We start from the raw sequence: 53,975 nt of genomic DNA on the forward strand, positions 1-53,975 counted from the left end.
CGATCCGCAGCCTGAACTGCACATCCGCGGCGACAAGGACGTGCGCTACGAACGCGTCGCCACGGCCATGGCCGCCGCCCAGAAGGCCGGCGTGCGCAAGATCGGTTTCATCACCGATCCGACGCCGCAGTAAACACCGCTGCGCTTCAAGCGTGCCTGCGTCGCAGGTCGAAGCGACGGCACTCAGAACGTCCAGCGCGCGCTGACCCGGGCGCTGCGCGGCTCCATCGGATGGATGTGCCGGTCTTCGATGCCGCTGCCGCAGTCGCCCCTCGCCACCTCGCCGGCGGTGCACGAGGCGTAGAAGTACTCGATATCGTTGCCTTTTCGGCCAGTGAGGTTGAACACGTCCAGGCCGAGCGTCAGGTGGCGGTTGACTGCGTAGCGCGCGCCGAAGTTGAGCAGCGTCGTGGACTTCGAGCGAACGCTGTCCAGCGTGTCCAGCGCGCGGGGCCCGAGGTAGCGCAGGCGCAGCGATGCGGTCAAGAGGCCCTCGGTGTACGTCACGCCTGCCGCCACCACCCGCTCCACCGCGTTGTCGATGTAGTTGCCTTCGCCTTCAGGCGCAATGCCGCGGAAGCGCGCGCGGGAGAGCGCGGCGTCGGCCTCCAGCCGCCAGCGCCGGTCGAGCTTCCAGCGCAGCGTGGCCTCGATGCCGCGCCGGCTGCTGGCCCGGCCCGGTTCCGTGGTGCCGGCGTCGCCCACATAGACCAGTTCCGAGTCCAGCCGGAGCTGCCAGAGCGCGACCGTGGCCGTGAAGTCTTCATCCGGTTGAAAGCGCCAGCCGATCTCGGCGCCGCGGCCCTTGACCAGCGCAGGCACACGATCCGCCGGCAGTCCGCTCTGCGGATCGAGCTGGATGGTGGCGCCGCGCACGTCGTTGCTGTGGAAGCCGACACCTGCATTGAGGTAGAGCTCGTTGGCCGGCGTGACGGTGAACGCCAGCCCGGCCTTCGGGCTCGCCAGCGAGTCACGGCCTCGGCCGCTGTTCACCGGGCCGTAGACGGGCTCGCGGCCATCGACGGAATAGCGCAGCAGGTCGCCGCGCAAGCCGACGTAGCCCCGCAGCCTGTCAGTGAAGTTGACGAGCTGCTGCCCGTAGAGCGACACGAGGTCCTGCGACACCTTGTCGTTGCGCACGGTCGCCGTGCGCTGCCGCGCGATGGTGTCGTACAGGCCGACTTCGCCGATGCGGTCGCCGCGCCACTGCGCGCCGAAGCTCAGGATGCCGTCCAGACTTCCAAGTCGACTGGGCATGCTGTGCGAGGCCTGCGCGCCGAAGACGCGCCGCCGGTCGGTCTGCTCGAACTGGTCGCCCGTGTCCGTCCGGTTCAAGAAGTAGGTGAAGTCCGAGAACAGGTCGAAGCGGTAGTCGATGGCATAGGCGCTGATCTGCGTGTTGCCCTGCGGTCCGTTGTCGAACCACTTGCCCGACAGGCTGAGGCGCCGCGTGTTGCCGCCGTCGGTGGTGTTGAGCGAGCCGAAGCGGGACAGCTCGCCGCTGTCCACCAGCCGCTCCGGAATCTGGTCGGTCGAGTTCCAACGGCTCTGGTAAGCCATCCCGGTGATGCTCAGCCCACGCGTGGGCGTGCCCTGCGAATAGCGCACCACGGCATTGGCCTTGCGCAGCCGCTCCGGGGTGTCCCAGGGGCCATCGTTGCCTTCCAGTTCCACCGCACCCAGCCAGGTCTGGTCCTGCACGGTACGGGAGTCGGCAGCGAGCAGCCGACGGAAGTTGTTCTTGCCCAGCGTGACTTCCGCAAAAGGGGCTTCGAGCGCGCTGACGTAGTCGAGCGAGGCACTGCCGGCCAGCGAGAAATCGCCGCTGTCCACAAAGTAGGGCCCCTTGCGGTAGCGAACGCCGGACACGAGATCGGGGATCAGGAAGTTGAGGTCCGCGAAGCCCTGGCCGTGGCCGTGCGTGGGCATGTTCACCGGCATGCCGTCGACCGTGACCGCGAAGTCGGTGCCGTGGTCGAGATTGAAGCCGCGCAAAAAATACTGGTTGGCCTTGCCGTCGCCGGAGTGCTGCGTGGCCACGACACCCGGCACGGCTTCGACGATGTCGCCCGGCCGCAGCTTGGGGCGCGCCTGGAAGGATGCCTTTTCGGCCGCACCTTCGCTGGCAGAGTCGGCTGTGCCGATGGACGCGTCGCGCGGACCGCGCACCGACACCTCGGGCAAGTGGCCGTCCTGGCTCCAGGCGGGGGCGTTGGCGATGAGGGCGGCGGCCAACAAGGCGGGGGGACGGCGTCGAATGAGCGGCACAAGCTTCCTCGTTATGTATGAACAATTCCAAATTATTCATACGAATGCCACGCAAAGCTGTACGCCGAACGGCGCAGATGCCGCAGCTGCAGCTTCGCCACGAAGTCGGCCGACGGATGCCACAGCGCGGAACGCCGTGGTTCAGGCGCTCAATTCACCGGTCGGAAATGACGGTGGGGCTTGCTCGCGCCATGGCTGTGTTCGTCGGTCGGGCCCAGCGGCACCAGATGCACATTGCCATGCCGAACGCCGCGCAGAGCCACCAATTGCTCGGCACAGGCCTGCACGGCTGCCACCGGCCCGCGCAGAACCACTGTTTCCAGGCAGTGATCATGGTCCAGGTGCGTGTGCATGCTGCTGATGACAAGATCGTGGTGGTCGTGCTGCAGGTTCATCACCCGGCCCGAGACGGCATGTTCATGGTGGTCGTAGACATAGCTGACGGTGGCGATGCACCAGGAAGGCTGGGCCTTCGAGACCGGCTGGGCGAGCGTCGCGCTGCCGAGCCGTGAGCGAATCAGGTCGCGGATGGCCTCCGAGCGGCTGGCGTAGCCGCTGGCCTCGATCAGTGCGTCGAACTGCCGGGCCAGATCGTCATCGAGCGAGATGGTGAAGCGTTCCATCAGAGGATTGTCCGCGCCCGGCAGAGTGTGGCTGCGAGCCGGTCGCCGAGCTTTTTTTTCGGTTTCACCACGCGCTGGAGTCGAACACCACCAGCTGCTCCGTCTGACCGGCCATGAAGGCCTTCATCTCCTGGTGCACGGCGCTGACCTGGTAGCGCTCGTGGGCCGCCTCGTCGTCGAAGCAGGCGACCACCGCATGGCTGAAGCCTTGCGCGCGGCTGGCCTCGTTGGGCGCGTAGAGGTAGCTCACCAGGCCGGGTGAGCGCGCGCGGATCTGCGCCGCGTAGTCCTGCACGCGCTGGTGGAAGGCGTCATCGGTGCCCGGCTTGAAGGCCATCAGGACGGCATGGATGAACATGGCTCAGCCCCCCTTGCCCGCGCCGGCCGGATTGCGCCGGCCCAGGCGGTTCCACGCCTGCACGGCCAGGCCCACCAGCCCTTCGCGGAACAGCAGCACGCAGGCGATGAAGATGACGCCCTGCACGATCAGCACCCAGGAACCCAGCGGCGCCAGGTAGTTCTGCAGCGTGACGAAGGTCAGCGCGCCGACGATGGGGCCCAGCAGGGTGCCGATGCCGCCCAGCAGGCTCATCAGCACCACCTCGCCCGAGGCGTGCCAGTGCACGTCGGTGAGCGAGGCCACACCGAACACCAGCACCTTCATCGAGCCCGCCAGCCCCGCAAGCCCCGCCGACAGGGCGAAGGCCTGGAGCTTGTAGCGCGACGTGCCATAGCCCAGCGAGCGGGCGCGCTGCTCGTTGTCGCGCACCGCGCGGATCACCTCGCCGAAGGGCGACTGCAGGATGCGCACCACGAACAGGTAGGCCGCCAGGAAGACGGCGAGCACCACGTAGTACATGACCATCGAGTTGCCCAGGTCGAACAGGCCGAACAGCCTGCCGCGGGGCACGTTCTGCAGGCCGTCCTCGCCCCCTGTGAAGCCGGCCTGCACCGCCACGAAGTACACGACCTGCGACAGCGCCAGGGTGATCATGGAGAAGTAGATGCCCTGCCGGCGGATGGCCAGCGCGCCGAACACCAGCCCCAACAGCACGCCGGTGGCCGTGCCGGCCAGCAGGCCGAGTTCGGGCGTGAGCGCCCAGGCCTTCATGGCCATGCCCGTCGAATAGGCCGCCGCGCCGAAGAAGGCCGCATGGCCGAAGGACAGCAGGCCGACGTAGCCCAGCAGCAGGTTGAAGGCCGCCGCGAAGAGCGCGAAGCACAGCACCTTCATCAGGAAGGTGGGGTAGAGCACCAGCGGCGCCACCAGCGCCAGGGCCAGCAGCAGCCACCAGCCCAGCACCTGGTACCGGCGCGCCAGGCGCAAGCTGACGCGGGTGGCCTCGGCCGCCACGGTGTTCTGCACCTGCAGCGGCCGGCCGAACAGGCCCGAAGGCTTGACCAGCAGCACGATGGCCATGATCACGAAGATCACGAAGTTCGACGCCTCGGGATAGACGACCTTGGTGAGCCCCTCGATCACGCCCAGGCCGAGGCCGCTCACGATGGCGCCGCCGATCGAACCCATGCCGCCGATGACCACCACCGCGAACACCACGACCACCAGGTTGGAGCCCATGAGCGGGCTGACCTGGTAGATGGGCGCGGCCACCACGCCGGCGATGGCCGCCAGCGCGACGCCCAGGGCATAGGTCAGCGTGATGTAGCGAGGAACATTGATGCCGAAGGACTTGACCGTCGCGGGGTTCTCGGTGGCGGCGCGCAGCACCGCGCCCAGCCGCGTGCGCTCCATCAGCAGCCAGACGCCCACGCACACCACCAGCGAGACGACGATGGCCCAGGTGCGGTACAGTGGCAGGAACATGAAGCCCAGGTCGATGCCGCCCAGCAGCTGCTCCGGGATGGCATAGGGCAGCCCCGACACGCCATAGGCCTGCCGGAACGCGCCCTCGATGCACAGCGCCAGCCCGAAGGTCAGCAGCAGGCCGTAGAGGTGATCCATCTTGTAGGTGCGCGCGATGATGGTCTTCTCCAGCACCACGGCGAGCACGGCCATGATGAGCGGCGCCAGCACCAGCGCCCCCCAGTAGCCGATGCCCAGGTAATTCAGCAGCATCCAGGCGATGAAGGCGCCGGCCGTGTACTGCGCACCGTGTGCGAAGTTGATGATGTTGAGCAGCCCGAAGATGACGGCCAGGCCGATGGACAGCGTGGCGTAGAAGGCGCCGTTGATCAGCCCCAGCAGCAGCTGGCTCAGCAGCGCGGAGGACGGAATCCCGAAGATGTCGAACATGGTGTGATTTCCTGCTGCTGCGTCAGACGCCGAGCTGGCGCCGGATGCGCTCCGGCTGCGCCGCGGCTTCGGCGGCGTTCAGGTGATCGACCACGATGCCGTGGTCCATGATGTAGAGGCGGTCCGCCACCGAAGAGGCGAAGTGGAAGTTCTGCTCCACCAGCACGATGGTGAAACCGCGCTGCTTGAGGGCACGGATGGCGGTGGCGATCTGCTTGACGATCACGGGCGCCAGGCCCTCGGTGGGCTCGTCCAGCAGCAGCATGCGCGCGCCGGTGCGCAGGATGCGGCCGATGGCCAGCATCTGCTGCTCGCCGCCCGACAGATTGCCGCCGGTGCTGCCGGCGCGCTCCTTCAGGTTGGGAAAGAGCGCATGGATCTCGTCGACGCCCAGGCCGCCAGGCGCGAGCACCGGCGGCAGCATCAGGTTCTCGGTCACCGTCAGGCTGCGGAACACGGCCCGTTCTTCCGGGCAGTAGGCCAGACCCAGGCGCGGGATGCGGTGGTCGGCCATCGCGATGGTCTCGGTGCCGTCGAACACGATGGAGCCGGTGCGCCGCTCGATCATGCCCATCAGGGCGCGCAGCGTGGTCGTCTTGCCGGCGCCGTTGCGCCCGAGGATGGTCACCAGTTCGCCCTGGCGCACTTCGAGGTTCACGCCCTGCAGGATGTGCGACTCGCCATACCAGGCGTGCAGGTTGCTGACCTGGAGCATCATGCGGCCTCCTGCGCGGGTTCGACGCCCATGTAGGCGGTGATGACGCGCTCGTCGGTCGAGACGCGCTGGTAGTCGCCTTCGGCCAGGATGCTGCCGCGCGCCAGCACGGTGATCGTGTGGCACAGCTCCGAGACCACCGACAGGTTGTGCTCCACCATGAGCACAGTGCGATGGGCCGACACGCGCCGGATCAGGGCGGTGATGCGCGCGACGTCCTCCTGGCCCAGGCCGGCCATGGGTTCGTCGAGCAGCAGCATGCGCGGGTCCAGCGCCAGCGTCATCGCGATCTCGAGCGCGCGCTTGCGGCCATAGGGCAGTTGCGCGGCGCGGGTGTTGGCATCGGCCTCCAGCCCGACCTCGCCCAGCAGCCGCGCGGCCTCGCCGTCCAGATGGCCCATGGCGCGGGCCGGCCGCCAGAACTGCGGGCCCAGCCCGGTGCGCTGCAGCAGCGCGACGCGCACGTTCTGCAAGGCCGTGAGGCCCAGGAACACGGCCGAGATCTGGAAGGAGCGGACCATTCCCAGCCGCGCGACCGCCTCCTGCTGCAGCCGGGTGACGTCGCGACCGAAATAGGCGATGCGGCCGGCATCGGGCTGCAGCACCTTGGTCAGCAGGTTGAAGCAGGTGGTCTTGCCGGCCCCGTTGGGACCGATCAGCGCGTGGATGGTGCCCTCGCGCACGGTCAGCGACACGTTGTCGACGGCCTTGAAGCCGCCGAAGCGCTTGGTGAGCCCCTCGCAGGCCAGGGCGATGCGTTCAGCCATGCGGGCTCCTCACATGCGGGCGAGCATGCCGCCGTCGATGGCCACCACCTGGCCGTTGATGAAGGCGCCGCTGCGGCCGGCAAAGGCCACGACCAGCGGCGCGATGTCCTCGGGCTCGGCCCAGCGGCCAGCCGGCACGGACTGCTCGATGAAGGCCTGGAAGCCCTCGCGCGCCTGCAGCGCCGAGGTGAAGCGCGTCTTGACGAAGCCGGGGGCCAGCGCGTTGCAGGTGATGCCGCGGGGGCCGTATTCGACGGCGATGGCCCGCGTGAGGGCGGCCAGCGCGCCCTTGGCCGTGGCATAGGCCGCGATGCCCGGCATGGTGGCCTGGCCCGCCACCGACGACATGTTGACCACCGTGCCGCGGCCGGCCGCCACCATGCCCGGCAGCACGGCGTGGCAGCAGTTGAAGGCGCCTTCCACATGCACCGCCTGGATCTGCTTCCACTCGTCGAGGGACATCTCGACCAGCGGCTTGCGGTTCTGGTTGCCGGCGTTGTTGACCAGGATGTCGGGGGCCCAGCCCGTCGTCTGCAGCTGCGCGACTTCGGCATGCACGGCATCGCTGTCGGTCACGCTGAAGACGGCGCCGCGGGCCTCGATGCCCGTCGCCTGCAGCTGCGCGACGGCGGCAGCGCAGGCGTCGGCGGCCAGGTCGTTGACGACGACGCGGGCGCCCGCGCCCCCGAGGCTGCGCGCAATGGCGAAGCCCAGGCCCGAGGCCGCGCCGGTCACCAGCGCGGTGCGGCCGGCAAGGCCGAAGGTCTCGGCCAGAAAGGCTGAATTCAAGCTTGTCTCCTTGTTCGATCACGGCAGCCAGGTGCCGCACGCATGGCGTTGCGCCATGTGCTGAATCAATAAAAGTCTCGTTTCATGAGACTTGACACGATTTCTACTATACGAAAGAATTTTTCGGCCATCCAAGCTTTCGACCTCCGGGGAAACCCGGCCCATCCATCCAAGGAGACATCCGTCATGGCGCTAGAAACACCCGGCGAGGCCGGGGCCCATCTGCTCGGCCCGCTGGCCTCCCATTACCTCGATGTGGAGGCACTGCCGTGGAAGCCGACGCAGGTGCCCGGCATCGACATCAAGGTGCTCGTGCAGGACAAGGAGACGGGGCTGCTCACGGCCCTCTTCCGCTGGCAGCCGGGCACGGAGCTGCCCATGCACGAGCATGTGGAGATCGAGCAGAGCTACATCCTCGAAGGCTCCATCGTGGATGCCGAGGGCGAGGCGCGGGCCGGCGGCTATGTCTGGCGACCGCGCGGCAATCGCCACGTGGCCCGGTCGCCCCACGGCGCGCTGGTGCTCTCGTTCTTCCTCAAGCCCAACGTGTTCATCGACCAGTTCGCCGGCCAGAAGCTGGAATAGCGCGGACGACTGCCGCCTTGCATCCCATACCGACAACAGGAGACAACCCATGAAGAAGCATCCCACCCTCGCCTGCGCCGCCGCAGGCCTGCTGAGCCTGGCCGTGGCCGGCGCCGCCCATGCGCAGACGGTGTCCAACGACGTCGTCAAGATCGGCCTGCTGAATGACCAGTCGGGCCTGTTTGCCGACATGTCCGGCAAGATGTCCATCGAGGCCGTGAAGATGGCCATCGACGACTTCGGCGGCAAGGTGCTAGGCAAGCCGATCCAGATCGTGTCGGCCGACCACCAGAACAAGGTGGACATCGGCCTGGCCATCGCCCGCAAGTGGTACGAGCAGGAAGGCGTGGACATGATCCTGGACGTGCCCAACTCGGCCATCGCGCTGGGCGTGCAGGAGCTGACCAGGCAGATGAACCGCGTGGCCATCTTCACCAGCCCCGGCACCTCCGACCTCACCGGCAAGGCCTGCTCGCCCAACGGCGTGCACTGGACCTACGACACCTATGCCTATGCCTCCGGCGCGGCGTCGGGCGTGATGGCCGAGGGCGGCAAGAGCTGGTTCTTCATCACCTCCGACTACGCCTTCGGCCATGCCCTGGAGCGCGATGCCTCGGCCGTCGTCAAGGCGCAGGGCGGGCAGGTGCTCGGGGCCATCCGGCACCCCATCGGCAGCTCGGACTTCTCGTCCTATCTGGTGCAGGCCCAGGCCAGCAAGGCGCAGGTGATCGGCCTGGCCAACGGCAGCGCCGACACCATCAACACCATGAAGCAGGCACGCGAGTTCGGCATCGGCACCGGCAAGCAGCGCATCGCGGCGCTCTACATGGGCATCAACGACGTGCACAGCATGGGCCTGGCCATCGGCCAGGACATCAACCTGGTGGAAGCCTTCTACTGGGACCAGAGCCCCGAGAGCCGCCAATGGTCCGAGCGCTTCTACAAGGTCGCGGGCCGCATGCCTTCGGGCGTGCAGGCCAGCAACTATGCGGCCACGCTGCACTACCTCAAGGCCGTGCAGGCGGCCGGCACCGACGAGGCCGGCGCGGTCATGAAGAAGATGCACGAGATGAAGATCAACGACCTGATGACCAAGGACGGCACCATCCGCGAGGACGGCCGCGTGATGCGCGACCTGTATCTCTACAAGATCAAGAAGCCGTCCGAGTCCAAGCGCCCCTGGGACTACTACACGGTGGTGCGCACCATCCCCGCGCAGCAGGCCTTCAAGGCGCCGGACCCGGCCTGCCCGCTGGTCAGGAAGTAAGCCGGAACACACAGCGGCCGGCATGCGCGCGGGCCTGCCCGCAAGGGCCCGCGCGATAAACTGCCGCCGCACCTGGAGAGCCCCGTCCCCGATGTCCCACAGCGATCCTGACGAGTCCACCGACGCTGGCGGCGCCCGCGGCAATGGCACGCCCGATGGCAGCCTGGACAAGATGCTCAGCATCCTGAACCTCTTCACCGAGGACAACAGCGCCATCACCCAGGAGGGCATCGTGGCGCACATCGGCTGCTCGCGCGCCACGGCCTATCGCTACCTGAAGTCGCTGTCCACCGCGGGCCTGATCAGCCCGGTGCACGGCGGCGCGTATGTGGTCGGCTCGCGCATCATCGAGCTAGATCGCCTGCTGCGCCTGCGTGATCCGATCCTGCTGGCCGCCCGGGAGGTGATGGCCACGCTGGCCAGAGAGCAGAAGGTCAACGTCATGCTGTGCGCCTATTACGGCGACAAGGTGATGTGCGCCGACACCGAGTGGCCCGACACCAGCTACACCTCCAGCTACGAGCGCGGCAAGCCGATGCCGATGTTCCTGGGCGCGACGGCCAAGGCCATCCTGGCCCACCTCACGCCTTACCAGCAGCGCAACCTGATGCTGTGGCATCCGGCCGAGATCCGTGCGGCCGGGCTGGGCGACAACTGGGACGAGTTCCGCGCCAACATGCGCCGCGTGCGCAAGGAGGGCGTGGTCGTCTCGCACGGCGAGATCGACAAGGGCCTGATCGGCGTGGGTGCTCCGATCTTCAGCGCCGAGCAGAAGGTGCTGGGCAGTCTGGTGGCCATCGTGCCGGCCAAGGGCCGGGCGGCCAGCGCGACGGCACTCGAACGCCTGCGCGGTGCGGTGCAGCAGGCTGCGCAGGCCCTCACGGACAAGTTGCGCGCTGGGCAGCGCGATGCTCCGCCCGCGCGCGCCTCGCGGCCTCGGCGCATCGAGGGCTGACCGCGCGGCCCGCGGCGCGGGCCGGGCCGATCAACCCTTCTTGCCGGGTGCAGCGGCACTGTCGCGCTCATGCTCGAAGATGCTGGCCGTGCGCCGGTAGTGCTCCGCCAGCAGCGCCCGTGCCTGTTCCAGCTCGCCCTGCATGACGGCGTCGAAGATGGCGCGGTGCTCGTCCTGCTCGTTGCGCCGCTTGTAGGCCGCGCGGGCGGCGAGCTGGCGGAAGCGGTAGGCCTGGTCGTAGAGCTGCTCGCAGAAGCCCAGCAGCAGTGCAGAGCCGCAGCCCGCCAGCAGGGCGCGATGGAAGGCGCGGTGTTGCCGTTCCCACTCCGGGTTCTCGGCATAGGCATCGGCCGAGATCGAGCGCGGCGTGCGCGACAGGCGATGGAAGGCGAGCACCAGCGGCTCTTCCCACTCCGGGCCGCGGCGGGCGAAGGCCTGGCCGATGGCCAGCGACTCCACCGCCACGCGGGTGTTCACCAGGTCGTCCAGCTGGGCCTGCGTGGCCTGCGCCACCGCAAAGCCGCGCTGGTCGTTGTGCACCACCCATTCCTCGCTGGCCAGTCGGTTGAGGGCCTCGCGCAGGGGGCTCGCGCCGACCTGATAGCGCTCGCGCAACTCGTGCATCAGCAGCTTGCGGCCGGGTTGCCAGTGGCCGGCCAACACGTCGGCCCTCAGGCGCTCGTAGGTCTGGCGCGCCAGCGTGGGCGACGAGGCATCGGCGACGGCGGCCAGCCCTGGGACAATCCCTGGTTCCGTTTTTATCGACAAAACATCCTCTTGATAATTAATATCGTCAAACACCAGTCAACAAGGGTTTGTCGAAATTATGTCCAGATATGCGCGCGTGACGCCACCAGGGCGCCCCACCCAATGGGCCGTGGAGCGCGGAGGCGAGTTGTGGGGCCTGGGTGACCAGGTGCCGGCCGAGGTGGACGACAGCGCCTGGCTCGACCTGACGGCCCACGGCCCGAGCGCCCGGCAGCTGGAGCAGGCCACGCCGCTCGTGCCCGATGCTGTGCGCTGGGAGCTGCCCGTCGCCCGTCCCGGCAAGGTGATCTGCCTGGGCCTGAACTACGCCGCCCATGCCGCCGAGGGTGGCAATGCGGCGCCCGAGTACCCCAGCTTCTTCATGCGCGGTGCCAGTTCGCTGATCGCCCATGGCGCGCCGCTGGTGCGGCCGCGCGTGTCCGACAAGCTGGACTTCGAGGCCGAACTTGCGGTGGTGATCGGCCGCCGCGCACGGCACCTCACCGAAGCGGATGCCCTGTCGGCCGTGGCGGGCTATGCCTGCTTCAACGACGGCACGCTGCGCGACTACCAGCGCCGCACGGCCCAATGGACCATCGGCAAGAACTTCGACGGCACCGGCGGCTTCGGCCCCTGGCTGGTGCCGGCAGCCGACCTGCCGCCCGGCGCGGCGGGCCTGAAGGTCGAGTCGCGCCTGAACGGCCGCGTGATGCAGAGCGACGACACCGGCCACATGATCGTGACGGTGGCCCGGGCGCTGGTGCTGCTGAGCGAGGTGCTCACGCTGGAGCCAGGCGACGTCATCGCCATGGGCACGCCCTCGGGCGTGGGCTATGCGCGCACGCCGCCGGTGTGGATGCAGCCGGGCGATCGCATCGAGATCGAGATCGAGGGCGTGGGCCTGCTGGCCAACCCCGTGGTGCAGGAGGAAGTCTGAGATGGAACCCGTCATCACCCGCCTGCCCGACGACTTCCGCTGGCCGGGCGGCCACCGGCTCGCCGTCATCTTCAACATCGCCTACGAGGCCTGGTCGGACGGCCAGGCGCCGGGCATCGGACCGATGGGCAATGTGCTCAAGCCGGGCTTCTTCGACACCAATGCGCATTCCTGGGCGAGCTTCGGCCTGGTGCGCGGCATCCACCGGCTGCTGGGCATCGCGCAGAAGCACGGCGTGCGCACCAGCGTGATGGTCAACGGCGTCATCTGCGAGCGCGACCCGGCCACGGTGCGCAAGCTGGCCGAGCTGGGCCACGAGGTCATCAACCACTCGTGGGGCATGGACGTGATTCCCGTCTATTTCGACGAGGCTGGCGAGCGCGCCAACCTCGCCCGCAATCACGAGCTGCTCACGGCCACGGCCGGCGTGGCGCCCCTCGGCTGGATCAGCCCGCGCGGCACCGGCAGCCCCATCAGCTCGCGCCTGCTGGCCGAGGCGGGCTACCTGCACCACGGCGACGTCAACGACGACGACCGGCCCTATGTGATGGACTTCGGCGGCAGGCGCATCGTGGGCATTCCGCTCACCATGGACGTGAACGACCTGCCCACCTGCATCCGCTACGGCCAGGGGCCGCGGCACATGCTGGAGACCTTCGAGGACACCTTCGCCGCCATGCGCGCCGAGCCGGTGCCGCTGATGCTGGACGTGACGGCCCACACGCACGTGATGGGCCGGCCCTCCGGCGCCTGGGTCTACGACGAGATCATGGCCCGCGTGAAGCAGGCCGGCGACGTGTGGATCTGCACCCGCGAGGAGATGGCGCGGCACGTGCTCGCTTCCGTCTGAGCCACCGGGCTGCCGGGCAGCCCACCGGTCCGAGCCGTCGCAGAAGCGGCTGGGCCATTTCCCAGGAGACAAAGACATGGCATCCAAGCTCTGGCGGCGCCTGCTGCCGGCCCTCGCCCTTGCGGCGCTGCCGCTGGCGGGCATGGCGCAAGACAAGTGGCCCGCGCGACCCGTGCGCTTCGTGGTCGCATTCGCGCCGGCCGGCCCGGCAGACATCATTGCCCGGCTGCTGGCGCAGCCTCTCGGCCAGAGCGTGGTGGTCGAGAACAAGCCGGGTGCAGGCGGCAGCGTGGCTTCGGCCCTGGTCGCACGCGCCGAGCCGGACGGCTACACCCTGCTGATCAACACCAGCTCCTACGCCGTCAACCCGTCGATGCAGCGGCAGCTGGGCTTCGACCCCAAGGGCGACCTCACGCTCGCGGCATTGGTCGCGGCCAGCCCCAACCTGATCGTCACGGCACCCAACCTCAAGGCCCGCACGCTGCAGGAGGTGGTGGCCGACGCCAAGGGCGGCAGCTACAACTACGGCACGGCCGGTGCCGGCACCACACCGCACCTCACCGCCGAGTACCTGTTCAAGGTGTTGGCCAAGGTGCCGGTCACGCATGTGCCCTACCAGGGCGCGGCGCCAGCGCTCAATGCCGCGATGAGCGGCCAGACGCAGCTGGCCAGCGTGGCGCTGCCGGCGGCGGTGGAGCTGGTCAAGTCCGGTCGCGTACATGGGCTGGTGGTGACGGGCGCGCAACGCTCGCCGGCCCTGCCGGAGGTGCCGACCGTGGCGGAGTCGGGCTTTCCGGGCTTCGAGGACGTGACCTGGGTCGGCGTCTTCGGCCCCGCCAGGACGCCGCCGGCCGTGCTGCAACGGATCAACGACGAGGTGACGCGCCTGCAGAAGGATCCGGAGTTCCTGGCCCGCCTCGCCGCCACCGGCTTCGAGCCCATGGGCGGCAACCTGGAGGCCGTGCGCGGCTACCTGGACCGCGAGCTGGACAAGTGGGCGCGCGTGGTGCGCGAAACCGGCGCACTGCCGAACTGACGCTTCGACGCACGCGTCCGAGCTTCACAAGAGAGGAGACATCGCCATGATCCATCGCCGGCACTGCCTGGCCACGCTGGGTGCGCTCGCTGCGGCCCCGTTCACGTCCGCCTTCGCGCAGGGCGCCTACCCCAACCGTGCGATCAAGCTGCTGGTGCCTTTCTCGGCTGGCGGCAGCCCGGACCTGCTGGCCCGCGTCATCGGCACCCAGCTCGGCCAGCAGCTGGGCCAGGGTGTCATCGTCGACAACCGCCTGGGCGCCAACGGCATCGTGGCGGCCGAAGCGGTGGCGCGTTCCGCGCCCGACGGCTACACGCTGCTGGTGACCACCGGTTCGCAGGCCATCAACCCGAGCATCTACAAGAGCCTGCCCTACGACACCTTGGCCGACTTCGCGCCGGTCACGCTGTTCACCATCGCACCGGCGCTGACGCTGGTGGTGGCGCCCGACTCGCCGTACAGGAACTTCGGCCAGTTCCTGGAGGCGGCGCGCAAGCCCGATGCCCAGATCACCTACGGCTCGCCCGGGAACGGCAACACCCTGCACCTGGCCGGCGAGCTGCTCAACGAGACGGCCGGCACCCGCATGCTGCATGTGCCCTACAAGGGCGCGGCACCGGCGCTCAATGCGGTGATGAGCAAGGAGGTGACGGCCTGCTTCCTCAGCACCGCCGCGGCCACGATGGCGGTGAAGGCCGGGCAGGTCCGGCCGCTGGCCGTCACCAGTGCCAAGCGCATCGCGGCCTTTCCGGACGTGCCCGCCATGGCCGAGAGCGGCGTCGCAGGCATGGACTACAACGGCGGCTGGGTCGGCCTGTTCGCGCCCGGCAAGACGCCCGAGGCCGTGGTACAGAAGCTGGCCGCCGAAGTGCAGCGCGCCATGCAGGTGCCGCAGGTCAGGGACAAGATGGTCGGCTGGGACAGTCCGCCCGCCACACTGAGCACGCAGGAGTTCGCCGTCTTCTTCCGCCAGGAGATGGACAAGTTCGCCCGCATCGTCAAACAGGCCAACGTGCCGCTGCAGTAAGAAAAGGAGCCCGAGGAGGATGAGCGCCATGCCCAATCTGGAAACCCGCACCACCGTCGAGAACGGCCTGGTGTTCATGCGTGACGTGGCCGTGACCATGTCCGACGGCGTGACGCTGCGCGCCAACGTGTTCCGCCCCGAGGCGCCCGGCCGCTATCCCGTGGTGATGGCCATGGGCGCCTACGGCAAGGATGTGCATTTCGAGGACGCCTTCAACCCGCAGTGGCAGGTGCTCAAGCGCATCTACCCGGGCCTGGACACCGAGGGCAGCACCGGCCGCTACCTGCGCTGGGAAGTGGTGGACCCGGAACGCTGGGTGCCCGAAGGCTTCGTGGTCATCCAGGTCGACTCGCGCGGCACCGGCCGGTCTGAGGGCTACCTGGACCCTTTCGGCCCGGTGGAGACGCGCGACTTCTACGAATGGATCGAATGGGCCGGCACGCAGCCGTGGAGCAACGGCAAGGTGGGGCTCATCGGCGTGTCGTATCTGGCCATCAAGCAGTGGCAGGTCGCGGCTTTGCGGCCACCGCACCTGGCGGCCATCGTGCCGTGGGAGGGCTCCAGCGAGTTCTACCGCGACGGCGGCCACCACGGAGGCATTTTGAGCAACAGCTTCACCTTCGAATGGTGGCCGCGCCAGGTGCTGGCCAACCAGTACGGCAGTGGCAAGAGCACGCACCGCGACCGGCTCACGGGCGAACGCACCACCGGCCCCGCGCTGTCGGACGAACTGCTGGAAGGCAGCCGCGCCGACCATCCCAACGACCGCCTCTCGCACCCGCTGGACGACGCCTGGAACCGTGCCCGCGCGGCCAACCTGCCGGCCATCGAGGTGCCGCTGCTGTCCGCCGCCAACTGGGGCGGCCCGGGCATGCACCTGCGTGGCAATTTCGAAGGCTGGCAGCGCGCGGGCTCGAAACAGAAGTGGCTGTTCGCGCACATCGGCACGCACTACGAGAGCTTCTACCTGCCGCACTACGTGGCCATCCAGCAGCGCTTCTTCAAGCACTTCCTGGCGGGCGAGGACAACGGCTGGGACCGCGAACCGCCGGTGCAACTCGCCATCCGCCAGGCCGATGGCACGGCCGAGATGCGCACGGAGCAGGAATGGCCGCTCGCGTGCACCGCCTGGACGCCCTTCCACCTGGACGCCGCCGACGGCTCGCTGGGCGACGCGCCGCCGCGCGGCGCCGGCCGGGCCAGTTTCGAAGCCATGGGCGAAGGCCTGAGCTTTTCGACCGCGCCCTTCGCGCAGGACACCGAGTTCACCGGCCCGGCCGTGCTGCGGCTGTGGGTCTCGTCCAGTACCACCGATGCCGACCTGTTCGTCGTGCTGCGCGTCTTCGATCCGGACGGGCAGGAGATGAGCTACGTGGGCGCGCATGAACGCGTGCCCATGGCCATGGGCTGGCTGCGTGCCTCTCACCGCAAGCTGGACCCGGCGCGCAGCCTGCCCTGGCGGCCCTGGCATGCCCATGACGAGGTGCAGAAGCTCGTGCCCGGCGAGGCCTATCCGGTGGAGGTGGAGATCTGGCCCACCTGCCTGGTCTTTCCCAAGGGGTGGCGCCTGGTGCTCACGGTGCAGGGCCACGATTTCATCGTGACCCCGCCCGGTCGCATGCGCCACGACCATCCCGAGGACCGGCCTGTGGCGGAGTTCGGCGGCGTGACCACGGTCCTCACGGGTGGCGACCACGACAGCCGACTGCTGATGCCGCTGATTCCGGCGCGACGCTAGGGCCGCGAGGCTTTCAATCCCGGTGGCTGGCGCATTGGCCGTTCGGCTTGCGATAGCCGGGCCCGCCGCGCGAGCCGCAGCCCCCGCTGCCACCCCCGCCCCCAACCCCGCCTGCACCGCCCCTGTAGGTCGCGTGGCGGCTGCCGGACGAGTGACCCCCACGTCGGCCCCGCGCGTCGGCGTTGGCGCCCACACCCCCGAAGAGGGTGGCAATCAAAACCGCTCCCAGCAATCGGCGCTTCATGGCTTGCGTGTCCCTTCCTTGCCGGTGTAGGGATTGACGTTGCCTTTGGTGCTCCAGTTGTCCAGCTTGGTCTGGTTCGGATTGGTGGCATGGCTGGGCGCGACGTGGGTTCCGTCGTGCCGGGTGTAGCTGCTCACCGAGTGGCTGCCCGAATGAAGGCCGCCGCCGCTGCTGTGCCCTCCGCCTCCGCCCTTGGCGGCCGCGGCGGCACACAGCGACAAGGCTGCGGCCAGGATCATTGCTTTCTTCATGTGCCTGTCTCCTCTCGCGCCGGGTTCGGCGCAACGGGATGCTGCACTTAAGCATTTGGCAATACAAGTCAACATTCGGCCGTTTGGTCTAAGGGGTTTGCCGAGGCCGGGGTGAGGGACGGCGCGGCATGGGGCTGTGAACCCGCCGCGACCCGGGTGGAATCTCCAAGTGGAAAACATTTCCTCTTTGGATAGAGTGCACGCATGCATGCGTTCACGCCCTCCCCTTTTCTCTGTGCCTGCCGTCTGGCGCTCTCGCTGGCGGCCGTCGCGACGCTGTCCCTCGGCACGGCCATGGCTCAGCCGGCAGCGGCCGCCGACCCCGACCGCACCGTTCTGCCCGAGCAGCGCGCGCCCCTCGCCTTCGTCTCGCCCACACAGCTCACGCCGCTGGGTGAGCGCCGTGCGGTCTTCACCGCGGTGCATGCGCTCAGCGGCCAGGAGCTGTGGATCACCGACGGCACGCCTGGCGGCACACGCTTGGTCAAGGACATCCTTCCGGGCTTCCGCGGCGCCTATCCCTCCAGCCTGACGCCGTACCGGGGCCGCATCTATTTCGCCGCGACCGACGGTGAGCACGGCGTGCAGCTGTGGCGCACCGATGGCACCGGGCGCGGCACCGTGCCCGTCGCGCGCCTCCGCGGCGCGCCCGGCAGCGATGGCGCCCTGCCCGCCGAACTGACGGTCTTCAAGGACGCGCTTTATTTCGTGGCCAAGGAGCCGGACGGCGGCTTCCAGCTCTGGAAGACGCAGGGCACGGCCCAGAGCACCGTACGCGTGGCGGCCATCGCGCTGGGGCCACGGGCCCTGGTGCGGCAGCTCACCGTGGTGGGCGACCGGTTGTTCTTCACCGCCACCACGGCCGAGCATGGCCATGAACTCTGGGTGACCGATGGCAGTGCCAAGGGCACCCGGCTTGTGAAGGATGTCAGAGCCGGGCCCGAGGACGGCGGCATCGCGCGCCTGACGGCCGGGGGGCGGCAGCTGTACTTCACCGCCAACGACGGCCAGCACGGCACCGAGTTGTGGGCGAGCGATGGCACGGCGGAGGGCACACGCCTGGTGAAGGACGTGCGGGCCGGCGACGCCGCGTCGCAACCGCGTCATCTGACAGCGATGAAGGGCGTGCTGTACTTCGCGGCCGACGACGGCCGCCATGGCATCGAGCTGTGGCGCAGCGACGGCACCGTCGACGGCACGCGCCTGGTCAAGGACATCCAGCCCGGGCCGCGCGGCAGCCTGTCGAGCCCCATGGCCGTGATGAACGGGCGGCTCTACTTCGCGGCCACCGATGGGGAGTCCGGGGCCGAGCTGTGGAGCTCGGACGGCACGGAGGCTGGCACGCGGCGCGTGGCCGACATTGCCGCGGGCGCATCGAGCGCGACGCCCTCGCGCTTCGAGGTGGCGGCGGGCCGGCTGTGGTTTTCGGCCGGCGATGCCACGCATGGCGTGGAGCCCTGGTCCACCGACGGCACGGCCGCCGGCACGCGCCGCATGGCCGACGTGGTGCCCGGCGCGGCGCATTCGATGCCGGTGGGCTTCACTGCAGTCGGCGATGCCGTTCTGTTCACCGCCGATGACGGCCACGGCAACGAGCGGCTCTGGCGCATCGACCGCGCCGGGCGGCTCAGCCTGCTGGGCGATCCGCTTCAGCAGCGGCTGCGCTGAGCACGCGGCTAGCTGCCGCTGGACGCATAGCGGCGCAGGCCCAGGCGCCACACGCCGAACGCGAGCCCCAGAAAGACAAAGCCCGCCAGGGGCGAGACGGCGCCCACCCAGGCGGGCGCGCCCAGCGGATCGGCGCGGCCCAGCACCCACAGTGCGGGGTAGTAGGCCACGCAGGCCAGCGGCACGCCGAAGGTGAGCAGGCGCCTGAACCACCGCGCGTACAGCGACATGGGGTACTGCCCCGCCTCCACGCCGCCATAGGTGAACACGTTGGCGATCTCCAGGCTCTCCACCGTCCAGAAGGCGAGCGCACCCTGCAGCACCAGGATGCCCAGGAACAGCGCCACGCCGCCCGCGACGGCGAACACGGCCACCGCGATGGCGGCCGGCGTCCAGTCGATGCCCGCCTGCACGCTGCCGAAGGCCAGCACCAGCACGGCCTGCAGCAGCCGGCCCAGTCGGCTCAGCCGCAGGTCGTGCCCCATGAGCTGCAATGCCACCGGCCTCGGGCGCAGCAACAGCCGGTCGAACGCGCCGGTGCGCAGCAGCTCGGTGCCCAGCACGTCGAAGCCGCGGCCCAGCATGTCGGCCAGCGCGAACATGGCGTGCACCAGTCCGTAGAACAGCGCCACCTCGCCGAGACGCCAGCCCTGAAGGCTGCCGAAGCGGTCGAACAGCGCCCAGATGCCGACGACCTCGATGCCCGTGGCCAGGAACTGGCCGGTGGTCAGCATCAGCGCCGATGCGGGATAGCGGGCCTGGCCCGCGATCGAGGCCGCGGCGAAGCGCAGGAACAGGCGGGCGTTGCCCATGGAACGGCTGCGTGCCATGGCCTCAGCCGCCCTGCACTTCCAGGCGTGCGAAGGCAGCCTGCAGCGCCCACCGACCGGCGGCCGCCAATGCCGCGATCCAGAAGACCTGCAGCAGCAGACCGCCAACTGCGTCCGCGCCCGCCCACTGCCCGAAGTAGATCCGCGCCGGGATGTCCAGCAGCCCCGCCAGCGGCTGCAGCAACAGCCAGCGCTGCCAGCCGTCCGGCAGCAGCGCCAGCGGCACCAGGTTGCCCGACAGGAGGATCACCACGGGCAGCGCCAGCATGTTGATGCCGCGGGCATCGAGCGCTGCCACGGCGGCCACGTTGAGCAGCATCACCAGCGCTGCCGACAGCAGCAACGCCAGCAGCATCGATACCCCGAAGGCCGCCCCTGCCGCGATGCTCACGGGCGGGCGCCACGACCAGTCGCCCCAGCCTGCCAGGGGCAGCAGCAGCGCCGCGAAGGCGGCCATCAGCGCCAGGCGCGGCAGCACTCGCGCCGCGATCCAGCCCGCGCTGCGGACGAACCACAGCCCGTAGGCGTCCACCGGCCGCAGGCGGTCGTAGGCGACGGCACCGGTGCGCACCGCCTGCGCCACCTCGGGGTCGCCCGCCCACGGCAGCAAGGCCAGCAGCCCCTGCGCGAGCCAGGTGTAGGTGACGGCCTGGGCGAGCGGCATGGGCGCCGCGCCGGCCGCGTAGAAGGCCGCGAGCACCATCACCTTGATGCCACCCCACCAGCACTGGGTGGCAAAGCCGGCAAAGGCCGCGGTGCGGTACTGCAGCATCTGCAGGAAGCGCGAGACGAAGGCCGCGCGGTAGGGCCGCAGCGCGCGGCCATCCGGCACCGATCGGCGGTCGCTCATGCCTCGGCCGCGCCGTGCAGGGCGTAGAAGCGGGCGATGACCTCCTCGATCGACGGCGACTCGATTCGGATGTCCTCCACCGCATGGGCAGCTGCGATGCGGGCGATCAGGTCGGCCGCGGGCGTCTGCTGCGGGTCGAAGCGCAGCACCAGCGTGCGTCCCTCCCGCGCCGCGACGGGCGTACCTGCGAGTTCAGTTCCGTCCGGCGGCGTGCCGGCAAAGTCCACCACCAGGCGGCGCTCGGCCAGCACCTGCCGCCGCACCGCCTCCACCGGGCTGTCGGCCAGCACGCGGCCATGGCCGACGATGATGACCCGCTGGGCCAGCGCCTCGATGTCGTGCATGTCGTGCGTGGTGAGCAGCACCGTGGTGCCACGCTCGCGATTGGCCCTGCGCACGAAGTCGCGCACAGCGAGCTTGGAAGGCGCATCGAGGCCGATGGTGGGCTCGTCCAGGAACAGGATGTCGGGCCGGTGCAGCAGCGCCGCGGCGATCTCGGCACGCATGCGCTGGCCGAGCGAGAGCTGGCGCACCGGCTGGCCGAGCACGCCCTCCAGGTTGAGCAGCGCCACGAGTTCGTCGCGCGTGCGGCGGTAGTCGGACGCGTCCACCCGGTAGATGTCGCGCAGCAGGTCGAAGCCGTCTTCCACCGGCAGGTCCCACCACAGCTGGGTGCGCTGCCCGAACACCACGCCGATGCGGCCCACATGCGCTGCGCGCTCGGCAAAGGGATCGCGGCCGTCGATGGTGATGCGTCCGCCATCGGGCCGCAGGATGCCGGCGAGCAGCTTGACCGTGGTGGACTTGCCGGCGCCATTGGGCCCAATGAGCCCCAGCAACTCGCCGCGCTGCAGCGAGAAGGAAACGCCGGCGAGCGCCTCCACCGTCCGGTAGCGCCGCCGCCAGAGGCCGCGCAGTGCCCCGCGCAGGCCCGGATCGCGCTCGGCGATGCGGTAGACCTTGGTGAGGCGGTCGACGTGGATATGGGCAGTCATGGGGGCGTGTCCGCACGGCGCAGGCGCCTGCGATGCAGAGGCCACGGCCGTGGGGGGCGCGATGCTATCCGATGGCCTGGGTGACGGCATGCGACGGCGGCGGCCCTTTCGCGCCCGCTTCGAGCCAGGCGATCTTGCGGTCGAGGAAGGCGAGCATCGCCTGCAGCGCGAGGGCCCTGCCGCGCAAGGTGTCGCGTTGCGCGGTCAGGGCCTTGAGCATCCGCGCGTGGCCGCTGCCTGAATGCCGCTCGCCGATGAGCAGCTTGATCTCCGGGAGCGAGAGACCCAGGGCCTGGCCCGCCTGGATGGCCGAGAGCCGGCGCATGTCGGCTTCCGTGAACTCCAGATAAGGCCGCGACCCGCCGGCGAGCCCGGTGCGCGGCGACAGCAGGCCTTCCCGCAGGTAGTGCCGGACGGTCGTCGGCTTCACCCCTGCGCGGCGCGCGAATTCAGCGATCCACATCGGTCGTGCTCCCCATGTTGACTATGCATCCAACTGCATAGTTATAACCCTGGCCATGAACCATGCGACGCCCCTTCTCCTCCTTCCCGGGCTGATGAACGATGCCCGGATCTGGAGTCCGCTGACGACCGCCATCGCCGGAGAGCGCACCGTGCACGTCGCACCCACGCACCTGCACGACCGCATCGCCGAGTCGGCCCGCGACGCGATCGCGGCCATGCCCGCCGGCGCATTCGCGGTCGCTGGGTTCTCGCTGGGCGGGTACGTTGCGCAGGAGGTCTGCCGCCAGGCGGGCAGCCGCATCGCCGGGCTGTGCCTCCTGGACACAGGCGCCCGCGCGGACACCGAGGAGGGGAAGCAGGTCCGGCAAAGGATGATCCAGGCCGTGGAAGGTGCCGAAGGCGCAGCCACCGCCACCTTCGGCCAGCTCGCACAGGGCTTTGCCGCAAGGATCGTTCACGCGTCGAGGTTGCAGGACCGCGAACTGCTGAACCTGCTGTTCGACATGGCTTCGACCGTGGGAAGCCAGGGCTTCGTCCGGCAGCAGCGGGCGGCCATGGACCGGGCGGACACCCGTGACCTGTTGCCTCGCGTGCACGTTCCCACTCTCGTGGTGTGCGGGCGTGAAGATCAGATCACGCCCTTCAGCCTGAGCCAGGAGATGGCGTCACTTCTGCCGGACGGCGAGCTGGTGGCGGTGGCCGAGGCGGGGCACATGTCGATCCTGGAGCAGCCGGCGGCGGTGGTTGCGGCTTTGGTGCGGTGGCTGGGGCGGATGGACGGTGCGGCGACGTGCCGCGCCGACAGCATGAGCTCGGCTGCGGTTGGTCCGGACCAGCCATTCGTTTGAGCGTTTTGATTTTCCGCTTTGCAGGGGAGGCCGACCGTCGGGCTATTCTCTTGACCCGCCGGTTCCGGCCAACACCCGCCATTCACGCAAGCAAAGCACATGCACCAGCTCGACCCGCTAATGAAGCTCGAAGCCCTGCTGATGAAGTCCGACGTAGACAGCTCGGACTGGAACGAGTACGAGTATGAGGACGGTGAACGCCTTTTAAGCCAGCTTAGCGATGGGGACCGTGCATTGCTACTTCGCTCCGCTGCAACAAAGCCGACCAACTGGCGCGGGTGCTTGGTCAGTATCCTCCGGCCGTCGATGGTCGACGAAGGCGACCAACTCATCAGCGCATTGTGGGATACGGATGAAAACGTGATGAGCGAGGCGGTGTTCAGGATCTACTTCTACTGCGGCTTTATCGACTCCGCCAGAAAGGGCGTGTTCGAGGATGCGCGACGCCGAGTTGGCCCATTTTGGGATCGAGTCCGAGCGGACAAGCGCGTGTTGGAGCGACTTGAAAGTCTTGCGCGAAGCAATGTGGGGGCGGCCCATTGGAGAGTGCTTTGCGGCACTGCAATGACAGAAGTCGGGTGCGAGTAGGCTAGCCCGTCCGCAAGGATCCAGCCGACTGCCTCCGAGCGGAGCGAACTTCGGCTCTGGGCCCTTAGCGGACGTTCGGCTTGCCGAAATACTCGGAGTAGAAGTCAACGGCATCCTCCCAATCATCCTCGAACGCCATGAGGTAGTGTCGGAATGCAGGCTCCCTCCGCCAATCATTTGCAGCAATCGCAGCGCGCCGTTCTCTTTCAAATGCCGCTCGGACGCCAGGAAGCCGCAGCGCGTGCATGCACACCTCGATGAATTCCGGTGGCGCGTGACCGGGCAAGCATACGAACTCTTGCTCGAATTCCGCAAGGCGCTCCGGGTGACTGCGCACTAATGCGATCGCCTCCGCAGCATACGGAAGCACCTCGTCGGCTCCGAAGTTCCCGTGCCGATCACTCAGCGCAAGCGCAAGTTCTCTAAGTCGAGCAATTGGGTCCATACGGATGTCTGCTTTTGGCCGGGCGCGGCCGCTTAGTCTTCAAGCCAGTCCACTTGAACCTTGCCCAACTCAACGGTGAAACCTGCCATGACCTCTTGAACTTCCTTGGGGTTGACTACGGGGCGAGGGAACGGACCGGCAGCCTGCGCAAGCGCCGGGTGGTCCTTTGTCGCGAGTTCGCAAGCTCGCGAGAACGCGGCGGTGGCGTCTTCCGCTTGCACGAACCCGCTCAACTCGAAGGCCCGCTCCTTGCCGTTGATGACAAAGCCTTCGCCCTCGCCGTAGACCTGCCAAACCTTCATAGATTTACCCATTTGCTGGGTGTCCGCTCCTGGCCGTACGCTGTCATACAGCATCCGGGCCCAAATCGCCTGATATCTGACTTCCGCGAAGTTCGCGCCGCTGTCCCATCGGTTCTGCGCTTCGTTGGCCAAGCATGCTTAGAGGCTGACTAGCGCCCGGGCTTTCCTCACGTAGGCGCCGAATGGGAGCACCTCTGCTATGGCCCCTCACTGCGGCCCGCGACGCGCTAGCAGCATAAATTCCACACCTTGCGCGCGCACTGATTGCATGTCGAAGTGCGCCAGGCTGGCTTGGCCCAGCAGCGATGCGCAATCTGCGCAGGCGATGGCCGGCACGTTCTTGAGCTCGAATGGGCCGACCCTCATTGATTCGATGACGATGCCTCTCGCCAGCGCCACCCTGCCGTCGGCCGTCCTCATGTTCACCTGCGGCTCAGTCACGCGATAGACCGCCTTCGTCTCACGCAGCACCGTGTCGCTGAGGCTCGTCCGGCTGGCACCGGTGTCGACCATGAAGGCTCGCGGCTTGCTGGAGCCGAGAGTTACCGGCGCGAAGAAGTGGCCACTGAAAGCCGGTAGACGCAGCGCCGTGCGCTCCACGTTCTTCTCAGGCTCGGCCTGCTCGATGGCTGTCTCTATGGAAATCCGCTGCGCCACGAAGTACGGCCGCCCGCCCTTGGCTTCCAGCTGGTTGTCGTAGGCCTGCAGCAGAGACAGCGCCTCGTAAGGCCGATTTGTCTTGAGCAGAAGGCTGGCCAAGTGCCCTCTGACGTCCACCAGGCTCGGCGCCACGGACAGCGCCTTGTATGACCATTCGATGGCATCTCCTGTGTGACCAAGCTTATCGTGGCTGTCGGCGTAGAACGCGAAGAGGTCGTATGCGCCTGCTCCGAGGTCCAGCGACCTCTTCAGGTGAACGAGGGCCTCCTCGTGCTTGTCGCGCAGATTCAGAACCATACCCAGGCGTGCGGCGCCGACGGCATCATCAGGTCGAAGCCGCACGTATTCGCGCCAGCTTGCCTCCTGGCAGCGCAGATCGCGCAACTGAACACATTTGTTGGCCTGAGAGCGGAGATCCTCTGCAGTCAAGTTGTCCCTGTTGAACCAACGCTCCGCGTAGCCGCGGGTCACGAGCGTGCTTACCCCAGAGACCGCAAGCAGCACAGTGCAGCATCCGACGAAGACCTGGAGGCTTGTGCGCTGGCTCGGGTAGTCGCTCCAGAGCGAGAAGATGGCGACCCCTCCGACCGGCAGTAACAGGGCGCCAAGGCCGACGCCGAACGCGTAGGGCAGCGAAGCCCTCTCGGGAAGGTGAAAGGCGAGGCCAAACCAGACCAGCAACACGGCCAGCACGATCGCGATGGTCCACAGCGGCGCGCCCGCCGTGCGTTCGCGCAACCGATCCTGCTTGACGAACCCCGGCTCGTCATCGACGGGCGGCGCGGCCCGCCCCCTGGACAGTTCCGGGACATGGTGGAGCGCCTTCCAGGCCAATCGCCCTTCGCGCCAGACCTGCGTGTTCAAGCTGATGGTTCTCGCCTGGAGGAGCTCTTCGAGTTGCGCCGCGGACACTGGGCCGCCTCTGTTCTCGCCTTCGGCGTACCACCAGACCTGTTCGGCTTCCTCAGCAACAGGGATGGCGGCCATGGCAGACGCCGTCCGCGATGGCAAGGAAGCAGGCGGGCCGGGCAAAGGCGCCTCTGCGAACACCGGGTCTTGCCGGTCCTCGAGCGTTTCCCGGCGCTCTGCTCGCGCGCGCAGGGACTTGAGCGGCTCTTGGTCCTCGGTCTGCTTGGCACCGCAGTAGGTATTCCTCACTCGCTCTGAGTTGGTGAAGTAGAGGTACCAGAGGAAGCTTGAAAAGAAGGCGCGCACTGTTTGTGCTATGTCCTCCCCTGCGCCGTTCACGTTCAGGAACGTCCAGGCAGCGCCCACGTCGCCCAGGTACATGACGAAAGGACTGATGGCAAGGTATCGCTTGGCATGTGCAACGCTGTCCGGCTCGAACCTCGTGCGCAGCCGGTTGGCCATCCAGACTTGCCAGCCGATGACGCCCAGCACCAGACACCAGCAGAACGCCTTGTACGGAACATAGCCTGGCAGTCCCAGGACGCCTGGCGTGCGGGTTTCAGCCGTTTCGAAGTTCCTGACGAGAGAGCCAATGCTGAGTAGTGGCGAAAGGACGAAAGAAACGACGAGGAAGAAGCCGAGCCAGCCTCCCGTCCCGTACAGCCTCTGGACCTCTGCCACCTTTGGCCGGGTCAGGCGCCCAACGACCCACGCGCACCCGGCCACGAACGCAATGAATATCGCAAGTGGCGCCAGAGAGCCGATCTGCTCCTTGGTCAATTTCCGCTCCTCAGTGTTTTATTAGTTCTGCAACCAGCCCACCTTCGATCTCTCGCCCTCGCGGGAGACGCGGGCCAACCTCGAGCAGGTTTTCGATGCGGCCGGCGAATGGCGGGCCCCGCCCCTGGTCAACGGTCGAGCGGATACTTCTGTCCTAAGTTGATGTTGCCACCTGTAGCTTATCCGCACACAGTCTTCTCTCCGAGATCAGTCTCATGACCCTGGGCTGCTGCCGGGTTCGTTGACACCGACTCAAGCTTGTTGAGCTTGATCGAACTGTACGAGACTGACGTAGTCACCGGAGGCCGCCATCATCGGGCACCCCACGCAACTTGCCGCCACCCATCTGGAGGAGTCAGTTGCGCGGTGGCTGACTATGATCACTATTCAGCGAGGGCGGGCACTTAGCGCTTTGCACCCATGAGCCGGCTCACCATCTTCTCGGCCTCGCCAGTTTGCCACTTGAAAGTCGCAGAGCCATCTTCCCACCGAGCGTGCCCTTGACACTCGCAACTATGCTGGGATTGCCATCGACGAGCACCGCCAAGAGGCCTCCCCTATTCCCGGCTGACCAATTTGCAAGCCTTGTGGTCGCATCCCTGTCGAAGGTGAGAAGCACTGCCGGCTCGTCGCAGTCCAGTACGGCCTCGGCAGACTCAACATCCGCAGTACTTGCGAGGCTGTCTTGGGCAAGCCAGAACTCCTGCATGCCGCTCACGTCTTGCTTCGGGTGAACTCGCCGGTAGTCTGGGCGGCCGGAACTACTGGCTGGTACCAATTCAACCGTCGACTGCGGTGGGCCAGCTCTGTGCGGCGAACCCCCTGGAACTCGCACAATGCCGCACGTTGACTCAGCGCTCGCCCCGTAGGTCAGGAGAAGGCTGAAGCACAGCAGCCCAATTGTTCTCGCTGTTCTGGTAGCAAAAATCATGACGTTCGCGAGTGTCCGCTTCTGGCCGAAAGCGGAAGTATGCAGCCGACTATCCGAACTTCTGCAATCAGTCGAGGCTGTGTGAAAACCCGGTTGGAGGTGACGAGCGGGTTGCGCTAATCGCGACCACGACATGGCGCTGCTGATCTGATGCGACGCGGTCCCCGTGTAGCCACGGCCCGCACAAGCCCCGGCCCACGTCTGCGATGAATCGTGCGCTAGGACAATTTGCCCAGTTCCCGCCAAACCCGCCGACGTATCCAATCTGCCCCATGGAATGGGTTCCCGTCGGCTTCATCACTCTGAAGGCGCTCGTCTTCTGCGCAACGATGTTCTTCGCCATCAAGTGGCATTACGAACAGGGTCAGGGCTTGAGCAGACGCGCGCTTCTGCTCACGGCCGGCAAGGTTGCGGCCATCTTCATTCTGGTGCTCGCGGCCGTGCTGCTCCTCACCTTCGGTGTGGCCCAAGCACTCGGCATGGAATTGACGTTGCCTTGAGGCAGGCACGGTGAAGACCGCGATCTGAAGCGGCCCATGCCAGGGCACCCGAGGAACTGGCTTTGCCAGGCCTCTGGGTGCGCCCCCCTCCAAGCCGAAGGCGCCAGGGAGGGGGGAGCCGCGAAGCGGCATGGGGGGTGCCTGTCAATACACCACGATCTTCCCCGTAGGCCGCGGGCTGTAGCAGTCGTTGTAGAAGTACTCGCCCTTCTGCGTGAAGGTGTAGCTGGCCGACTGCCCCGGTGCCAAGCGGAAGTTGAACGCCCCTTCGAAGAACTGCGTGGCGCAGTGCGTGTTGGGGTTGTCCGCCGGATTGGTGAAGGTCACCGTGGTATTGGCCGGCACGCGCATCCAGGTGGGCGTCATCGCGTTCACCGCGGTCGACTCGGTGGTGCCCGGCGCGTTGGTGGCGGTCTGTACGCGGCCCAGGAACACGGTGTTGGGCGTGGGCAGCGCGGTGCCCTCCACCGGCGAGCCGGAGACGGGCCGGCGCACCTCGGGCGGCGTGGGCGTGGCGGCCGGCGGCACAGTGCCGCCCACCTTGAAGGCCCACAGGTAGTCGCCGCGCGGCGCGGAGTTGCCGTACGGAATGCTGGTGCCGCCGGCATACACCGCGATGTACTGCTCGCCGTCGATCTCGTAGGCGATGGGGCTGGCGCTGATGCCCGAGCCGGTCTGGAAGCGCCACAGCTCGCTGCCGTCCTGAGCGTCCAGGGCCAGCAGATTGCCGTCGGGCTGGCCGATGAACAGCAGGTTCGACGCCGTGCTCAGAATGCCGTTGCCATGCGCCAGCGAGTACGGCATGGGCTTCTTCCACTTGACGAGATTGGTGCTCGGGTCGACGGCCACCACCGCGCCGGTCTGGTACTCGCCCGGAGGGCGCAGGCCGTTGCTGGACTCCGTGAGCGAGTGGGCTGCAGCCACGTAGCCCATGCCGGTGTAGACCAGCCCGGTGCGGGGGCTGAAGGACTGGTGGTTCCAGTTGGCACCGCCGCCGTGGCCGGGAATGGTGAGCACCGGCACGTCCCAATGCGGGTCGAACAGGCAACCGGTCACATAGTTGGGCACGGCGCGGTTGGGATCGCCCGGCACGGCGGTGCCCAGGGCCTGGTTGACCACGCAGGTCTCGGTCCAGGCGCCCTGGCGCGGGAAGGGCTGCGTGGGTGAGGTGGCCTGCCGCGCGTCCTGCTTGACCGGGATCTCGTCGATGCCCAGCGGCGCGCTGCCGTCGCGGCGGTCGAGGATGTAGTACATGCCCGTCTTGCTGCCGTAGATGACGACCTTGCGGTCGGCACCGTTGATCTTCACATCGGCCAGCACCGGCGACATGACGTTGTCCATGTCCCAGATGTCGTGGTGCACGGACTGGAAGTGCCACTTGTAGGCGCCCGTGTCCATGTCCAGCGCCACGATGGAGTTGGCGAACAGGTTCTGCCCCGGCCGCGTCGAGCCGTTCTGCGACGAGCCGCCGCGCACGTTGCCGAAGGTCCAATACACGGTCTTGAGGGCCGGGTCCACCGCCGGGTGGATCCAGGGCGTGGCGCCGGTGCGGTCGCTGTCGGGTGCACCGCCCCAGGTGTCGTAGCCCATCTCGCCGGCGCGGGGCACGCCCCAGAAGGCATTGAGCACCTTGCCGGTGGCCGCGTCGGCCGTGAAGGCGGCGCCGCGGTTGCCGTCGTTGGTGCCGATGAACAGGCGCTTGTCGTGGTAGACCAGCGCCACCTTCTGCACCGCGCCCAGGAAGGCCGCATCGGACGACGAGGTGGGGTACTGCTTGACGTAGACGACCTTGCCCGTGTCCTTGTCCAGGGCCACCAGCCGGTTGCCGCCGCCGATGGTGAAGACCAGGCCCAGGTCCTTGGCCACGGCGGCGCCGCGGCGGGTGATGGCACCGTAGGGCGTCGTCCACTTCCACTTGGTGGCGCCGGTCTTGCCGTCGACCGCGATCAGGTTGCCCTGCGCCGATTCGATGTACAGCACGCCGTCCACGGCCACCGTGGTGCTCTGGCTGTTGCCGCTCACGACGCCGCCTTCGACGCGGTTGACCCAGGCGCCGCCGAGCTGGCCGACGCGGCTATTGTCGATGGCACCCAGGCTCGTGTAGTTCTGGTTGCCGAGGTTGCCGCCCACCTTCGGGAAGTCCTTGTCGCCGGCGGTGCAGCAGTCGGACAACGCGGCGGCCGGGGCTGGCGCGGGCTGTGGGGCGGGCGTTGGCGATGGGGACGGCGCCGGGGTGGGCGCGGGCACGATGGGCAGCACGCCGCCGTTGTTCGAGTCGCCGCCGCAGCCGGCCAGCAGAAGGGGGGAACCGATGACGCCGGCGGAAAGCAGCACCGTCGCCAGGTGGGTGAGTCTCATGACGTTGTCTCCGAAGAATGCGTGAGGCAGAACGAGGCGCGGCCGGCAGATGCCGGCCGCGTGTGGCCCGGTCAGGGCGTGGTGCAGAAGGGCGTCAGGCCCATGGCCGACTTCACGCCCTGCACGATCAGCTTCTGGAAGAACTCCGAGCCCACGCCGGAGTAGTTCTCGGCGAAGGAGTCGCCGTTGTGGCCCAGCGATGTGACCCAGGCGCGGCCGCCGTCGTAGTACTGGCACCAGGCCACCGGATGGAAGCCTTCATGGCCCGGATGCGGCGCGGCCGTCAGGGGCTTGAGCGTGGAGGTGTCCACGGTCGCGAGGAACTTCACGTTCGTCGGAAAGGGCTCGAGGTTGTACCACTCGTCCTGGAAGGAGAAGCGCTTGGGCAGGTCCTTGGTGGACGGATCGTCCGCCACGATCAGCACGTCGCCGGCGCGGTTGGGGCCGTGGTTGTAGAAGTTGGCATTGCCCAGCAGGCCTTCGTAGTAGGGCCAGGTGTACTCGGCGCCGAAGGCGTTGTGCAGGCCCACGAAGCCGCCGCCGCGGCGCATGTAGTTGCGCAGCGCCGTACGGGCCGCGTCCTTGCTGGTGGTGACGGCGTCATTCCACAGCGTGTCGCGGTTGGGGCTGGCGAAGATCACTGCCTTGTAGTTGTTGATGCGGCCCGAGAGCACCGACACATCCTCGGTCCAGTCGGCGGTGATGCCCTCGGCCTTGAGCATGCGGATGAGGCCGATCTGCATGAGGTTGTCCGGATTGAGCGTCGGGTTGAGTCCGGCGGCCATCGGGGTGCCGAGATTGGCATGGCGTGGCCCGGCGGTGCGCGAGTAGATCAGCACGCGGTCGGGGGTAGAGGCGAAGGCGCCCCAGTCGTGGTAGCACTTGGGATTGGTGCCCCGGCACACGTTGTAGTACGTGTCGAAGCTATCGTCCTCGGGCTCGGCCGGCGCCGGATCGTCGGGCGGTGTGGTGGTCGGCGGTGTGGTGGCAGGTGGGCTGTTGCCGCTGGCGGGCGGGTTGTTGGCCGAGGCGGCGGCCAGCAGCGCAGCGGCCGCTGCGTTGTCGTTGCCACCACTGCCGCCGCCGCATGCGGCCAGCGCCAGGCCGAGGCATGCGGCCGTCGCGGCGCGCAAGAGTTGGGCATGGAAGAGGGTCAAGGTTGTCTCCTGGGTTTGCTGAGAAGGGCAGCCGGGGCGCGCAGGGGCACGCCCGGCCATGGCGCATCGGCGCCGGGCGGTGAAAGGGGTTGGGGAAAGGCGCGACGACGGACGGCCCGCACTTCAGGCGGGTCGGTCGGGAAATCGTGGGGGTGGGCAGCCGCGCGCACCCGGCGCGCTGCGTGCATGCATGGCGTTGGTCTCAAGGTCCGTCGTACGAAGGCGCAGGCACCTTCGACGCGGCCATCTGGCTGCGTTCACGCGTGTCTCCTGTTCTCTTGATGCTTCCCGTGTGGGCGCATCGTAATCAAACAGGAAAAGTTTTCCAAGAAAAAATGTTGTTCCGATTCGAGCCTCGGTGGCTGCTCAGAGCTGGCCGCGAATGGATGGGACGCCTGCGCACAGGCACAGGCACGCGCATGTCGTGGCGCGATGAAGGCAATAAGGGCGGGCGGATCGACCGGCGCCGCAGGCGTGGGCGCGCACGCGGCTCACAAGGAGCAGTTGCGCGACGGCGGGGCTGCGAAGCAGCGCCAAAGAGCCGGCAGGATGATCCGCGTGCGGCCTGCCTGCCGAGTGCCGGTGGCTCAGGCCCGGCGGCGGAACAGCGGCGAGGCGCCGCTGGCGCGTGAGACGTCCTGTGCGGTCTCCAGCAGCGCGGGGCCCAGCTCTTCCATGCGCTGCGGCGTCAGGCGCACGGCCGGCCCGGCGATGGTGATGACGCCGATGGCCTTGTCGCCGGGGCCGGCCACAGGCGCTGCCATGGCGGTCATGCCGGGTGCGAACACCTCGTTGATCATGCTGAAGCCGCGTTGGCGGGCGGCCTTCACATAGGTCATCACGGCCTTGATCGAGGTGGGTGCCTTGGGGCCGAAGTCCTTGGGGCTGCCCAGCCCGCGCCGCGCCACGATGGCCAGTGCCTCGTCGTCGCCCAGGGTCGACAGCCAGGCATGACCGGCCGCGCTGCACGACAGCTCCACCGACAGGCCCATGTCCGGGTCATAGCGCAGGCCGCGCGTGGCGCCCTGGGCCTTGGCGACGAAGGTCAGTTCCTCGCCATCGACCACCGCCAGCCGCACCAGCTCGCCCGAGGTCTGCGCCAGCTGCTCGAGCAGCGGCTGCGCCACATCCACGACGCCGGAGCGGCTGAGGAAGGCCAGGCCCAGGGCAGCGAGCTTGATGGTGATCTGGTAGTGGCCGTCGCGCTCGTCCTGCCGCACATGGCCGCAGCGCACGAGGTCCGAGAGGATGCGATGGGTGGCCGACAGCGGCAGCTGCAGCTCGCTGGCGAGCACCGACAGCGCGCAACCCTGAGGATGGTCGGCAAGGTATTCGAGCACCTTGAAGCTGCGTTCCATCACACCACTCATGTTTCGGCTCCCGGCCGACAGAGGTCGGCGATTTCTTGGACGGGCGCCACTGTACCAAAGCACCGAATAGATTTTCACTGTGGAAATTCTTTCCACATGTGCTTATGATCGCGCCGCCTGGCGGGTCCGAGTGGCCGGCCACCGTCCAACCCTCATGGAGACAACCTTGAAGAAATTCGTCCGAGCCTTCGTCGCCGCGGGCCTCGCCGCCGCGTTCGCCCTGCCCGCCGTTGCCCAGCAGGAGCGCACCATCCGCTTCGGCCACCTCAACAACCCCGACCATCCGGTGAGCTTCGGCGTCAAGCGCTTCGCCGAACTGCTCTCGACCAAGAGCGGCGGCAAGATGAAGGTGCAGGAGTACCCGTCCAACCAGCTGGGCAACGAGATGCAGCAGCAGGCCGCGCTGCAGGGCGGCGTGCAGCAGATGTCGGCGCCGGCCACCACCTCGCTCGCGGGCATCGTCAAGGAGTTCGGACTGGTCGACTTCCCCTTCTCGGTGGCCACCTTCGAGCAGGCCGATGCCCTGCTCGACGGCCCGCTGGGCCAGGCGCTGATCGCCAAGCTGCCCGAGAAGGGCCTGGTGGCACTGGGCTACTGGGACCTGGGCTTCCGCAACGTGACCAACAGCCGCCAGGCCATCACCAAGCCGGAAGACCTGGAGGGTTTGAAGATCCGCGTGATCCCGAACCCCGTGTTCCTCGACACCTTCAAGGCCTTCAAGGCCAACCCCGTGCCGATGCCTTTCGCGGAGCTCTATGGTGCGCTCGAATCCAAGGCGGTGGACGGCCAGGAAAACCCCTTCTCGGTGATCCTGTCCAACAAGTTCTACGAAGTGCAGAAGTACGTCAGCGCCACCAACCACGTGTACGCCGCCAACATCGTGCTGGTGAGCAAGAAGTTCTGGGACCAGCTCACGCCCCAGGAGCAGAAGTGGATGCGCGAGGCCGCCGACGAGTCGCGTGCCTACCAGCGCCAGGTGAGCCGCGCCGCCGCGCAGAAGGCGCTGGGCGAGCTGCAGGCCAAGGGCGCGCAGTTCAACGAGCTGTCGGCCGACCAGCAGGCCCGCATGCGTCAGATCGCCCAGCCGGTGATCGACAAGTTCGCCGCGCAGTACGACCCCGCCATGGTCAAGCTCTACAAGGATGAGCTGGCCCGCATCCGCAAGCAGTGATTTCCGCAACCCGCATGAGCGCTTCCATGAACATCCTCGTCCTGCACGGACCCAACCTCAACCTGTTCGGCCGCCGCGAGCCGCACATCTACGGCACCACCACGCTGGCGGAGATCAATGCGCGCATCGCCGCCCTGGCGGAAGAGCTGCGCGTGCAGGTCCACACGCTGCAGTCCAACCACGAAGGCGCGTTGATCGACTTCCTGCACGAGCACATCGACAGCGCCGACGGCGCGCTGGTCAACCCTGCCGGCCTGACGCAGCACGGCGTGCCGCTGCACGATGCCATCAAGGCCATGCCCTTCCCCGTGCTGGAAGTGCACATGTCCAACATTGCCGCCCGCGAGAGCTGGCGGGCGCATTCCATCATCTCGCCCGCCGTGCGCGGCACGATCCAGGGCCTTGGGCCTCAGTCGTACCTTGCGGCGCTGCGCGGGCTGGTCGAGATCGTGCGCGAGGCCCGGCGCTGACGCCCGGCCTCCACAGGAGCGCGCCCGCTGCGGCGCGCTCCGGGAGATCCTCATCATGAATCGCTGGATCGACCGCGCCTGCCGCGCGGTGGAGAACCTGGTTGCGCTCATGCTGGCCGTGATGGTCGTGCTCGTGTTCGGCAACGTCGTGCTGCGCTACGGCTTCAACTCGGGCATCCTGCTGTCCGAAGAAGTCTCGCGCTGGCTCTTCATCTGGATGACCTTCCTCGGCGCGCTGGTGGCGTTGCACGAGCGCGCCCATCTGGGCGTGGACATGGTCGTCGGCCGCCTGCCGCCTGCCGGCAAGAAGCTGTGCCTGCTGCTGAGCCAGCTGCTGATGCTCTACATGCTGTGGCTGCTTCTGCAGGGCAGCATCGTGCAGACGCGCATCAACTGGGACGTGGAGGCGCCGGTCACCGGCCTCTCGATGGCCATCGTCTACAGCGTGGGCATCGTGTTCGCCATCGGCGGTGGCCTGCTGCTGCTGATCGACCTGGGCCGCCTGCTTACGGGCCGCCTGCGCGAGGACGAACTCGTCGCCGTGCAGGAGTCGGAAGAGGCCGCGGCGCTGGCACAGGTGCTGGGCAACGCCCAGGCCTCGCAGGCACAACCGAACCCACATTCCCAGAAAGGCCGGCCATGACGCTGACCGTGTTCATCGGATCGCTGCTGCTGGCCATGGCCATCGGCATGCCGATCTCCTTCGCGCTGCTGGCCAGCGGCGTGGCCCTGATGTGGCAGCTGGACCTGTTCGACGCGCAGATCCTCACGCAGAACCTCATCGGCGGTGCCGACAGCTTTCCGCTGCTGGCCGTGCCCTTCTTCATGCTCGCCGGCGAGATCATGAACGTGGGCGGCCTGTCCAAGCGCATCGTCAACCTGGCGCTCTCGTTGGTGGGGCATGTGCGCGGCGGGCTGGGCTATGTGACCATCATGGCGGGCTGCCTGCTGTCGGCCCTCTCGGGCTCGGCCGTGGCCGATGCCGCGGCGCTCACGGCACTGCTGCTGCCCATGATGACTGCCGCCGGTCACGACAAGGCCCGCGCGGGCGGGCTGATCGCGGCCACCGGCATCATCGGGCCGGTGATCCCGCCCAGCATCGGGCTGGTGATCTTCGGCGTGGCGGCCAATGTGTCGATCTCCAAGCTCTTCCTCGCGGCCATCGCGCCGGGGCTGATGATCGGCGGCGCGCTGTGGATCACCTGGGCCTGGGTGGTGCGGCGCGAGAAGGTCGCGCCGCCGCCGCGCAAGAGCCGCCGTGAGATCCTCGCGGCCGCGCGCGAGGCGGGCTGGGCGCTGCTGCTGCCGGTGATCATCCTGGTGGGCCTGCGCATGGGCGTGTTCACGCCCACCGAAGCGGCGGTGGTCGCGGCGGTGTATGCCTTTGCCGTGGCGACCTTCGTCTACCGCGAGCTGAACTTCTGGCAGTTGCGCGACGTGTTCGTAGCGGCGGCCAAGACCAGCGCGGTGGTGATGTTCCTGATCGCGGCGGCCATGGTCAGCGCCTGGCTCATCACCGTGGCCGACCTGCCATCGAAGGTGGTGGGACTGCTGGAGCCCTTCATGGGCAACAAGGTGCTGTTGATGATCGGCATCATGGTGCTGGTGATGGTGGTCGGCACCGCGCTGGACATGACGCCGACCATCCTGATCCTCACGCCGGTGCTGATGCCGGTGGTGATCAAGGCGGGCATCGACCCGGTCTACTTCGGCGTGATGTTCATCATCAACAACTCCATCGGTCTGATCACGCCGCCGGTGGGCGTGGTACTGAACGTGGTGGCGGGTGTGGGCCGCATGAAGATGGACGAGGTCACCCGCGGGGTGCTGCCCTTCATGGCGGCGGAGTTCGCCATCATGTTCGTGATGGTGCTGTTTCCCCAACTGGTGATCGTGCCGGCGCGCTGGTTCGGCGGCTGAGGCGCAGCGGGGCGAGGCGGGTCGCCTCGCCGCGCCTCGCCGCTGCGGCACGGCTCGCGGCGTGACATCGCGTTGCGGCCCCGGGGCTGCGAGGGCTCGCCGGCGGAAGAATTCGGCATGGTTATTGCTGTCGTCGCGGACCGCCTGACGTCCCTGCGCCAAAACCATGCATACCTGGACCACCGAGAACCTTTCAGGCCGGGACAAGTTCGGGTTCTGGCGTGACGTGCTCTGCCAGACCTATGTGGCGCTGGATCCGCGGGTGGCCGACGAGCGGCAGTTCGTGGGGCGGGTCAGCGCACATCCGCTATCCACGATCAACGTCACCACGATCTCGTCGTCGCGCCAGGAGATCTACCGGGGAGCATCCGAGATCCGGCGCATGCCGACCGAGGTGTACTTCCTCAACCTGCAGACGCGGGGACAGTGCCGAATGATCCAGGGCGGACGCGACGCACTCCTCGGTCCCGGTGAGTTTTCGATCGTGGATTCGACGCAGCCTTACCTGAACGATTACTGCAGCGACGACTGGGAGCAGCATTCGTTCCGGATTCCGCACCATCTGCTGCGACCGCTGGTGCAGCGCCCGGAACAGAAGACTGCGATCAAGGTCGCCAACGATGGCGGGTTGGGGAGCATGGCCATCGATTTCCTGACCCTGATCGCGCAGCGCGCGCAAGCCGTTCCGGATGCCGCCGGTGCGAAGCTGGGAGAGAGCCTCGTCAACCTGGTCGCGCTCTCCCTTGGTGCCACGGCGCAAGCCCGCGAGTCCGCCCAGCAAAGCGCCCGGCAAGGTTTCTGTGCCACCGTCACCAAGCACATCGAGCTGAACGCGGCGGACCCGCATCTTTCACCATCGAGCGTGGCTGCCCACTTCCGGGTATCTGCACGCTACCTGCACAAGGTGCTCGAAGAAGGTGGTCGGTCCTTCGGGCGGATCCTTCTGGAGAGCCGGCTCGAGCACTGTGCGCAGGACCTGTGCAGCACCGAGGCGGCGCTGTCCATCTCGCAGATTGCCTACCGTTGGGGCTTCAACGACCTCTCGCATTTCAGCCGCACCTTCCGCGCGAAGTTCGGCCATACGCCGAGGGAACATCGGGCCGCAGCCGCCCGCTGAATACGCACGAAGCTCGGCCGAGCGCTCGCGCATCGTGCGCGAGGCGGCAGGCGACATCCCTGTTTCACTGTCGCGCAGACGCCGCGGCTTTGCGCCGTCGACGTGCCGCATCAAGCCATTCCCTCGCAGAACAATGCGCGTGCGCGCAGAGCCGAGACCCGGGTCGGAGGGCTTCCTAGACTGGAATCTCCCAACACCCACAACCCGGAACTCCTCATGCGTAAACGTCTGATCTTCAATTGCTTCTCGATGAATGTGGTCTCCCACATCTATCACGGCACCTGGCGTCATCCCGAAACGACGCAGATGAACTTCGATGACCTGGACACCTGGAAAGACCTGTGCAGGCTCCTCGAAAAAGGCAAGTTCGATGCGCTGTTCCTGGCGGACATCCTGGGCATCGATCCGGCCTACAACGGATCGTGGGACACGTACATCAAGGAAGGAATGCAGATCCCGTGCAACGACACCGGCGCGCTGTGTGCCGCGCTGATCGGGGTGACCGAGCACCTGGGGCTGACCTTCACCAGCTCCATCATGTCGGAGCATCCGTTCAGCTTCGCGCGCCGCATGTCCACCCTCGATCACCTGAGCAAGGGCCGCATCGGCTGGAACATCGTCACCAGCGCCACCCACAACGCCGCCCAGAACTTCGGCTTCGACCAGATCGTCGAGCATGACGAGCGCTACCGCTGGGCCGAGGAATACATGGACGTGGTCTACAAGCTGTGGGAAGGCTCCTGGGACGAAGGCGCGGTTCTGGCGGACCGTGCCAACGGCATCTATGCCGATGCGGACAAGATCCATCGCATCTATCACCAAAGCAAGCGCTACAGCGTCCTCGGACCGCACATGGTGTCGCCCACACCGCAGCGCGTGCCCGTGCTCTATCAGGCGGGCTCCTCCAAGGTGGGACGCGAGTTTGCTGCCAGGCATGCCGAAGGCACCTTCGTGCTCTACCCAACGCTGGAAGGCGCGCGCAAGGGCATCGCGGAGCAGCGCGAGCTGGCCGTGGCCGCAGGACGTCGTGCCGACGACATCAAGTTCATTCAGGGCTTCTCCTTCGTGGTGGGAAGCACCATGGAGGAAGCCTGGCGCAAGTCGGAAGAGATCGACCGGTGGGTGAGCTACGACGGCCTGGCCGCGCACATCAGCCGCGACATGGGCATCGACCTGGGCGGCCTCGACCCCGACATGACGCTTGACCAGGCCAACATGTCGGGCGTCCAGGGCTATGCCCGCATGTACGAGGACTCCCACAACGGCCAGAAGGCCAAGGTGTCCGACTTGGTCAAGGCCCTGTCGTACAGCGGCCGGATGGTCGGAACGCCCGAAAGCATTGCCGATGAACTGGAGAAGTGGCAGGACGCGGGCATCGATGGCGTGAACATGATCGCGCAGTTCTTCCCGCAGTCGTACAAGGACTTCATCGAGCATGTCATTCCCCTGCTGCAGGATCGTGGCCTGGCCCAGCGCGAGTACGCCTCGGGTTCGCTTCGCCAGAAGATGTTCCCCGAGACGGGCGGGCGCCTGCCCGAGCGGCACGCGGCCGCCCGATACCGCGGTGCCTTCAAGGGCGCGGCCGAGAAGAGCGCTGGCGGGACGGGCGTCAGCTGGAACAAGGAGACGGCGGCGGCTTGAGGTGCCGCTGCCGGAAGCACTCCATGGTCACCGATGAACTCCACGTCCCGGACGCTTTCAAGACCGGCATGCGCCGGCTGGCCGCTGGCGTTTCTCTGATCACCAGCCGGCTGGACGAGCGGCGCGTCGGACTGATCGCCACCGCGGTCAGCTCGGTGGTGGCGGATCCGCCGACCCTGCTCGTCTGCATCAACCAGGGTGCCTCGGCGCACGCCGAAATCCTGGCGGCAGGCATCTTCGCGGTGAATGTGCTGGCGGCATCCGACCAGGGCATGGCCCAGGTCTTCAGTGTTCCGTCACGGCGTCACGAGCGCTTCCAGACCGGCGTCTGGGACCGCGCAGTGACGGGGGCGCCGCTGCTTGGCTCCGCCATCGTGGCATTCGATTGCGCGGTGGTTCGGCAGATACCCTACACCACGCACACGATCTTTCTCGGCGAAGTGCGTGCGGTGCGGACGGCCGGGTCGACGTGCGACCCGCTGGTGTACCTCAACCAGCAGTTCAGGCGCGTGGCGGCGCTCTGAGTCTCACGTGGACGGCGGGGGTGATGCCAGTCCCGAGCCGGGGATCGTGCGGCTCGCTGCCTCGGCGGCTCAGTCCAGGATGGCGCGGCGCACGTCTTCCTGCAGGCTGCGCAGGTGCGCGCGCATGGCCTCGCGCGCGCGGTCCGCGTCGCGGCTGCGCAGCGCCTCCAGGATGCGGCCGTGCTCGTCGTGGTTCTCGCGCTGGCGGTGCAGCGGACTGTGCAGGCGGAAGAGCCGGGCATTCACCCGCAGCTCCTCCACCAGGCGCGGAAACACGACGTTGCCGCTGGCGCCGGCCAGGAACAGGTGCAGCTTGTCGTCGAAATGCCAGTGGGCGGTCTCGTCGTGCTCGCCCTCGTCCAGGGCGCGTACCTCGGCTTCGAGCGCGTCGAGTTCCTCGTTGGAGATGCGCGGCGCGGCCAACGCGATGGCTTCGCCCTCGATCACCTCGCGCGCGCGCATGCAGTCGAAATATTCCTTGGTGCCCAGCGCGCGCACGGCGTACGAGCGCGCGTCGCGCCGCACCAGCAGGCCTTCGCCGGCCAGGCGTACCAGGGCCTCGCGCATGGGCGTGCGGGAGATGCCCAGCTCTTCGGCCAGGCGGCCTTCCTGCAGCGGGCTGCCGCCGGAGATCTTGCGGTCGAGGATGAGCGTGCGCAGCCGGTCGTAGGCCTGCTCGGCCAGACTGGTCGAGCGCACCTCGAGCGGCGCGATCGTGATGGTGGCCGGCTGGGCGGGGCTGGGCAGGGTGGGCATGCGAAACGGCGTGGCGCGAAGGGCAAAAGCTTAGCAGGCCGACACGGTCGCGAGCGCACCGCCGCAGGCTGTGACTGCAATGCACGCGCCCGTCGCAACGGTGGAGCGGGTACTCAGAGCCATTTTTCCAGCGGATTGCCGTCGCGGGGCGCGCGCGGCCGCAGGCAGGGCAGGAAGAGCCCGGAGCCCGGCGCTGCATCGAATCGCCCGTCGTGCCATACGAGCCGGCCGCGGGAGACCGTGGTCGCGGGCCAGGCCCGCAGCTTCATGCCTTCGTAGGGCGTGTAGTCGGCCGCATGGTGGAGCATGTCGTTGCGGATGGTGATCTCTTCGCCCGGCGCGAACTGGTCCCAGATCACGAGGTCGGCGTCGCCACCGACCGCGATGGTGCCCTTGCGCGGGTACAGGCCATACAGGCGCGCGGGGTTGGTGGCGGTCAGCTCTACGAAGCGGTGGATGTCGATGCGCCCGGCCATCACGCCCTCGCTCATCAGCAGCGGCAGGCGCGTCTCCACGCCCGGGATGCCGTTGGGAATGCGGTCGAAGGAGGCATCGTCGCCCGCGACGCGCTTGCCATCGGGCCCGTTCATGTTGAAGGGCGCGTGGTCGGACGAGACGATGGTGAAGAGCCCGCTGGAAAGGCCGTTCCAGATGAACTGCTGGTTGGCCTTGTCGCGCGGCGGCGGGCTGCAGATGCAGCGGGCGCCGTGCATCGGGTCGCTCTCGTCGATGCCCAGGTCCTCGGCGCTGAGGAAGAGGTACTGCGGGCAGGTCTCGGCGTGGATCGGCAGGCCGCGGCCCCGGGCCCAGTGGATCTGCTCCACCGCCTCGCGGCCCGAGACATGCACGATCAGGATCGGCGTGTCGATCAGTTCCGCCAGGGCGATGGCGCGGTGCGTGGCCTCGCGCTCCACGGCCATCGGCCGCGAGGCGGCGTGGTAGCGCGGCGCGGTGAGGCCGGCGTCCAGCAGCTGTTCGGTGAGCCAGGCGATGCAGTCGCTGTTCTCCGCATGGATCATGGTCATGGCGCCATGGCGGCGGGCCGTGGCCAGGACCTCGATGATCTGGCGGTCGCCCAGCTTCAGATCGTCGTAGGTCATGTAGATCTTGAAGGAGGTGTAGCCCTTCTCGATCAGCGCGGGCAGCTCGCGCTGCGTCACGTCCTTGGTGGCGTCGGCCACGATGAGGTGGAAGGCGTAGTCGATGCAGGCCTTGCCTTCGGCGCGGCGGTGGTAGTCGTCCACCGCGGCCTGGATGCTGTGGCCGCGCTGCTGCAGCGCGAAGGGCAGCACGGTGGTGGTGCCGCCGCAGGCGGCGGAGCGCGTGCCCGTCTCGAAGTCGTCGGCGAACCTGGAGCCGTCGCTGGTGGGCTGGTCGAAATGGCAGTGGCCGTCCACGCCACCGGGCGTGACCAGGCGGCCGGCAGCGTCCAGCTCGCGCGTGGCGCTGCCTTCGAGGTCCTGCGCGATGGCGCTGATGCGGCCGCCCTTCACGCCGATGTCGGCGCAGTAGCGGTCGCCGACGGTGGCGATGTCCGCGTTGCGGACGATGAGGTCGTAGTGAGCCATGGTGGGGCGATGGAGGTCTGTACTTCAGCGCTGCTCAAGGGCGGCTTCGCCGGGTACGGGCCCATGCGACTTGGACTCGGTGCCGTGCCCGTAGGCGCGGCCGAAGTGGCGCTCGATGCGGCGCTGGATCAGGTCCCAGGCCGTGGTCATGAGCAGGTAGTAGATGGCCGCGACGAGGAACAGCTCCAGCACCATGAACTTCTCCTGGATCAGCACCTGCGTGCGGCGCAGCAGTTCTTCCATGGAGATGACCGAGGTGACGGAGGTGGTCTTGAGCAGGCCGTTGATGCTGTTGCCCAGCGTCGGGATGATCAGGCGCATGGCCTGCGGCAGCACGACGTAGCGCATGGTCTGCGCGCCGGTGAAGCCCATCGCCCGCGCGGCATTGGTCTGCCCGGCTGGGATGGACTGGATGCCGCCGCGCACGATTTCGGCCAGGTAGGCGGCCTCGTTGAGGATCAGGCCCAGCAGTGCCGACTCAATCACTGACAGCTTCAGGCCCATCTGCGGCAGGCCGGTGTAGATGATGATGAGCTGCACCAGCAGCGGCGTGCCGCGGAACACCCAGATGTAGAAGTGCGCCGGCGCCGAGAGCCAGCGGTGGCGCGACAGCCGCGCCAGCGCCAGGGCGCAGCCCAGGAGCAGGCCGCCCGCGATGGCGGCCAGCGTCAGCCACAGGGTCGTGACCGCGCCCTGGAGGATGTAGGGGTTGAACAAGTAGTCGGCGAATCCCGACCAGCTCCAGCCTTGGCCCATGTGGCGTCCTTCGTGTCGCTTCGATGGCACCCCCGCCGGGGGTGCGCCTCACGCCCATCCCGTCGTGGGACGGGCGCCCTGCCCTGTCAGGCCGCCGGTCCCTTGACGACCACCGGGCCGTCGATGGGCTTCACGCCGTACTGGTCGAACAGCTTCTGGAAGCTGCCGTCGGCCTTCATGTCGTTGAGCACCTTGGCCACGGCGTTGGCCAGCTCCTTGTTCTTGGTGGCCAGCGCCACGGGCGTGGGGAAGAGGCCCGACAGCACGCGGTCGAAGTCGCCGCGCTTCTGGTATTCGGCCCCCGTGGAGTCGATGGACAGGGCCACCTCGACCTGGCCGGCGCGCAGCGCCTGGAAGGCCATCGCGAAGTTCTCGAAGGTGCGGATGGTCATGCCCTTGAGGCCCTTGTCGGTGAGCTGCTTGTCCAGCTCGCGCGCCTTGCGCTCCTCGAAGCCGCCGATCTCCACGCCGATGGTCTTGCCCGACAGGTCCTCGGGCTTGGCGATCTTCAGCGGATTGCCTTTGGCGGTGCTGATGCTGATGGCCTGGTCCTCGTACTGCAGCATCTGCATCAGCTTGGCGCGCTCCTCGGTGTAGAAGATGCCGGTGTTGATCAGGTCCCAGCGGCCGGCCTGCAGGCCCGGGATCATGGCCGAGAACTCGATGCGCACGTACTCCGGCGTCAGGCACAGGCGCTTGGCGATGGCTTCGCCCAGCTCCACGCGCATGCCCTTGAGCGCGCCGGTCTGGTCCACGAACTGCATCGGCGGCAGCGTCGGGTTGACCGACATGGTCAGCGTGCCCTTCTTCACCAGTGCCGAATCGGGCACGGGCGACTTGCAGGTCTGGGCGGAGGCGAGGCCGGTGGCCAGCAGGGCCGCGGCGGCGACGGAGGCGAAGCGCAGTTTCATGGGAAGTCCTCGGGGGCAGGTCGAAGTGAAGGGAATGGGGTGAGGCGCGGCGGTGCTCAGGCGGCGATGGAGTCGAGCAGGCCGAGGCGGTCGAGCTCGGCGCGCAGGTCGGCCTGGTCTTCGGGCGGCAGCGGCAGTCGCGGCGCACGGGGCTTGCCCACGGGCAGGCCCATCATGGCCAGGCCGTCCTTGGAGGCGGCGACATAGCGGTGGCCGCCGACCCAGCGCACGATGGGCAGGATCTTCTTGTAGAGCGCCAGGGCCGATTCCATGTCGCGCTCGTCGGCCACCAGCTCGAAGAGGCGGGCCGAGTCCTTCGGGATGAGGTTGGAGCACACGGCCACCCAGCCCTGCGCGCCCAGCCAGAAGGACTCGTAGCCCAGGATGCCGGCGAAGACCGTCATGCGGTCGCCGCACAGCTCGATGATGTCGCGTACCCGGGTCACTTCGAGGGTGGACTCCTTGATGTACTGGCACGCGTCGATCCGCGACAGGCGCGCCACCAGCGCGGGCTTGAGGTCCACATTGGCCGTGGCCGGGTTGTTGTAGACCATGATGGGGATGTCGATGGCCTCGCCCACCTTGCGGTAGTGCGCGAACAGCTCGTCGTCGGTGGGCGTGCTGTAGAAGGGCGGAATGATCATGACGCCGTCCGCGCCCATGGTCTGGGCTTCGCGCGACAGGCGCACGCATTCGTCGGTCCATTCTGCGCCGGTGCCGATCAGCACGGGCACGCGTTTTGCTGCCGTGGACACGCAGGTCTCGATCACCAGATTGCGTTCCTCGGCATCCAAAGACAGGAATTCGCCGGTGCTGCCCAGGGGGATCAGCCCGTGGATCCCCTGCTCGATCTGCCAGTTCACCAGCTTCTTCAGGGCCGGCACGTCCACATGCTTGCCGTCGGCGGTGAGAGGGGTGATGAGCACCGTATAGGTGCCACGGAACGCTGTCATGCCCGGTCCTTGCTCGAAAAAGGGTCGCGATACGGTTGGTATACGTGCAGTATACGTATACGATATGTGAAATCAACACGATTTCGCAGCCGTTCTTTTTCGCGCCGATGACCGACCTTCGCCTTCGCCATCCCTCTATCGCCACGGCCGGCCGCACCATCCGCATCCATTACGACGGGCAGCCCGTTGCGGCCCTCGAAGGCGAGACGGTCGCTGCGGCGCTGACCGCTGCCGGCCATGTGGCGTTGCGCCACACCCGCAGCGGCGAGCGTCGCGGCCTCTATTGCGGCATGGGCGCCTGCCAGGACTGCCTGGTCACCATCGACGGCCGGGCCAGCCAGCGGGCCTGCCTGGCCAAGGTCGAGGACGGCCAGGACATCCGTTCACAGATGCCGGCCGGCACGCCGGACGATCCCCTTCAGCCCTTGACGCCGGCCGCCGGCACGGCACCCGAGGAGCGCACGGCCGACGTGCTGGTGATCGGCGCCGGCCCCGCCGGCCTGGCGGCAGCGCGCACCGCCGCCCGCACCGGGTTGTCGGTGCTGGTGCTGGACGAGCGACCGCAGGCCGGCGGCCAGTACTTCAAGCCGCTGGCGCCCTCGCACCGCAGCGACGCCCCGCTGGACCAGCAGTTCGTCCAGGGCGAGGGCTTGCGGCGCGAGGCCGAGGCGGCCGGGGTGCGCTTCGAACAGGGCGCCCAGGTGTGGGCGGCGTTCTCGCCCCGGGAGGTTGGTGCGCTCATCGACGGGCGGGCGACGGTGGTCCGCTGCCGCCAGCTGGTGATCGCCCCGGGCGCCTACGAGCGGCCCGTGCCCTTTCCGGGTTGGACGCTGCCTGGCGTGATGACGACCGGCGCGGCGCAGACCCTGGCCCGGGCCTACCGCGTCGCACCGGGAGAGCGGTTGCTGATCGCCGGCAACGGCCCGCTCAACCTGCAGCTGGCGGTGGAACTGCTGCAAGGCGGTGCCAACGTGCTGGCCGTGGTGGAGTCCGCCCCGGCGCCCTCCGCCGCGCAGATCCGGCCTGCCCTGGCGGCCATGCGTGCGGCGCCCGACCTGGTCTGGCAGGGCGCCCGCTACCTGCGGCGGCTGCGCCGCGCGGGTGTGCCCGTGCTGTGGGGCCGGCATGTGGTCGCGGCCGAGGGGGATGCGCGTGTACGCCGCGTGGTGATCGCCGAGCACGCCGCGCCGGCGCGGACCGCCGCGTTCGACGTGGACACCCTGTGCCTGGGCTACGGCTTCATTCCGTCCACGGAGCTGGCCCGCATGCTGGGCTGCGCGCACCATGCGGCCGGCCGGCACCTGGGCCATCTCGCCACGACGACGGCCGAGGACGGCGCCACGTCCATCCCTGGCGTCTACGTGGTGGGCGACGGTGCCGACCTGGGCGGCGCGCGGGTGGCGCTGGCCCGCGGCACGCTGGCCGGCGCCGCAGCGGCGCGTGCCCTGGGCCGCACCGTGGCCGCCGACGCGCGCACGCGGACCGACCTGCATCGGGCCGAGGCCTTCCAGCGCGCCCTGTGGACGCTCTACCAGGCACCGCCGATGTCGCTGGCCGAAGTGCCCGACGACACCGTGCTATGCCGCTGCGAAGAGATCCGCTTCGGCGACGTGCGCGCGCAGATCCGCGCCGGCCGCGACTCGCTGGCCGCGATCAAGCGCAACACGCGGCTCGGGATGGGCCGCTGCCAGGGCCGCTACTGCGCCGTGACCGCCGCCAAACTGGTGACCGAGATGACCGGCCGCGCCGTGGCGCCGGAGCAGTACCTGGCACCGCGCCCCCCGGCCAAGCCGGTGCCCGCGGGGGCACTGGGTTTCGAGAAGCCCGAATGGGGCGGCCACAAGCCGGCCATCACGCCCAACCTGGCGCGGCCCGTCGAGAGCGCGCCGCTGCCCGACATGCAGGCCGACGTGGTCGTCATCGGCGCCGGCGTGCTCGGCGCCTCGCTCGCCTACTACCTGTCGCAGGCCGGCCAGGATGTGCTGGTGCTCGACCGGGACGAGCTCAACCTGCAGGCCTCGGGCGCCAACGCCGGCAGCCTGCATGTGCAGCTGCTGAGCTTCGACTTCGGCGCCAAGGCCCAGGCCGGTGGCGGGCCGGCCGCCGCCACGCTGCCGCTCGGGCCGCTGTCGGTGCGGCTGTGGCAGCAGATCGAGCAGGACTGCGGCGAGGACCTGGAGATCAAGATCACCGGCGGCCTGATGGTGGCCGACAGCGAGGCCGGCATGCGCTTCATCGAGGCCAAGGCCGCGCTGGAGCGCCAGCACGGCATCGAGGCCCATGTGATCGACGGCACCGAACTGCGGCGGCTCTCCCCTGCCCTGTCCGAAAGCCTGCTGGGCGCGGAGCTGTGCCCCATGGAAGGCAAGATCAACCCGCTGCGCGCCACCTATGCGCTGGCCGCGCGCGCGCAGGCCCGCGGGGCGCGCTTCGTGCGCGGCTGCAACGTGCAGTCCATCGAACGGCTGCCCGGCGATGGCGCCGGCTTCGTGCTTGCCACCTCGCGCGGCAGCGTGCGCGCGCGCCGCTTGGTCAACGCCAGCGGGGCATGGTCCAGCACCATGGGCGACATGCTGGGCGTGCGCATCCCGGTGCAGGGCGCGCCGCTGCAGATGATCGTGACCGAGCCCGCGCCGCCGCTGGTGGACCATCTGATCGCTCATGCGGACCGCCACCTCAGCCTGAAGCAGGCGGCCAGTGGCGGCCTGCTCATCGGGGGCGGCTGGACGGCCGCCTTCGATCCGGCCATGCGCCTCAACCGCGCGGTGCGCGACAGCCTCGAAGGCAGCCTGTGGGTCGCGCGGCACGTGCTGCCGGCGGTGGCGGGCCTGCACATGGTGCGCTGCTGGGCGGGCATGAACGTCAACATCGACGGCGCGCCGATCCTGGGCGAGGTGCCCGGCGTGCCGGGCTTCTACAACGCCGTGACCTCCAACGGCTACACGCTGGCGCCCATCGCCGGCAAGCTGGTGACCGAACTGCTCGTACATGGCGATGCCGGCATGGACCTCACGCCCTTTCGCATCGACCGCTTCCTGTGACCTTCTCTCGAATGACCGAACCGACCCTGACGCCCGAGGCCGCGCGCACGCTGATGCGCGACTTCATCGACGACCACTTCGACGCGCAGGTCGGCATGCTCGCGGCGCTGGTGCGCTGCCCCTCCGACAACCCGCCCGGCGACTGCGCACCCCATGCCGAACTGGCGGCCCGCCTGTACGAGGCTCAGGGCCTGACCGTTGAGCGCCACCCGGTGCCGGCCGAAGAGGCCGCCCGCCACGGCATGCGCAGCGTGGTCAACCTGATCGTGCGCGAGCGCTTCGGTGACGGCCCGGTGGTGGCGCTCAACGCGCATGGCGACGTGGTACCGCCCGGTGCCGGCTGGAGCGCCGACCCCTACGGCGGCGAGGTGCGCGATGGCTGGCTCTACGGCCGCGGTGCGGCCGTGTCCAAGTCCGACTTCACCACCTACGGCCAGGCCCTGCGCGCACTGCGCGCCGCCCATGCGGCCGGCCTGCCGCTGGCCGGCAGCGTCGAACTGCACCTGACCTACGACGAAGAGACCGGTGGCATGACCGGCCCCGGCTGGCTGCTGTCGCAGGGGCTGAGCCGGCCCGACTACGTGCTGTCGGCCGCCTTCAGCCACCATGTGGTGGTGGCCCACAACGGCTGCCTGCATCTCGAAGTGACGCTGCACGGCCTGTCGGCCCATGCGGCCCGACCCGATACCGGCCACGACGCCATCGAGGCCGCCGCCCATCTGCTGCCGGCGCTCTACCGCTACCGCGACAGCCTCGCGCAGCGGCCCTCGGCCACGCCGGGCATCACGCATCCGACCCTGGTCGTGGGGCTGATCGAAGGCGGCATCAACACCAACGTGGTGGCCGACCGGCTGACGCTGCGCATCGACCGACGCATCGTGCCCGAGGAGGTGCCCGAGCAGGTCGAGGCCGAGCTGCGCGAGGTGATCGAAGGCGCCTGCGCAGCGCTGCCCGGCATCCGCGCCGAGGTGCGGCAGATCCTGCTGGCGCGGCCCTTCGCGCCCGCGCCCGGCAGCGAAGCCTTTGTCGAACTGGTTTGCCGCGAGGCCAGCGCGGTGATGGGCCAGCCGGTCACGCCCATCGGCGTGCCGCTCTACACCGACGCGCGGCTCTATGCCGAGGCCGGCATCCCGACCGTGATGTTCGGCGCCGGGCCGAAGAGCCTGATCGAGGCCAACGGCCACCGGGCCGACGAGCGCGTGCCGCTGCATGAATTGCGGCTGGCCACGGTGGCGGTGGCCAACGTGCTGCTGGAACTGCTGACACCTCGCTGAGTGCGGGCGCGGGCGCCCGCGGATGCTGCGCCGGTCCGCGTCCTGCTCGCGCCCGGCGCGCGAGCGGGTGCCTAACGCGCCGAGGCGCCGCCGTCGACCGGAATGATGGCGCCCGTCATGTAGCTGGAGGCCGGCGAGGCCAGCAGCAGGGCCAGGCCCTGGATCTCGCGCGGGTCGGCCACGCGGCCCAGGGGGATGTAGGTGCGCATGCGCTCGACCGATTCGGGCAGGCGCAGCCGGCCGCCATTGATGCCGGTCGAAAAGGGGCCGGGCGCGATGGCGTTGACCAGTACGTTGAAGGGCGCCAGTTCCATGGCCGCCTGCCGCACGAGGTTGTTGACCGCCGCCTTGGAAGCCACATAGGCATAGCCCGAAAGTGCCTCCGAGCGCAGCCCGGCGATGGACGAGGTGACCACGATGCGCCCCTGCCCGCGCGGCTTCATGTGCCGGGCGGCGGCACGCACGGTCACCAGCACGCTGTCGAGGTTGATGCGCAGCACCCGGTCCCAGGTGGCCATGTCCAGGTTCTCCAGGCGGCCGGTGTCGACCATGAAGCCGCGGCCCGCGCTGATGCCCGCGTTGGCGAACACGCAGTCCAGCGCGCCGTGCCGCGCGGCGACATCGTCGATCAGCGCATCGACCGCACCGGGGGCGGTGACATCGAGCACGGCGGACTCGGCCAGGGGATGCGCGGCCTTCAGGCGCCGGTGCTCGGTGGCAAGCGCGTCGGCGTCCACGTCCGTCATCACCGTGCGTGCGCCGGCCTGCAGCATGACCTCGGCGATGGCCAGGCCCAGGCCGCTCGCCGCGCCGGTCACGACCACCGTGCGGCCGGCGAGGTCGAAGAGCGCGGGCACGCTCATTGCGCAGCCTCCTTCTTCTTCTGCACGGGCAGCAGGTGTTCCCAGTGCTCGGCGGCCTCGATCATGTAGTGCACGGTCAGCACCACGCGCTGGAAGAGCCAGCGCCCGTCGAGGCGGATGTATTCGTCGTCGAAGCGGCCGACCACGTACAGGCTCTTGCCCTGGCTGACGGGGCGGCCGTCCATGTAGCTGCGGCCGGTGCCGCGGTCGCCCTGCAGCTCGATCTCGTGTTGGTGGATGAACTGCCGCGCATGCTGCACCGGAAAGTCCTGGAAGAAGCGGCGGATGGCCTCGCGGCCCCGCACCTCGGGTCGGCCGTTGTAGACCACCGTGGCGTCGGGCGCGAAGAGTTCGTACAGGCGCGGGCCCTCGTCCTCGTTGACCAGTTCGTGGTAGCGGTTGCGCAGGGCGCGGATGGCGTCCAGGTCGTCCTGCCGGTCGAGCCGGGCCTGGAGCTGCGCGACCTGGGCGGCCAGGCGCGCCAGTTCGGTGTCGGGGGTGGTCGTCATCAAGGGTTCCTTCAGGGTTGCGCGGTCGGCCCGCCCTCCGCCGTGGGCAGATGCTGGGCACGGAAGTCGTCGAGGATGCGGTGCATGCGGCGCTCGACGGAAGCGCCGGTGTGGGCATGGGGAATCACATAGAAGCACTGCTGCCGGATCGCCTCGATCGTCAACGCGGCCACGTCGGCAGCGTCGATGGTGGAGGCCGCCATGCCGACCCGCACCCGCTCCTCGTAGGCCGCAGCCGGGGGCACGGTGCGATCGAGGCCGGCGGGTCGGTTGCGGCCCGACTGGTGGATGCCCGTGGGCAGCAGCGAGGGACACAACACCGACACGCCGATGGCGGCACCGGCCTGTTGCAGGTCGTGCGCGAGGCATTCGCTGAACGCCACCACCGCATGCTTGGTGGCCACGTAGACGCTCGACCCCGCCAGCGTGGCGAGCCCGGCGGCAGACGCGGTGTTGACCACATGCGCGGGCGTGCCGCGGGCCAGCATGCGGGGCACGAAGCTGCGCACACCATGCGCCACGCCCATCACGTTGACGTGCCACAGCCATTGCCAGTCGTCCGCGGTCGCCAGCCAGGCCGGACCGAGGATGGCCACGCCGGCGTTGTTGAAGAGCCAGTCCGTGCCGCCGTACTCGGCCTCGCAGGCCAGGGCGAAGGCCTCGACGTCCTGGGCCTTGCCGACATCGCCCGCCTGGCTGATGACCGGTGCGCCGAGCGCGACGGCCAGGGCCGCGGTCTCGGCGAGCGCGCCGGGCTCGATGTCGGTCAGCGCCAGGGCCATGCCCTCGCGTGCGCAGGCGAGCGCCAGCGCGCGGCCGATGCCGCTGCCCGCGCCGGTGATGGCGGCGACCTTGCGGGTGCTCATTCGGGCGTCACCCCGGCCTCGCGCAGCACCGTGGTCCACTTGGCGGCCTCGGTGGCGACATAGGCTTGGAACTGCGCATGCGGCATGTCGACGGTGAAGCTCTCCACCGACTCCAGGGCGCCCCGGACCTCGGGCGTCTTCAGCGTCTCGTCCACCGCGTCGGACAGGCGCTGCACGATGGCCTGGGGTGTCCTGGCGGGTGCGAACAGGCCGCCCCAGCTCTGTGACTCGATGCCCGGAAAGCCGGCCTCGGCCATCGTCGGCACCTCGGGCAGGCTCGGCATGCGCTGCGTGCGGGTGACGGCCAGCGGCCGCAGCTTGCCGCTGCGGATCTGCGGGCCCGAGGTCTGGACGAAGTCGAACATGGCATCCAGGTTGCCCGCCATCAGGTCCACCAGCGCGGTCGAGCTGGACTTGTACGGGATATGCGTGAAGCGCGCGCCGGTGCGCGTCTGCAGCAGTTCCAGGCAGAGGTGGCCCGAGGTGCCCTTGCCGCCCGAGCCGAAGTTGAGCTTGCCGGGGTTCGCCTTGCCGTAGGCGACGAGCTCGGCCACTGTCTCGATCTTCAGCGTCGGGTTGACCACCAGCACCGACGCGTTGCCGGACAGCCCGTGGATCGCGACGAAGTCCTTCACCGGGTCGTAGCGGATGGTCTTGTAGATGGCGCTGTTGGTGCCCTGGGTGCCCTGCGTGCCGATCAGCAGGGTGTAGCCATCGGGCGCGGCGCGCGATGCGACCTCGGCGCCGAGCGAGCCGCTCACGCCGACGCGGTTGTCGATCACGATGGGCTGGCCGAGCCGGCTGGCGAGCACGCGGGCGATCGTGCGGGCCTGCTGGTCCACCACGCTGCCCGCGCTGAAGGGCACGATCAGCGTGATGGGCCCCTGCGGGTAGGCCTGGGCGCGAGCCAGCGGCGCGACGCCCAGCGCGCCGATCGCGAGCGAGAAATGGCGGCGGTTCAGGTTCATGGCCGGTCTCCTTGTGCGGCTTGCGCGCCGAGCACGCCCGACCAGCCCGCAAAGCCGGCCAGCGGGTCCTTGTCCTCGATGTCCACCTCGAAGTTCTCGAGGATGCGGCACACCATCATGTAGTAGCCGATGGTCATGACGATCTCCATCAGCTGCTGGTGTGGCAGGTGGGCCGCCAGCGCGTCGAAGCAGTCGGCGGGCGCCTTCACCTGGCGCACCACGGCATCGGTGAAGCGCAGCACCTGCTGCTCCAAGGGGTCGAAGGAATCGTCGGGCGCGTGGCCGCCCTTCCCCGACAGAACGGCCTCGATCTGCGCCGCCGGCACGCCCGCCTGCGCGGCCACGCGGCGGTGCTGGAACACCTCGTATGACGAACCGCACAGCGCGCCCACGCGCAGGATCACCAGCTCGCGCAGCGTGGCCGGCAGCGATGAGTGGCGCAGGATCGCGCTGCCCAGCCCCAGGAAGCCCTCGCCCGTGCGCCCGCCGTGAGCCACCATGCGGTAGATGTTGAGCGGCGGCCGGTCGTTCAGCAGGCGCTGGAAGCCCTCGGGCGCCTGGCTCAGGTCGAAATAGGGAATGCGTGCCATGGTTCGTTCAGTCCAGTCGGATGCCGGCGGCGTGGAGCACCTCGCGCCAGCGTTGGGTTTCTTCGATGACGAAGGCGGCGGCGGCTTCGGAACTGCCACCCACGGGCTCGACGGTGAGCTCGCGCATGCGGTCGACCACGGCGGCGGTGGCCAGGGCCTGGTTCATCTCGGCATTGAGCCGCTGCACGATGGGCGCCGGCGTGCCCGCAGGCGCCCACAGGCCACCCCAGGCCGCCATGACGCAGTCGCGCAGGCCCAGTTCCTCGAAGGTCGGCACGTCGGGCAGCAGCGGCAGGCGCCTGGCGGCCGTCACTGCCAGCGGGCGCAGCTTGCCCGCACGGATGTGGGTGATGGTGCCGGCCACGTTGTCGAACAGGATCGGCACCTGCCCGCCGATCACGTCCGTGACCGCTGGCGCGCTGCCCTTGTAGGGCACATGGGTGAACTGCACGCGGGCCGAGCGCTGCAGCAGCACCAGAGACAGGTGGCCGCTGGTGGCATTGCCCGGCGTGGCCACGGCCAGGCTGCCCGGCGATGCCCGCACCTGCGACAGCAGGGACGCCACATCCGCCGGGCGGAAGGCCGGGTGGGTGCACATCACGTTGTAGACCTTGCCTTCCAGCGCGATGGGCACGAAGTCCTTGATGGGGTCGTAGTCCAGCCGGGGGTACAGGCTGACGTTCATCGCCTGGGTGGCGTTGGTGCCATAGAACAGCGTGTAGCCATCGGCCGCACTGCGGGCCGCCGCGGCGGCGGCGATGTTGCCGGAGGCGCCGGGGCGGTTGTCGATCACGATCGGCTTGCCGAGCTGGCGTGACATCTGGTCGGCGAGCCGGCGCGCCGACTGGTCCGCCGAGCCGCAGGCCGGAAAGCCGACGATGAGCCGGATCGGCCGCTCGGGATAGGTCGAGGCCTCGCCCGCGGCCAGGGCCGTGCGGGCACCGATGCCGGCCAGTGCCGTGCCCAGGACCAGTTGCCGGCGTCGAAGCGATGAAGGCTGCATGGCCGCTCCTACTTGCGCGAGATGCCGCCGATCAGGCCGCCGTCGACCACCAGCGCATGCGCATTGACGTACGACGATTCGTGCGACATGAGGAAGAGCGCGGCATGCGCCACTTCCCAGCCCGTGCCCTGCCGGCCGAAGGGCAGCGGCATGGCCAGGCGGTCGGTGCGGCGGCGCGTGGCCGCGCGGCCGATGGGCGTGTCCATGAGGCCCGGCAGCAGGCTGTTGCAGCGCACGCCCTTGGCCTGCCCTGCCATCGCGATGGAACGCGCCAGCGAGACCTGCGCCGCCTTGGTGGTCTCGTAGGCCGGGTTGAAGCTGGAGTTGCGCAGCGCCGCGATGGACGACAGAAGAATGATCGCGCC

54 protein-coding genes (1 of these 54 running past the window's edge) are annotated in these 53,975 nt (G+C 68.5%); 22 read left to right on the forward strand and 32 right to left on the reverse strand.

Going from position 1 to position 53,975, the window contains the following annotated elements; genetic code table 11:
- Positions 1–133, forward strand: a 133-nt coding sequence (locus tag ABIC63_RS07170) for a biopolymer transporter ExbD (RefSeq protein ID WP_354319427.1), incomplete at its 5' end; no start/stop codon positions are given.
- 50 nt (positions 134–183) lie between these two features.
- On the opposite strand, the gene ABIC63_RS07175 is transcribed toward ABIC63_RS07170, so the two are convergent.
- From ABIC63_RS07175 to ABIC63_RS07205, 7 genes are all read right to left on the reverse strand, one after another.
- Positions 184–2,238 carry a TonB-dependent receptor gene (locus tag ABIC63_RS07175; RefSeq protein ID WP_354319212.1) on the reverse strand — a complete coding sequence of 685 codons (2,055 nt, stop codon included), beginning with the start codon at positions 2,236–2,238 and terminating at the stop codon, positions 184–186.
- A gap of 179 nt (positions 2,239–2,417) precedes the next feature.
- On the reverse strand, positions 2,418–2,891 hold the full coding sequence (nikR, locus tag ABIC63_RS07180; RefSeq protein ID WP_354319213.1) for a nickel-responsive transcriptional regulator NikR: 474 nt from the start codon (positions 2,889–2,891) through the stop codon (positions 2,418–2,420).
- A 64-nt stretch (positions 2,892–2,955) separates the two neighbouring features.
- On the reverse strand, positions 2,956–3,249 hold the full coding sequence (locus ABIC63_RS07185) for a Dabb family protein (RefSeq protein ID WP_354319214.1): 294 nt from the start codon (positions 3,247–3,249) through the stop codon (positions 2,956–2,958).
- A gap of 3 nt (positions 3,250–3,252) precedes the next feature.
- Positions 3,253–5,145: an ABC transporter permease gene (locus ABIC63_RS07190; protein WP_294372310.1), complete on the reverse strand. Its 1,893-nt coding sequence runs from the start codon at positions 5,143–5,145 to the stop codon at positions 3,253–3,255.
- A 22-nt stretch (positions 5,146–5,167) separates the two neighbouring features.
- Entirely contained in the window at positions 5,168–5,860 is a 693-nt protein-coding gene (locus tag ABIC63_RS07195; protein WP_294372414.1) for an ABC transporter ATP-binding protein, read from the reverse strand.
- Positions 5,860–6,627 carry an ABC transporter ATP-binding protein gene (locus ABIC63_RS07200; RefSeq protein WP_354319215.1) on the reverse strand — a complete coding sequence of 256 codons (768 nt, stop codon included), beginning with the start codon at positions 6,625–6,627 and terminating at the stop codon, positions 5,860–5,862. Before ABIC63_RS07200 ends, ABIC63_RS07195 begins: the two co-directional genes overlap by 1 nt.
- Positions 6,628–6,636: 9 nt before the next feature.
- Positions 6,637–7,416 (reverse strand): SDR family NAD(P)-dependent oxidoreductase, encoded by a 780-nt coding sequence (locus ABIC63_RS07205; RefSeq protein ID WP_354319216.1) that lies wholly within the window; start codon positions 7,414–7,416, stop codon positions 6,637–6,639.
- 186 nt (positions 7,417–7,602) lie between these two features.
- Here ABIC63_RS07205 and ABIC63_RS07210 point away from each other — a divergent pair, with 186 nt between their 5' ends.
- The 3 genes from ABIC63_RS07210 to ABIC63_RS07220 all read left to right on the forward strand — a co-directional run bounded on the left by ABIC63_RS07210 (position 7,603) and on the right by ABIC63_RS07220 (position 10,223).
- Positions 7,603–8,001 (forward strand): cupin domain-containing protein, encoded by a 399-nt coding sequence (locus ABIC63_RS07210; RefSeq protein ID WP_017759469.1) that lies wholly within the window; start codon positions 7,603–7,605, stop codon positions 7,999–8,001.
- Positions 8,002–8,050: 49 nt separating this feature from the next.
- On the forward strand, positions 8,051–9,268 hold the full coding sequence (locus ABIC63_RS07215; protein WP_294372300.1) for an ABC transporter substrate-binding protein: 1,218 nt from the start codon (positions 8,051–8,053) through the stop codon (positions 9,266–9,268).
- Positions 9,269–9,359: 91 nt separating this feature from the next.
- A complete protein-coding gene (locus ABIC63_RS07220) occupies positions 9,360–10,223 on the forward strand; it encodes an IclR family transcriptional regulator (RefSeq protein WP_354319217.1) in 864 nt (287 codons plus the stop codon).
- A 30-nt stretch (positions 10,224–10,253) separates the two neighbouring features.
- On the opposite strand, the gene ABIC63_RS07225 is transcribed toward ABIC63_RS07220, so the two are convergent.
- On the reverse strand, positions 10,254–10,991 hold the full coding sequence (locus ABIC63_RS07225; protein ID WP_354319218.1) for an FCD domain-containing protein: 738 nt from the start codon (positions 10,989–10,991) through the stop codon (positions 10,254–10,256).
- A gap of 76 nt (positions 10,992–11,067) precedes the next feature.
- Between ABIC63_RS07225 and ABIC63_RS07230 the strand changes: the two genes are divergently transcribed.
- The 5 genes from ABIC63_RS07230 (at position 11,068) to ABIC63_RS07250 (ending at position 16,558) form a co-directional block, all read left to right on the forward strand.
- On the forward strand, positions 11,068–11,907 hold the full coding sequence (locus ABIC63_RS07230) for a fumarylacetoacetate hydrolase family protein (protein WP_354319219.1): 840 nt from the start codon (positions 11,068–11,070) through the stop codon (positions 11,905–11,907).
- Between the two features lies 1 nt (position 11,908).
- Positions 11,909–12,757 carry a polysaccharide deacetylase family protein gene (locus ABIC63_RS07235; protein ID WP_294372290.1) on the forward strand — a complete coding sequence of 283 codons (849 nt, stop codon included), beginning with the start codon at positions 11,909–11,911 and terminating at the stop codon, positions 12,755–12,757.
- 76 nt (positions 12,758–12,833) lie between these two features.
- Positions 12,834–13,793 carry a tripartite tricarboxylate transporter substrate binding protein gene (locus tag ABIC63_RS07240; protein ID WP_354319220.1) on the forward strand — a complete coding sequence of 320 codons (960 nt, stop codon included), beginning with the start codon at positions 12,834–12,836 and terminating at the stop codon, positions 13,791–13,793.
- A gap of 46 nt (positions 13,794–13,839) precedes the next feature.
- Complete coding sequence (locus ABIC63_RS07245; RefSeq protein WP_354319221.1) at positions 13,840–14,820, forward strand: tripartite tricarboxylate transporter substrate binding protein; 981 nt, start codon at positions 13,840–13,842, stop codon at positions 14,818–14,820.
- 28 nt (positions 14,821–14,848) lie between these two features.
- The gene (locus ABIC63_RS07250) at positions 14,849–16,558 is read left to right on the forward strand and encodes a CocE/NonD family hydrolase (RefSeq protein ID WP_354319222.1); all 1,710 of its coding nucleotides are present in this window, start codon (positions 14,849–14,851) and stop codon (positions 16,556–16,558) included.
- 240 nt (positions 16,559–16,798) lie between these two features.
- On the opposite strand, the gene ABIC63_RS07255 is transcribed toward ABIC63_RS07250, so the two are convergent.
- Complete coding sequence (locus tag ABIC63_RS07255; protein WP_354319223.1) at positions 16,799–17,053, reverse strand: hypothetical protein; 255 nt, start codon at positions 17,051–17,053, stop codon at positions 16,799–16,801.
- A 204-nt stretch (positions 17,054–17,257) separates the two neighbouring features.
- Between ABIC63_RS07255 and ABIC63_RS07260 the strand changes: the two genes are divergently transcribed.
- Complete coding sequence (locus ABIC63_RS07260) at positions 17,258–18,721, forward strand: ELWxxDGT repeat protein (protein ID WP_354319224.1); 1,464 nt, start codon at positions 17,258–17,260, stop codon at positions 18,719–18,721.
- Between the two features lie 8 nt (positions 18,722–18,729).
- On the opposite strand, the gene ABIC63_RS07265 is transcribed toward ABIC63_RS07260, so the two are convergent.
- The 4 genes from ABIC63_RS07265 to ABIC63_RS07280 form a co-directional block, all read right to left on the reverse strand.
- Complete coding sequence (locus ABIC63_RS07265) at positions 18,730–19,533, reverse strand: ABC transporter permease (protein WP_354319225.1); 804 nt, start codon at positions 19,531–19,533, stop codon at positions 18,730–18,732.
- A gap of 22 nt (positions 19,534–19,555) precedes the next feature.
- Positions 19,556–20,401 carry an ABC transporter permease gene (locus ABIC63_RS07270; RefSeq protein WP_354319226.1) on the reverse strand — a complete coding sequence of 282 codons (846 nt, stop codon included), beginning with the start codon at positions 20,399–20,401 and terminating at the stop codon, positions 19,556–19,558.
- Entirely contained in the window at positions 20,398–21,396 is a 999-nt protein-coding gene (locus tag ABIC63_RS07275) for an ABC transporter ATP-binding protein (protein WP_354319227.1), read from the reverse strand. The genes ABIC63_RS07270 and ABIC63_RS07275 overlap by 4 nt, the downstream gene beginning before the upstream one ends.
- A gap of 64 nt (positions 21,397–21,460) precedes the next feature.
- Positions 21,461–21,859, reverse strand: coding sequence for a MerR family transcriptional regulator (locus tag ABIC63_RS07280; protein ID WP_354319228.1), 399 nt, complete (start codon positions 21,857–21,859; stop codon positions 21,461–21,463).
- 55 nt (positions 21,860–21,914) lie between these two features.
- Between ABIC63_RS07280 and ABIC63_RS07285 the strand changes: the two genes are divergently transcribed.
- Both ABIC63_RS07285 and ABIC63_RS07290 read left to right on the forward strand, forming a co-directional pair.
- Positions 21,915–22,709 carry an alpha/beta fold hydrolase gene (locus tag ABIC63_RS07285; protein ID WP_354319229.1) on the forward strand — a complete coding sequence of 265 codons (795 nt, stop codon included), beginning with the start codon at positions 21,915–21,917 and terminating at the stop codon, positions 22,707–22,709.
- A 99-nt stretch (positions 22,710–22,808) separates the two neighbouring features.
- Complete coding sequence (locus tag ABIC63_RS07290) at positions 22,809–23,297, forward strand: hypothetical protein (RefSeq protein ID WP_354319230.1); 489 nt, start codon at positions 22,809–22,811, stop codon at positions 23,295–23,297.
- Between the two features lie 64 nt (positions 23,298–23,361).
- Here the strand turns inward: ABIC63_RS07290 and ABIC63_RS07295 are convergent, their stop codons facing one another.
- From ABIC63_RS07295 to ABIC63_RS07310, 4 genes are all read right to left on the reverse strand, one after another.
- Entirely contained in the window at positions 23,362–23,742 is a 381-nt protein-coding gene (locus ABIC63_RS07295) for a hypothetical protein (RefSeq protein ID WP_354319231.1), read from the reverse strand.
- A gap of 32 nt (positions 23,743–23,774) precedes the next feature.
- Entirely contained in the window at positions 23,775–24,176 is a 402-nt protein-coding gene (locus ABIC63_RS07300; protein ID WP_354319232.1) for a hypothetical protein, read from the reverse strand.
- 75 nt (positions 24,177–24,251) lie between these two features.
- The gene (locus tag ABIC63_RS07305; protein ID WP_354319233.1) at positions 24,252–26,393 is read right to left on the reverse strand and encodes a retroviral-like aspartic protease family protein; all 2,142 of its coding nucleotides are present in this window, start codon (positions 26,391–26,393) and stop codon (positions 24,252–24,254) included.
- Between the two features lie 430 nt (positions 26,394–26,823).
- Positions 26,824–27,102, reverse strand: coding sequence for a hypothetical protein (locus ABIC63_RS07310; protein WP_354319234.1), 279 nt, complete (start codon positions 27,100–27,102; stop codon positions 26,824–26,826).
- Between the two features lie 494 nt (positions 27,103–27,596).
- Here ABIC63_RS07310 and ABIC63_RS07315 point away from each other — a divergent pair, with 494 nt between their 5' ends.
- Entirely contained in the window at positions 27,597–27,824 is a 228-nt protein-coding gene (locus ABIC63_RS07315) for a hypothetical protein (protein WP_017757993.1), read from the forward strand.
- 144 nt (positions 27,825–27,968) lie between these two features.
- Here the strand turns inward: ABIC63_RS07315 and ABIC63_RS07320 are convergent, their stop codons facing one another.
- From ABIC63_RS07320 to ABIC63_RS07330, 3 genes are all read right to left on the reverse strand, one after another.
- Positions 27,969–30,182, reverse strand: a complete 2,214-nt coding sequence (locus tag ABIC63_RS07320; RefSeq protein WP_354319235.1) for an outer membrane protein assembly factor BamB family protein — start codon at positions 30,180–30,182, stop codon at positions 27,969–27,971.
- A gap of 71 nt (positions 30,183–30,253) precedes the next feature.
- The gene (locus tag ABIC63_RS07325; protein WP_354319236.1) at positions 30,254–31,339 is read right to left on the reverse strand and encodes a ThuA domain-containing protein; all 1,086 of its coding nucleotides are present in this window, start codon (positions 31,337–31,339) and stop codon (positions 30,254–30,256) included.
- 587 nt (positions 31,340–31,926) lie between these two features.
- On the reverse strand, positions 31,927–32,709 hold the full coding sequence (locus tag ABIC63_RS07330) for an IclR family transcriptional regulator (RefSeq protein WP_294372256.1): 783 nt from the start codon (positions 32,707–32,709) through the stop codon (positions 31,927–31,929).
- A gap of 154 nt (positions 32,710–32,863) precedes the next feature.
- On the opposite strand from ABIC63_RS07330, the gene ABIC63_RS07335 reads away from it, so the two are divergent.
- From ABIC63_RS07335 to ABIC63_RS07365, 7 genes are all read left to right on the forward strand, one after another.
- Complete coding sequence (locus ABIC63_RS07335) at positions 32,864–33,880, forward strand: TRAP transporter substrate-binding protein (protein ID WP_476347335.1); 1,017 nt, start codon at positions 32,864–32,866, stop codon at positions 33,878–33,880.
- 26 nt (positions 33,881–33,906) lie between these two features.
- Positions 33,907–34,350, forward strand: coding sequence for a type II 3-dehydroquinate dehydratase (locus tag ABIC63_RS07340; RefSeq protein WP_294372252.1), 444 nt, complete (start codon positions 33,907–33,909; stop codon positions 34,348–34,350).
- A 55-nt stretch (positions 34,351–34,405) separates the two neighbouring features.
- Positions 34,406–34,993 (forward strand): TRAP transporter small permease, encoded by a 588-nt coding sequence (locus ABIC63_RS07345; RefSeq protein ID WP_294372250.1) that lies wholly within the window; start codon positions 34,406–34,408, stop codon positions 34,991–34,993.
- Positions 34,990–36,270, forward strand: coding sequence for a TRAP transporter large permease (locus ABIC63_RS07350; protein WP_294372247.1), 1,281 nt, complete (start codon positions 34,990–34,992; stop codon positions 36,268–36,270). Before ABIC63_RS07345 ends, ABIC63_RS07350 begins: the two co-directional genes overlap by 4 nt.
- Before the next feature lie 166 nt (positions 36,271–36,436).
- On the forward strand, positions 36,437–37,387 hold the full coding sequence (locus ABIC63_RS07355; RefSeq protein WP_354319238.1) for an AraC-like ligand-binding domain-containing protein: 951 nt from the start codon (positions 36,437–36,439) through the stop codon (positions 37,385–37,387).
- Between the two features lie 216 nt (positions 37,388–37,603).
- Positions 37,604–39,028 (forward strand): NtaA/DmoA family FMN-dependent monooxygenase, encoded by a 1,425-nt coding sequence (locus ABIC63_RS07360; protein ID WP_294372242.1) that lies wholly within the window; start codon positions 37,604–37,606, stop codon positions 39,026–39,028.
- Between the two features lie 23 nt (positions 39,029–39,051).
- Positions 39,052–39,552, forward strand: a complete 501-nt coding sequence (locus ABIC63_RS07365) for a flavin reductase family protein (protein WP_354319239.1) — start codon at positions 39,052–39,054, stop codon at positions 39,550–39,552.
- Positions 39,553–39,621: 69 nt separating this feature from the next.
- On the opposite strand, the gene ABIC63_RS07370 is transcribed toward ABIC63_RS07365, so the two are convergent.
- From ABIC63_RS07370 to ABIC63_RS07390, 5 genes are all read right to left on the reverse strand, one after another.
- On the reverse strand, positions 39,622–40,308 hold the full coding sequence (locus tag ABIC63_RS07370) for a GntR family transcriptional regulator (RefSeq protein ID WP_294372238.1): 687 nt from the start codon (positions 40,306–40,308) through the stop codon (positions 39,622–39,624).
- Between the two features lie 113 nt (positions 40,309–40,421).
- Entirely contained in the window at positions 40,422–41,876 is a 1,455-nt protein-coding gene (gene hydA / locus ABIC63_RS07375) for a dihydropyrimidinase (RefSeq protein ID WP_354319240.1), read from the reverse strand.
- Positions 41,877–41,900: 24 nt separating this feature from the next.
- On the reverse strand, positions 41,901–42,632 hold the full coding sequence (locus ABIC63_RS07380) for an amino acid ABC transporter permease (protein ID WP_354319241.1): 732 nt from the start codon (positions 42,630–42,632) through the stop codon (positions 41,901–41,903).
- A gap of 86 nt (positions 42,633–42,718) precedes the next feature.
- Positions 42,719–43,543, reverse strand: a complete 825-nt coding sequence (locus ABIC63_RS07385) for an ABC transporter substrate-binding protein (protein WP_294372231.1) — start codon at positions 43,541–43,543, stop codon at positions 42,719–42,721.
- A gap of 56 nt (positions 43,544–43,599) precedes the next feature.
- Complete coding sequence (locus ABIC63_RS07390; protein ID WP_354319242.1) at positions 43,600–44,496, reverse strand: dihydrodipicolinate synthase family protein; 897 nt, start codon at positions 44,494–44,496, stop codon at positions 43,600–43,602.
- 107 nt (positions 44,497–44,603) lie between these two features.
- On the opposite strand from ABIC63_RS07390, the gene ABIC63_RS07395 reads away from it, so the two are divergent.
- Together ABIC63_RS07395 and ABIC63_RS07400 are read left to right on the forward strand one after the other, a co-directional pair.
- On the forward strand, positions 44,604–47,537 hold the full coding sequence (locus ABIC63_RS07395) for an FAD-dependent oxidoreductase (RefSeq protein WP_354319243.1): 2,934 nt from the start codon (positions 44,604–44,606) through the stop codon (positions 47,535–47,537).
- A gap of 11 nt (positions 47,538–47,548) precedes the next feature.
- Complete coding sequence (locus ABIC63_RS07400; protein ID WP_354319244.1) at positions 47,549–48,811, forward strand: M20/M25/M40 family metallo-hydrolase; 1,263 nt, start codon at positions 47,549–47,551, stop codon at positions 48,809–48,811.
- A gap of 71 nt (positions 48,812–48,882) precedes the next feature.
- On the opposite strand, the gene ABIC63_RS07405 is transcribed toward ABIC63_RS07400, so the two are convergent.
- The 7 genes in view from ABIC63_RS07405 to ABIC63_RS07435 are tightly spaced (at most 11 nt apart) and all read right to left on the reverse strand, a layout consistent with a single transcriptional unit that may run on beyond the window.
- Positions 48,883–49,674 carry an SDR family NAD(P)-dependent oxidoreductase gene (locus ABIC63_RS07405; protein WP_354319245.1) on the reverse strand — a complete coding sequence of 264 codons (792 nt, stop codon included), beginning with the start codon at positions 49,672–49,674 and terminating at the stop codon, positions 48,883–48,885.
- Entirely contained in the window at positions 49,671–50,183 is a 513-nt protein-coding gene (locus tag ABIC63_RS07410; RefSeq protein WP_294372219.1) for a nuclear transport factor 2 family protein, read from the reverse strand. The genes ABIC63_RS07405 and ABIC63_RS07410 overlap by 4 nt, the downstream gene beginning before the upstream one ends.
- Positions 50,184–50,194: 11 nt before the next feature.
- Positions 50,195–51,049 (reverse strand): SDR family NAD(P)-dependent oxidoreductase, encoded by an 855-nt coding sequence (locus ABIC63_RS07415; protein ID WP_294372216.1) that lies wholly within the window; start codon positions 51,047–51,049, stop codon positions 50,195–50,197.
- Positions 51,046–52,017 (reverse strand): Bug family tripartite tricarboxylate transporter substrate binding protein, encoded by a 972-nt coding sequence (locus ABIC63_RS07420; protein WP_294372213.1) that lies wholly within the window; start codon positions 52,015–52,017, stop codon positions 51,046–51,048. Before ABIC63_RS07420 ends, ABIC63_RS07415 begins: the two co-directional genes overlap by 4 nt.
- Complete coding sequence (locus tag ABIC63_RS07425) at positions 52,014–52,607, reverse strand: carboxymuconolactone decarboxylase family protein (protein WP_294372208.1); 594 nt, start codon at positions 52,605–52,607, stop codon at positions 52,014–52,016. The genes ABIC63_RS07420 and ABIC63_RS07425 overlap by 4 nt, the downstream gene beginning before the upstream one ends.
- 7 nt (positions 52,608–52,614) lie before the next feature.
- Complete coding sequence (locus ABIC63_RS07430) at positions 52,615–53,610, reverse strand: Bug family tripartite tricarboxylate transporter substrate binding protein (RefSeq protein ID WP_354319246.1); 996 nt, start codon at positions 53,608–53,610, stop codon at positions 52,615–52,617.
- An 8-nt stretch (positions 53,611–53,618) separates the two neighbouring features.
- Positions 53,619–53,975, reverse strand: the final stretch of a protein-coding gene (locus ABIC63_RS07435) for an SDR family NAD(P)-dependent oxidoreductase (RefSeq protein ID WP_354319247.1). Its footprint extends 501 nt past the window's final position; 357 of the gene's 858 nt are visible here — the last part of the coding sequence; its start codon lies beyond the right edge, outside the window; it ends in the stop codon at positions 53,619–53,621.

Source organism: Pseudacidovorax sp. 1753 (genome assembly GCF_040544975.1).
Taxonomy (GTDB): Bacteria; Pseudomonadota; Gammaproteobacteria; order Burkholderiales; family Burkholderiaceae_C; genus Xenophilus.

What these genes read in the sequence shown, in the direction of transcription:
- nikR (WP_354319213.1), bottom strand. Translation starts at nt 2,891, where the DNA reads ATGGAACGCTTCACCATCTCGCTCGATGACGATCTGGCCCGGCAGTTC.
- ABIC63_RS07185 (WP_354319214.1), bottom strand. Translation starts at nt 3,249, where the DNA reads ATGTTCATCCATGCCGTCCTGATGGCCTTCAAGCCGGGCACCGATGAC.
- ABIC63_RS07190 (WP_294372310.1), bottom strand. Translation starts at nt 5,145, where the DNA reads ATGTTCGACATCTTCGGGATTCCGTCCTCCGCGCTGCTGAGCCAGCTG.
- ABIC63_RS07195 (WP_294372414.1), bottom strand. Translation starts at nt 5,860, where the DNA reads ATGCTCCAGGTCAGCAACCTGCACGCCTGGTATGGCGAGTCGCACATC.
- ABIC63_RS07200 (WP_354319215.1), bottom strand. Translation starts at nt 6,627, where the DNA reads ATGGCTGAACGCATCGCCCTGGCCTGCGAGGGGCTCACCAAGCGCTTC.
- ABIC63_RS07210 (WP_017759469.1), top strand. Translation starts at nt 7,603, where the DNA reads ATGGCGCTAGAAACACCCGGCGAGGCCGGGGCCCATCTGCTCGGCCCG.
- ABIC63_RS07215 (WP_294372300.1), top strand. Translation starts at nt 8,051, where the DNA reads ATGAAGAAGCATCCCACCCTCGCCTGCGCCGCCGCAGGCCTGCTGAGC.
- ABIC63_RS07220 (WP_354319217.1), top strand. Translation starts at nt 9,360, where the DNA reads ATGTCCCACAGCGATCCTGACGAGTCCACCGACGCTGGCGGCGCCCGC.
- ABIC63_RS07235 (WP_294372290.1), top strand. Translation starts at nt 11,909, where the DNA reads ATGGAACCCGTCATCACCCGCCTGCCCGACGACTTCCGCTGGCCGGGC.
- ABIC63_RS07240 (WP_354319220.1), top strand. Translation starts at nt 12,834, where the DNA reads ATGGCATCCAAGCTCTGGCGGCGCCTGCTGCCGGCCCTCGCCCTTGCG.
- ABIC63_RS07245 (WP_354319221.1), top strand. Translation starts at nt 13,840, where the DNA reads ATGATCCATCGCCGGCACTGCCTGGCCACGCTGGGTGCGCTCGCTGCG.
- ABIC63_RS07250 (WP_354319222.1), top strand. Translation starts at nt 14,849, where the DNA reads ATGCCCAATCTGGAAACCCGCACCACCGTCGAGAACGGCCTGGTGTTC.
- ABIC63_RS07255 (WP_354319223.1), bottom strand. Translation starts at nt 17,053, where the DNA reads ATGAAGAAAGCAATGATCCTGGCCGCAGCCTTGTCGCTGTGTGCCGCC.
- ABIC63_RS07260 (WP_354319224.1), top strand. Translation starts at nt 17,258, where the DNA reads ATGCATGCGTTCACGCCCTCCCCTTTTCTCTGTGCCTGCCGTCTGGCG.
- ABIC63_RS07265 (WP_354319225.1), bottom strand. Translation starts at nt 19,533, where the DNA reads ATGGGCAACGCCCGCCTGTTCCTGCGCTTCGCCGCGGCCTCGATCGCG.
- ABIC63_RS07270 (WP_354319226.1), bottom strand. Translation starts at nt 20,401, where the DNA reads ATGAGCGACCGCCGATCGGTGCCGGATGGCCGCGCGCTGCGGCCCTAC.
- ABIC63_RS07275 (WP_354319227.1), bottom strand. Translation starts at nt 21,396, where the DNA reads ATGACTGCCCATATCCACGTCGACCGCCTCACCAAGGTCTACCGCATC.
- ABIC63_RS07280 (WP_354319228.1), bottom strand. Translation starts at nt 21,859, where the DNA reads ATGTGGATCGCTGAATTCGCGCGCCGCGCAGGGGTGAAGCCGACGACC.
- ABIC63_RS07285 (WP_354319229.1), top strand. Translation starts at nt 21,915, where the DNA reads ATGAACCATGCGACGCCCCTTCTCCTCCTTCCCGGGCTGATGAACGAT.
- ABIC63_RS07290 (WP_354319230.1), top strand. Translation starts at nt 22,809, where the DNA reads ATGCACCAGCTCGACCCGCTAATGAAGCTCGAAGCCCTGCTGATGAAG.
- ABIC63_RS07295 (WP_354319231.1), bottom strand. Translation starts at nt 23,742, where the DNA reads ATGGACCCAATTGCTCGACTTAGAGAACTTGCGCTTGCGCTGAGTGAT.
- ABIC63_RS07310 (WP_354319234.1), bottom strand. Translation starts at nt 27,102, where the DNA reads ATGCAGGAGTTCTGGCTTGCCCAAGACAGCCTCGCAAGTACTGCGGAT.
- ABIC63_RS07315 (WP_017757993.1), top strand. Translation starts at nt 27,597, where the DNA reads ATGGAATGGGTTCCCGTCGGCTTCATCACTCTGAAGGCGCTCGTCTTC.
- ABIC63_RS07320 (WP_354319235.1), bottom strand. Translation starts at nt 30,182, where the DNA reads ATGAGACTCACCCACCTGGCGACGGTGCTGCTTTCCGCCGGCGTCATC.
- ABIC63_RS07330 (WP_294372256.1), bottom strand. Translation starts at nt 32,709, where the DNA reads ATGAGTGGTGTGATGGAACGCAGCTTCAAGGTGCTCGAATACCTTGCC.
- ABIC63_RS07335 (WP_476347335.1), top strand. Translation starts at nt 32,864, where the DNA reads ATGGAGACAACCTTGAAGAAATTCGTCCGAGCCTTCGTCGCCGCGGGC.
- ABIC63_RS07340 (WP_294372252.1), top strand. Translation starts at nt 33,907, where the DNA reads ATGAACATCCTCGTCCTGCACGGACCCAACCTCAACCTGTTCGGCCGC.
- ABIC63_RS07345 (WP_294372250.1), top strand. Translation starts at nt 34,406, where the DNA reads ATGAATCGCTGGATCGACCGCGCCTGCCGCGCGGTGGAGAACCTGGTT.
- ABIC63_RS07350 (WP_294372247.1), top strand. Translation starts at nt 34,990, where the DNA reads ATGACGCTGACCGTGTTCATCGGATCGCTGCTGCTGGCCATGGCCATC.
- ABIC63_RS07355 (WP_354319238.1), top strand. Translation starts at nt 36,437, where the DNA reads ATGCATACCTGGACCACCGAGAACCTTTCAGGCCGGGACAAGTTCGGG.
- ABIC63_RS07360 (WP_294372242.1), top strand. Translation starts at nt 37,604, where the DNA reads ATGCGTAAACGTCTGATCTTCAATTGCTTCTCGATGAATGTGGTCTCC.
- ABIC63_RS07365 (WP_354319239.1), top strand. Translation starts at nt 39,052, where the DNA reads ATGGTCACCGATGAACTCCACGTCCCGGACGCTTTCAAGACCGGCATG.
- ABIC63_RS07370 (WP_294372238.1), bottom strand. Translation starts at nt 40,308, where the DNA reads ATGCCCACCCTGCCCAGCCCCGCCCAGCCGGCCACCATCACGATCGCG.
- hydA (WP_354319240.1), bottom strand. Translation starts at nt 41,876, where the DNA reads ATGGCTCACTACGACCTCATCGTCCGCAACGCGGACATCGCCACCGTC.
- ABIC63_RS07380 (WP_354319241.1), bottom strand. Translation starts at nt 42,632, where the DNA reads ATGGGCCAAGGCTGGAGCTGGTCGGGATTCGCCGACTACTTGTTCAAC.
- ABIC63_RS07385 (WP_294372231.1), bottom strand. Translation starts at nt 43,543, where the DNA reads ATGAAACTGCGCTTCGCCTCCGTCGCCGCCGCGGCCCTGCTGGCCACC.
- ABIC63_RS07390 (WP_354319242.1), bottom strand. Translation starts at nt 44,496, where the DNA reads ATGACAGCGTTCCGTGGCACCTATACGGTGCTCATCACCCCTCTCACC.
- ABIC63_RS07395 (WP_354319243.1), top strand. Translation starts at nt 44,604, where the DNA reads ATGACCGACCTTCGCCTTCGCCATCCCTCTATCGCCACGGCCGGCCGC.
- ABIC63_RS07400 (WP_354319244.1), top strand. Translation starts at nt 47,549, where the DNA reads ATGACCGAACCGACCCTGACGCCCGAGGCCGCGCGCACGCTGATGCGC.
- ABIC63_RS07405 (WP_354319245.1), bottom strand. Translation starts at nt 49,674, where the DNA reads ATGAGCGTGCCCGCGCTCTTCGACCTCGCCGGCCGCACGGTGGTCGTG.
- ABIC63_RS07410 (WP_294372219.1), bottom strand. Translation starts at nt 50,183, where the DNA reads ATGACGACCACCCCCGACACCGAACTGGCGCGCCTGGCCGCCCAGGTC.
- ABIC63_RS07415 (WP_294372216.1), bottom strand. Translation starts at nt 51,049, where the DNA reads ATGAGCACCCGCAAGGTCGCCGCCATCACCGGCGCGGGCAGCGGCATC.
- ABIC63_RS07420 (WP_294372213.1), bottom strand. Translation starts at nt 52,017, where the DNA reads ATGAACCTGAACCGCCGCCATTTCTCGCTCGCGATCGGCGCGCTGGGC.
- ABIC63_RS07425 (WP_294372208.1), bottom strand. Translation starts at nt 52,607, where the DNA reads ATGGCACGCATTCCCTATTTCGACCTGAGCCAGGCGCCCGAGGGCTTC.
- ABIC63_RS07430 (WP_354319246.1), bottom strand. Translation starts at nt 53,610, where the DNA reads ATGCAGCCTTCATCGCTTCGACGCCGGCAACTGGTCCTGGGCACGGCA.